Origin of the sequence: Pseudomonas sp. 37 R 15 (genome assembly GCF_900004865.1) — a bacterium.
Taxonomy (GTDB): Bacteria; Pseudomonadota; Gammaproteobacteria; order Pseudomonadales; family Pseudomonadaceae; genus Aquipseudomonas; species Aquipseudomonas fluorescens_AM.
In genome coordinates, this window is record NZ_CVTV01000061.1 from 259,030 (window position 1) to 315,861 (window position 56,832).

Genomic DNA, 56,832 nt, shown 5'->3' on the forward strand with positions numbered 1-56,832 from the left:
CGGCGTCCTGCCGGGTTACCCACGGATTCAAGCCTGCGTTCGGCCAGCGTGGTTTAACGGGGCGCCTGAGATCAAAAGCAGATCAAGATCAAGAGCGACTCGCTTCGCATCGTGGTTACCGTTGAGCGCTACAGAGTTGTGTATACCTACGCCATCAGAAGAAGGCCCCCTCCCATTTTTTTGCCCGCCTGTATGCGACTTAGGTCGCTGATTTCCTCCTCCACATGCTTAGCCTGCTATCATTTGTAACCATTGATTGCCGCTCGCGGCAAAAAAAGCCAAGTCGCTCCCCAGAAGCGGCGGCCAAATCCGTGACCACATGATGAGGTGCACCCATGTCTGATCAAGATCAAGACAACCCCCGGCGTGATTTTTTGCGCAAATCCTTGACCTTGATCCCGGTGGTCACGGTTGCCAGTACCGGCCTTGGCGGTTCGATGCTGATGGCGACGCCCGAGCCTGTCCAGGCCGCGCCAACCCAGCCGGCTCCCAGTGACAAAGCGTATGAGCCGACTTATTTCACCGCCGAGGAGTGGGCGTTTATCAACGCTGCCGTGGAGCGTTTGATTCCCGCTGATGCTCAGGGCCCAGGTGCCTTGGAGGCTGGCGCGCCGGAATACATCGACCGTCAGATGAACACCCCGTACGCCAGTGGCGCCCTGTGGTTCATGCAAGGCCCCTTCAATGCCGACGCTGCGCCGGAGATGGGCTGGCAGAGCAAATTAGTGCCCAGGGAAATCTATCGCCTGGGTATCGCGGCGACGGATGCCTGGTCGAAAGCGTTCAACGGTAAAGTTTTTGCCGCGCAAGACAGCGCTACCCGAGACGATATGTTGCGCCGCCTGGAGGCGGGTGGCAGCGAAGTGAGCGCTCACTTCGAGGCGGTGCCAGCAAAGATGTTCTTCAACCTGTTGTTGCAGAACACCAAGGAGGGCTTCTTCTGCGATCCCATCCACGGCGGCAACAAAGGCATGGTCGGCTGGACCATGATCGGTTTCCCCGGCGCCCGCGCCGATTTCATGGACTGGGTGGAGCGCAACGAGCAATACCCCTTCCCGGCTGTTTCCATTCGCGGCGAGAGGGCATGACCGTGGCGACCATCATGAAGAAAGTGGACGCGGTGATCGTGGGCTTCGGCTGGACCGGCGCGATCATGGCCAAGGAGCTGACCGAGGCCGGCCTCAACGTGGTAGCGCTGGAGCGCGGCCCGATGCAGGACACCTACCCGGACGGCAACTATCCCCAGGTCATTGATGAACTGACCTACAGCGTGCGTAAAAAACTCTTTCAGGACATTTCCAAAGAGACGGTGACCATTCGCCATAGTGTGAATGACGTCGCCCTGCCCAACCGTCAGCTCGGCGCCTTCTTGCCCGGTAACGGTGTCGGCGGCGCAGGCCTGCATTGGTCCGGCGTGCATTTTCGTGTCGACCCCATCGAGTTGCGCATGCGCAGCCACTACGAAGAGCGCTATGGGAAGCACTTCATTCCCAAGGACATGACCATCCAGGACTTCGGTGTCAGCTACGAAGAGCTGGAGCCGTTTTTCGATTACGCGGAAAAAGTCTTTGGCACTTCCGGCCAGGCGTGGACCGTCAAGGGTCAATTGGTGGGTGAAGGTCGCGGCGGCAACCCGTATGCACCGGATCGCTCGAACCCCTTCCCGCTGGAGGCACAGAAAAACACGGTCTCCGCGCAGCTGTTTCAGAAAGCGGCTGCTGATGTGGGTTACAAACCCTACAACCTGCCGTCGGCCAATACGTCGGGGCCTTACACCAACCCTTACGGCGCGCAGATGGGACCGTGTAACTTCTGCGGCTTTTGCAGTGGCTACGTGTGCTACATGTACTCCAAGGCGTCGCCCAACGTGAACATTCTGCCGGCGTTGCGCCAAGTGCCGAATTTCGAGCTGCGGCCCAATTCCCACGTGCTCAAGGTCAACCTCGACAGCACCGGGAAGAAAGCCACCGGTGTGAGCTATGTCGACGGCCAGGGTCGGGAATGCGAACAGCCGGCGGACCTGGTGATCCTCGGCGCGTTCCAGTTCCACAACGTGCGCCTGATGCTGCTGTCGGGCATCGGCAAGCCTTACGACCCGATTACCAACGAAGGCGTGGTGGGCAGGAACTTTGCCTACCAGAACATGGGCACCATCAAGGCGTTCTTCGACAAGGACACCCACACCAACAACTTTATCGGCGCGGGCGGCAATGGCGTGGCCATTGATGACTTCAATGCCGACAACTTCGACCATGGCCCGCACGGCTTCGTGGGCGGCTCGCCGATGTGGGTCAACCAGGCGGGCAGCCGGCCTATTGCCGGCACCTCCAACCCTCCGGGCACGCCGGCCTGGGGCAGTGCGTGGAAGCGTGCCACCGCCGATTACTACACCCACCAGGTGTCGATGGATTCTCACGGTGCACATCAGTCCTACCGCAGCAATTACCTGGATCTGGACCCGGTTTACCGCGATGCCTACGGCCTGCCCCTGTTGCGGATGACCTTCGACTGGCAGGAAAACGACATCAAGATGAACCGCTTCATGATGGAAAAAATGGGCAAGGTCGCCCAGGCCATGAATCCCAAGGCGATCGCCGTTCTCGGCAAAAAGGTCGGTGAGCATTTCAATACGGCGTCGTACCAGACCACTCATCTTAACGGCGGCGCGATCATGGGCACCGACCCGAAAACCAGCGCGTTGAACCGTTACCTGCAGAGCTGGGATGTACACAACGTGTTTGTCCCGGGGGCGTCCGCTTTCCCACAAGGTTTGGGCTACAACCCTACCGGTCTGGTGGCAGCTTTGACCTACTGGTCGGCCCGTGCGATCCGCGAACAGTACCTGAAAAACCCCGGCCCGCTGGTTCAGGCATAAGGAGCGATGACCATGAAAGCACTCGTTATCGCCTCTCTGGCGCTGTTCAGCAGTTGCTCGGTCAGCGCGGCTGAAACCGACCTGATCAAGCAAGGTGAATACCTGGCCCGCGCCGGTGATTGTGTGGCTTGCCACACCGCCAAGGGCGGTAAGCCATTCGCCGGCGGCCTGCCGATGGAAACCCCCATTGGCGTGATTTATTCCACCAACATCACACCGGACAAGACCGGCCTGGGAGACTACAGCTTCGAAGACTTCGACAAGGCCGTGCGCCATGGCGTCGCCAAGAGCGGTAGTACGCTTTACCCGGCAATGCCCTACCCGTCTTACGCGCGCGTCAGCGACAGCGATATGCAGGCGTTATATGCCTACTTCATGAAAGGCGTCGAGCCGGTCGCCCAGGAGAACCGGGACAGTGATATTCCCTGGCCGTTGAGCATGCGCTGGCCCCTGGCGGCATGGCGCTGGATGTTCGCGCCATCGGTCGAGGAACATCAGGCACAAGCCACCGCCGACCCTGTGGTCAGCCGTGGCGCCTACCTGGTCGAAGGCCTTGGCCATTGCGGTGCGTGCCATACGCCCCGCGCCCTGACCATGCAGGAAAAAGCCCTGAGCGCCGCTGACGGCAGCGCATTCCTGTCCGGCAGCGCGCCCCTGGAAGGCTGGATTGCGAAAAGCCTGCGCGGCGACCACAAGGACGGCCTCGGCAGCTGGAGCGAAGAGCAACTGGTGCAATTTCTCAAGACCGGTCGCAGTGATCGCAGCGCGGTGTTTGGCGGCATGAGCGATGTGGTGGTCCACAGCATGCAATACATGTCGCAGGACGACCTGACCGCTATCGCCCGCTACCTCAAGAGCCTGCCGGCGGTGGACCCCAAGGACCAGCCGCACTCGTACGACCAACAAGTGGCCCAGGCGCTCTGGAAGGGGGATGACAGCAAGCCGGGCGCCTCGGTATATATCGACAACTGCGCGGCCTGCCACCGTACCGATGGGCATGGTTATACGCGGGTGTTCCCGGCGCTCGCGGGCAACCCGGTGCTGCAGACGGCGGATGCCACATCATTGATCAACATCGTGTTGAACGGCGGCACCTTGCCCGCCACTCACGCCGCGCCGTCGACCTTCACCATGCCGGCATTCGCCTGGCGCTTGTCGGACCAGGAAGTGGCGGATGTGGTCAGTTTTATCCGCGGCAGCTGGGGCAATCAGGGCGCACCCGTGAGCGCAAGCGACGTGGCCGATCTGCGCAAAAGCGATATGCGCACCACCTCGGGTGACGATCTGGGGCAGGTCACGCAAAAGCACTGACCGCCAGACGGCACTGGTCAGAAACCGCGCGCCTCGATACTGTATATAAAAACAGTATCGAGGCGTTTTCATGACCACTGCACTGCCACCCCGTGGCCGGGGCACGGCCACCAACCTGCACAACCGTTTCGCGCCCACCGTCAGCGTGGCCGAGGATGACGGCTGGTACCAGGAAGTGCCGCCTACCCAGGGTACCGAAGTGCGCATCGAAACGGCCAAGACCATCATCACCCGCAATAACTCGCCAGACTTGCCGTTCGATCGCTCCATCAACCCTTATCGCGGCTGCGAACATGGCTGCATCTACTGCTATGCACGGCCTAGCCATGCCTACTGGGACATGTCGCCGGGGCTGGATTTCGAAACCCGGCTGATTGCCAAGAGCAATGCCGCCGACGTGCTGGAACAGCAACTGTCGAAGCCGGGGTATGTGTGCGCGCCGATCAACCTGGGCTCCAATACCGACCCGTACCAGCCTATCGAGCGTGAATACAGGATCACCCGCCAAACCCTTGAGGTGCTGCTGCGTTATCGGCACCCGGTGACCATCATCACCAAGGGCTCGTTGATCCTGCGCGACCTGGACCTGCTTGCCGAACTGGCCCGGCAACGGCTTGTGGCGGTAATGATCAGCCTCACCAGCCTCGACGATGAACTCAAACGCATTCTGGAGCCACGTACAGCGGCGCCCAAGGCGCGGTTGCGGGCAATACGGGTGCTGCGGGAGGCGGGTATCCCGGTCGGTGTGCTGTGCTCGCCGATGATTCCGATGATCAACGACAGTGAGTTGGAAAGCCTGCTCACCGAGGCCCATGCCGCAGGTGCGCAAAGTGCCGCGTACATGATGCTGCGTCTGCCGCTCGAGGTGGCGCCGCTGTTCGAGGAGTGGCTGGCGGCGCATTACCCGCAGCGCGCGGCGCATGTGATGAGCCTGGTGCGTCAGGTGCGTGGTGGCGAGGTGTATGACAGCCGTTTCGGTGTGCGTATGCGCGGTGAGGGCCCGTTTGCCGATCTGCTGGCGCAACGTTTCAGCAAGGCGATCAAACGTCTGGGGCTCAATCGCCGTGAAGGCTTCAATCTCGATTGCACGGCATTTTGCCCACCGGGCAGGCAAATGGCATTGTTGTAGACTGAAGAAGACAAATGCGAAACTGCTGTAGGAATGGTCGCGTTTTGATATCACTGAAACCCCCGATCTAGAGCGGTTCATTCAGTTTGAGTTAAGTTTCGAGGGGTACCTTGTTCAACGAGTGACTGATGAGTCGGCGCCCTGATTGGCGGAGTTTCCCAACTATTTAACCGCCCAGGCGTCAGAACTGAGCTGAACACTTCCCCTGCATTAATCAAGAGGTTGAATCATGAGTGATAAGGATAAACAGCCGTTGGCTGCGTCGGCTTCAGCCCCTCAAGTGGCGGAAACCGCCGATGCAGCGCTGCAGCATATCGTCGACGGTTTTTTGCATTTTCATCACGACGTCTTCCCCCAGCAGGAAGCACTCTTCAAGAAACTCGCCACGGCCCAGAGCCCGCGCGCGATGTTCATTACGTGCGCCGACTCGCGCATCGTGCCTGAGCTGATTACTCAAAGTTCGCCCGGCGACCTGTTCGTGACCCGCAACGTGGGTAACGTAGTCCCTCCCTACGGCCAGATGAACGGCGGTGTTTCCACGGCCATCGAGTACGCGGTACTCGCCCTTGGCGTACAGCACATCATCGTGTGCGGGCACTCCGATTGCGGCGCCATGCGCGCGGTGCTCAATCCCGACAGCCTCGAGAAGATGCCGACGGTCAAGGCCTGGTTGCGGCATGCCGAGGTCGCCAAGACGATGGTCCACGACAACTGCGACTGCGCCAATGAAGGCGAGAGCATGAAGGTACTGACCGAAGAAAACGTCATCGCCCAGTTGCAGCACTTGCGCACCCACCCTTCCGTGGCTTCGCGCATGGCCAATGGCCAATTGTTTATTCACGGCTGGATCTACAACATCGAAACCAGCGAGATCCGCGCCTACGATGCGGATCAGTCGGCGTTCCGACCGTTGGGCGGCGAAGGCCCGATTCCATCCGCGACGCCTAAAGCGCGCTTCTAACACACTTCCCTGCCGGGTAATGCGGTGGCTGCCATGGATGCAGCCAGGCTTTACCGCGCCCGGCGAATGCCTCGGGAGAGTCATCATGCGTGCTGCTCAATTGAAAGCTGTTTTGCCGCGGGAGCTGCTCGCCTCCGTGGTGGTGTTTCTGGTCGCCCTGCCCTTGTGCATGGGGATCGCAATCGCGTCCGGCATGCCGCCGGCCAAGGGCTTGATCACCGGCATCATCGGTGGTCTGGTGGTGGGTTGGTTGGCGGGCTCTCCGCTGCAAGTCAGTGGCCCGGCAGCGGGCTTGGCGGTGTTGGTGTTCGAGTTGGTGCGCCAGCACGGCATGCTGATGCTCGGGCCTATCCTGCTGCTGGCGGGTTTCCTGCAATTGGTGGCCGGGCGTCTACGCCTGGGCTGCTGGTTCCGCGTGACGGCGCCGGCGGTGGTATACGGCATGCTGGCGGGGATCGGCGTATTGATCGTGCTGTCGCAGATCCATGTAATGCTCGACGGTGCGCCCAAACCGTCGGGGCTGGATAACCTGGCGGGCTTTCCGGCCGCCTTGGTCGAAGCGATTCCCACCCTCGGCGGCGGGCTCGGCTGGCAGGCGGGCTTGCTTGGTGTGTCGACGATGCTGGTGATGTACCTGTGGGATAAATTCCGGCCGCAAAAACTGCGCTTTGTGCCAGGCGCTTTGCTGGGCGTAGGCCTGGCGACGGTAACCAGTCTGGTGCTGGCCCTGCAGGTCAAGCGTGTGGAGGTACCGGAGAACCTGTCCGATGCCATCGATTGGCTGCGCCCCAGCGACCTGCTCAACCTGGCTGACCCGCAACTGCTGATCGCCGCATTCGCCGTCGCGTTTATTGCCAGTGCCGAAACGCTGCTGTCCGCCGCAGCGGTCGACCGCATGCACAGTGGGCAGCGCTCGGATTTCGATAAGGAATTGTCCGCCCAGGGCGTGGGCAACATGCTGTGCGGATTGGTCGGTGCCTTGCCGATGACCGGCGTGATTGTGCGCAGTTCGGCCAACGTCCAGGCGGGCGCCACCACGCGGTTGTCGGCGATGTTCCATGGCGTGTGGTTGCTGGGCTTCGTGCTGTTGCTGTCGAGTGTGCTGCAAAGCATCCCGGTGGCGAGTTTGGCGGGCGTGCTGGTGTATACCGGGATCAAGCTGGTGGACGTGAAGGCGTTCAAGGCCTTGGGACGTTATGGCCGGATGCCGATGTTCACCTATGCAGCCACGGCGTTGGCGATCATCTTCACCGATCTGCTGACGGGCGTACTGGTGGGCTTCGGGCTGACGCTGGTCAAGCTGGCCTTCAAGGCATCACGGCTGAAAATCAGCCTGATCGATTTGCCTCAGGACGGTGAGATGGAGTTGCGCCTGACCGGAGCGGCGACGTTCCTCAAAGTACCGGCGTTGACGCAGGTGCTGTCGACCGTGCCGACCGGAACCACCGTGCATGTGCCGCTCAATAACCTGAGTTATATCGACCATTCCTGCCTGGAGTTGCTGGAGGAATGGGGGCGGGCCAATGCAGCCAAGGGCTCGAAGCTGGTGATCGAAGCGCGTGGCTTGAAGCGTCGGTTGGAAGGTCGGGTGCGAACGACGGTGGGGATTGGCTCGGCGCCGTCTACTACCTGATACCTGACGAAACCGGATCAAAAATGTGGGAGGGGGCAAGCCCCCTCCCACATTTGATCGTCGTAGCCGAAGATTACGCCGGCTGATCCAGCGCCAGCTCAACGCCCAGCTGGCGCGACAGGCATGGCCAGCGCTTCCATGCGGCTTCTGTGTTCGGGCTTTTGAGCGTTTCGCGATAAGCCTCGACCGACTCCAGCGCAAAGCTCTCCTCGTTAAGCATCTCATCCACCGCCAGGTGCACTGCTTCATCCAGCTGGTTGGCGAAACCTTCACCAATCAATTGATGGGCAATCAGGTTGGCAACCGTGGTGTCGGCCGGAATCAATGGCTGGCCGAAATGCTTGATATACAGATCGTTGACTTCCTCCACCAGCCGATGGGCCAGGTAGGCCTCGTCCAGCAGACCGTCCAGGCCTTCGTGGCCAGCCAGAATCGCCGGTGGCTGCAGGAAGAAATGCTCGGCAATCTTCAGCACGGGCTTGATCTGGCTTTCGATCCCGGCTTCGCGAGCCACGTCATTGGCGGCGTCGAGCAACTCGGGGACAAGGTCGATGTAGGCGGTGACAAAGCGGGTCATGACAATGTTGCGATCACCGTCAGCCAGGGAAATGGCCGAATGCAGGTGCGGCAATTGTTTTTCCAGTTGCCGGGCAAGCTGGCCCGTCGTTGCTTCGTGTTGATGGGCACGGGAAATCTGCTCGCGCAATGCGGCGGTGTTCATGAAGGCTCCAGTCATGCAGGTGTAGGAAAAGGGAGAGGATAAGGTAGCTCGTTTATACGAGCGCCTAAGACGCATTTGTCATAATTATTTCATGGATATACGTAGACGTTATATCGAAATGCCATGCTTCGTCGGATAAACGATTCCGCCGCCTATTCTATTGGGCCCCGTCCGTCTGTTTCCACTCATTTGCCCCTACACATTGCGGGGTCGCTGCGGCTGTCTATACTCGGATTTGTACGCAATTAGCTGATGACGCCCAACTGCAGACGCAGGCAAGGCTTGGCGGTTGTAAGCAGTCTGGAAGCCGCTCCCTTGGCCGCAGGTGCAAACCGGCGGGATAACAAGAAACATAAAGGGGAACCCGCAATGACGCGACATCCACACGTTTGGATGGGCTTACTGTTGTGGTCGGTATTCGGCCAGGCCCACGCGGCCTGGACAACGAATATGGCGCCAGGGGCTACTGAAGTCAGTCACGCTGTGTTTGACCTGCACATGACCATTTTCTGGATTTGTGTGGTGATCGGCATTGTCGTGTTTGGCGCGATGTTCTGGTCGATGATCCTGCACCGCCGATCCACGGGCCAGGTAGCGGCCAAATTCCATGAGAGCACCACCGTGGAAATTCTCTGGACCGTGGTGCCCTTGCTGATTCTGGTGGCCATGGCCATTCCAGCGACCAAGACCCTGATCAACATCTACGACAGCAGTGAGTCGGATATCGATATCCAGGTCACCGGTTATCAGTGGAAGTGGCATTACAAATACCTGGGCCAGGACGTGGAGTTCTTCAGCAACCTGGCCACGCCCGCCGAGCAGATCCATAACCAGGCCACCAAGGGCGAACATTACCTGTTGGAAGTCGACCAGCCGCTGGTGTTGCCGGTGGGCGCCAAGGTGCGCTTTCTGGTGACCGCCGCCGACGTGATTCACTCATGGTGGGTGCCGGCCTTTGCGGTCAAGCGCGACGCTATCCCCGGTTTCGTCAACGAAGCCTGGACCCGTGTCGAGAAGCCCGGCATCTATCGCGGCCAGTGCGCCGAATTGTGCGGCAAGGACCATGGCTTCATGCCTATTGTGGTCGAAGTCAAATCCAAGGCTGACTACGACACCTGGCTCGGTGAGCGCAAACAAGAGGCGGCCAAGCTCAAGGAACTGACCTCCAAGGAGTGGACGCTGGATGAGTTGGTCGCGCGCGGCGACAAGGTCTACCACACCACCTGCGTGGCCTGTCACCAGGCCGAAGGCCAGGGCCTGCCGCCGATGTTCCCGGCGCTCAAGGGTTCGAAAATCGCCACCGGCCCCGCTGCCGACCACCTGAACATTGTCTATCACGGCAAGCCCGGCACCGCGATGGCCGCTTTCGGCAAGCAACTGTCGGAAGTCGATATCGCCGCTGTCGTGACGTACGAGCGCAATGCCTGGGGCAATAACAAAGGCGACATGGTCACGCCCAAAGACGTGCTGGCCCTGAAACAGGCGGAGAGCAAATGACTACCTTCATTGCCAATGCCCTGAATCGCCCCGCTTACTCGCTTGCAGGAGAACGGCCATGAGCACTGTGATCGATGACCAGGGTCACGCCGACCACGCCCACGGCCCCGCGAAAGGGTTGATGCGCTGGGTGCTGACCACTAATCACAAGGACATCGGCACGATGTACCTGTGGTTCGCCTTTACCATGTTCCTGCTGGGCGGTTCGTTCGCCATGGTGATTCGTGCCGAACTGTTCCAGCCCGGCCTGCAGATCGTGGAGCCGGCGTTCTTCAATCAGATGACCACCATGCACGGCCTGATCATGGTGTTCGGCGCCGTGATGCCGGCCTTTGTCGGCCTGGCCAACTGGATGATCCCGCTGATGATCGGCGCGCCGGACATGGCCCTGCCGCGCATGAACAACTTCAGCTTCTGGCTGCTGCCGGCGGCGTTCCTGCTGCTGGTGTCGACCCTGTTCAGCCCCGGCGGCGGGCCGAACTTCGGCTGGACCTTCTATGCCCCGCTCTCCACCACCTATGCGCCGGAAAGCGTGACGTTCTTCATCTTCGCCATTCACCTGATGGGCATCAGTTCGATCATGGGCGCGATCAACGTGGTCGCGACCATCCTCAACTTGCGCGCACCGGGCATGACCCTGATGAAAATGCCGCTGTTCGTGTGGACCTGGCTGATCACCGCGTTCCTGCTGATTGCGGTGATGCCGGTGCTGGCCGGTTGCGTGACCATGATGCTGATGGACATCCACTTCGGCACCAGCTTTTTCAGTGCGGCGGGCGGTGGTGATCCGGTGCTGTTCCAGCATGTGTTCTGGTTCTTCGGCCACCCCGAGGTGTACATCATGATCCTGCCGGCCTTTGGCGCCGTCAGCTCGATCATCCCGACCTTCTCGCGCAAGCCGTTGTTTGGCTACACCTCGATGGTCTACGCCACGGCCAGCATTGCGTTCCTGTCGTTCATCGTGTGGGCGCACCACATGTTCGTGGTCGGCATTCCGTTGGTGGGCGAACTGTTCTTCATGTACGCCACCCTGCTGATTGCGGTGCCTACCGGGGTCAAGGTGTTCAACTGGGTCAGCACCATGTGGCAGGGGTCGCTCACCTTCGAGACGCCGATGCTGTTTGCGGTGGCTTTCGTGATCCTGTTCACCATCGGCGGCTTTTCCGGGCTGATGCTGGCGATTGCGCCGGCGGACTTCCAGTACCACGACACCTACTTTGTGGTGGCGCATTTCCATTACGTACTGGTGCCCGGCGCGATCTTCGGCATCTTCGCTTCGGCCTACTATTGGCTGCCGAAATGGACCGGCCACATGTATGACGAAACCCTCGGCAAGCTGCACTTCTGGCTGTCCTTCGTGGGCATGAACATGGCGTTCTTCCCGATGCACTTCGTGGGCCTGGCCGGTATGCCGCGCCGGGTGCCGGACTACAACCTGCAGTTCGCCGACTTCAACATGGTGTCCTCGATTGGCGCCTTCATGTTCGGCGCCACGCAGATTTTCTTCCTGTTTATCGTGATCAAGTGCATCCGCGGCGGCCCGCCTGCACCGGCCAAGCCGTGGGATGGCGCCGAAGGGCTGGAATGGAGCGTGCCCTCGCCCGCGCCGTACCACACCTTCACTACGCCGCCGGAGGTCAAATGAGTACGCTCGTGCTCCCCTGTGGGAGGGGGCTTGCCCCCGATAGCTATCTCACAGCCAATGATAGTGTCGACTGGTATACCGCCATCGGCGGCAACCCCCCTACCACATTGATTGTGTCCGCTTTGGGTGGGTGTCATGGCTGACGCCGTACCGATCAAGCGCCTGGTCACGCGCCTGCTCATTCTGGTGTTGGCGATGTTCGCCTTTGGCTTTGCCCTGGTGCCGATTTACGACGTGATGTGCAAGGCGTTCGGCATCAATGGCAAGACTGGCGGGCAATACGAGGGCGAGCAGGTCGTCGACCCGTCGCGCCAGGTGCGGGTGCAGTTTTTGTCCACCAACGCCATCGATATGGTCTGGGATTTCCATGCCAAGGCCGACGAAGTCGTGGTCAATCCGGGCGCTGTGACCGAGATGCTATTTGTGGCCTACAACCCCACCGACAAACCGATGACCGCCCAGGCAGTGCCCAGCATTTCCCCGGCCGAAGCGGCGATGTACTTCCACAAGACCGAGTGTTTTTGCTTCACCCAGCAAGTGCTGCAGCCAGGCGAACGTATCGAGATGCCGGTGCGCTTTATCGTCGATCGTGCGATGCCCAAGGATGTGAAGCATTTGACCCTGGCCTACACGCTGTTTGATATCACCGCGCGCCAGCCGCCCGGGGCGGCCAGCAGCGGCGGCTAGCTACTGTTTGCCCGCTCAATCAGGAGAGCGAATACATGTCGACTCATGATACGTACTACGTACCGGCGCAAAGCAAATGGCCGATAATTGCCACGATTGGCCTGTTGGTGACTGTGTATGGACTGGCCGTGTGGTTCAACGATCTCAAGGCTTTGCGCCCGGAATCCCACGGTCCGTGGATCTTTTTCGTTGGCGGCCTGTTGCTGGCGTACATGCTGTTCGGCTGGTTCGGCGCAGTGATCAAGGAGAGCCGCGCCGGTTTGTACAGCGCGCAAATGGACCGTTCGTTTCGCTGGGGCATGAGCTGGTTCATCTTTTCCGAAGTGATGTTCTTCATCGCGTTCTTCGGTGCGCTGTTTTACGTGCGCACCTGGTCGGGGCCATGGTTGGGGGGTGAAGGCCCCAAGGGCATCGCACACATGTTGTGGCCGAATTTCGAGTTCGCCTGGCCATTGCTGAACAACCCGGACCCCACGCTGTACCCGGCGCCCAAAGGCACCATCAGTCCGTGGGGCCTGCCGCTGCTCAACACCCTCCTGCTGGTGAGCTCCAGCGTGACCATCACCATTGCTCACCATGCCCTGCGCAAAGGGCATCGCGGCGCGCTGAAGATCTGGCTGGCGCTCACCGTACTGCTGGGCCTGGCGTTTCTCGGGTTTCAGGCCGAGGAATACATCCACGCCTATAAAGAGTTGGGCCTGACACTGGGCTCGGGCGTGTACGGCGCGACGTTCTTCATGCTCACCGGGTTTCACGGCGCCCACGTGACCATCGGCACGATCATTCTGTTCGTGATGCTGATGCGCATCCTGAAGGGGCATTTCAATGCCGAACACCAGTTCGGTTTCGAAGCGGCCAGTTGGTATTGGCACTTCGTGGATGTGGTGTGGATTGGGCTGTTTTTCTTTGTGTATGTGCTGTGAGCCGTTCTACCACGGCGCATGCGAGACCAACTGGCCGCTGAAAAAGCCCCAGGCGATCAGCCCCACGGTGATTGCGGCCAACACCACACGTACGGTCAGGGCAGTGACGAGGCGGTTGGAACGACCTTCGTCCTTGACCAGAAAGAACAAGCCACTGAACAGGCTCGCAACGGTCGCGATGAGCATCAGGGCAATCAGTGCTTTGAGCATGGTCTGGCTCCGGGCCATACGGGGAGGGGGCAATGAAATCCAGTATAGCCAGTGCCCGGCAGCGCTTCAGGCCCGGCATCGCGCCGACGTTGGTGGTGCTGATGCTGCTGCCGTTGATGATTGGCCTGGGGTTCTGGCAACTGTCGCGCGGTCAGGAAAAACAGCAGTGGGTCGACACCTACGCAGAGCGGCGCGCGGCGCAGCCTATTGGCAGCGAGCAGCTTGGGACGAGCGCTGATCCAGCCTTTCGCCGGGTTCATCTGCGTGGCAGCTTCGATGCTGACCACAGTGTGTTGCTCGACAACCGTATGCGCGATGGCAAGGCCGGTGTCGAGTTGCTGCAACCCTTTCACGACCAGGCCAGCGGTCGTTGGGTGTTGCTCAATCGCGGCTGGCTGCCCTGGCCGGACCGCCGCACGCCACCGGCGTTCACCACGCCGGATCAGCCGGTGAACCTGGTGGCCTGGGTGTATGTCGCTCCCGGCGAGACCTTCCAGTTGCATGTCGACCCCGCGACCGCGCAATGGCCGCGCCTGTTGACCGCGTTGCACCCCGTCGCCCTGTGGGCCGAGTTGGGCCGCAGCGGATTCGCTTTTGAACTGCGCGCCGAAGCCGGGCCCGGCACGTACGACACCCACTGGCCTGTGGTCGCCATGGGGCCGGAAAAACACCTGGGGTATGCGGTGCAGTGGTTTGCCATGTCGCTGGCGCTGCTGGCGCTCTACCTCTACCTCGGATGGCACAACGCAAAGGAGAAGCACCATGGGAGCCGCCATGAATCCACTCAACGTGTCTGAAGCGCCTGACCGGCGTAAAGGTCGCTGGCAGTTGATCCTGATCCTGCTGATGGTGGTGGGCCCGATGGTGCTGGCGACCTTCATGTACAAACTGCAATTCTGGGTGCCGGACAGTCGCAGTTATCACGGTGAGCTGATCGGTAACGGCCAGACCCGCGCCGATATCGGCGTGCAGGCCGATGAAGGGCGCTGGCAGCTGCTGGTCACCGCGCCAGCCAGCTGCGCCGCCGATTGCCGGCAACTTGTGTACCTGGCGCGCCAGCTGCAGATCGGCCTGGGTCGCGATGCGTCCCGCGCCAGCCACGCGCTGGCCATTGCGCAGCCGGTCGGCAACGACTACGACGCCCGGCTCAAGGCCCAATACCCGCAATTGCAGCGCTATTCACTGGACCTCTCGACCTTCAACCGTAACGCCGCCGCGCCTGGCGATGCGCAACTGTGGATCGTTGACCCTCACGGCAACCTGGTGCTGCGCTACGACGCCAAGGTCAACGGCAAGGACTTGCTCAACGACCTGCGCTTACTGCTGAAACTGTCGAACATCGGATAAGGGCATCGTCATGGCCAAGCCTGGATTTCGTCTCGCGTTGTTTGCCACCTTGCTGGCGCTGATCGTTGTGTTGCTCGGCGCCTATACCCGCTTGACCCATGCCGGCCTTGGTTGCCCGGACTGGCCGGGGTGCTATGGCTTTATCAGCGTGCCGCAAAGCGCAGCCCAACTGGCCCATGCCGAACTGCATTTTCCTGATACGCCAGTGGAGGCTGACAAGGGCTGGGCCGAGATGACCCACCGCTACTTTGCGGGCACCCTCGCCTTGCTGATCGCGCTGCTGGCGGCGCGGGCGTGGAGCCACCGGCGTGACCCCGGCCAGCCGGTGAAATTGCCGCTGTTCGTGTTGATGGTGGTGTGCGCCCAGGCAGCCTTTGGCATGTGGACGGTGACGCTGAAGCTGTGGCCGCAGGTGGTGACGGGCCACTTGTTGGGCGGCTTTGCCACCTTGAGCCTGCTGTTCCTGCTGACCCTGCGTCTGTCCGGCGTGCTGCCTGCATTGATCATACCCAGGCGCCTGCAATATTGGGCAACGGCGGGGCTGGTGCTGGTGATCGGGCAGATTGCCTTGGGCGGTTGGGTCAGCGCCAACTATGCAGCGGTGGCCTGTGTCGATTTGCCGACGTGTCACGGTCAATGGTGGCCGGCGGCGGACTTTGCCAATGGCTTTCACCTGACCCAGCATATCGGCCCTAATTACCTGGGCGGTCAACTGGACAGCGATGCGCGTACGGCCATTCATCTTACCCACCGCGTGGGTGCGGTGCTGGTCACGCTGGTGCTGCTGGGCCTGGCCTGGCAGTTGCGCGCGGTGGGCATGACGCGCCTGGCGGGCTTGCTGCTGATCGCCCTGGCGGCGCAAATCAGCCTGGGCCTGAGCAATGTGGCGTTCGGCTTGCCGCTGTCGGTGGCGGTGGCGCACAACGCCGGGGGCGCAGCGCTTTTGCTGAGCCTGGTGCTGGTCAATTATCACGCGCGCACCAGCCTGGTTCGGGTGCGCCATCCACGGCCAATCACCTGGCGGTTCATTGCGCGCAAACCGGCATCGGGCCTGATAACCCTTAAAGGAGAGATGCCATGGCGTCCTTGATCGGCGCGCGTCACGGCCAGGCGGTCTGGCGGGACTATCTGGAGCTGACCAAGCCGAAAGTGGTGGTGCTGATGCTGATCACTTCGCTGGTGGGCATGTTCCTCGCCACCCGCGCCGGCGTGCCGTGGACGGTGCTGTTGTTCGGCAACCTGGGCATTGCCTTGTGTGCGGGCGCTGCGGCGGCGGTCAACCATGTGGTGGATCGGCGCATTGATGCGCTGATGGCGCGTACTCACAAACGGCCACTGGCCGAGGGGCGGGTCTCGGCCGTTGCGGCGCTGGTCTTTGCGTTGGTTTTGGCGGTGGCGGGCCTGGCGCTGTTACTGGCGTTCACCAACCCCTTGGCGGCTTGGCTGACCCTGGCTTCGTTGCTGGGCTACGCGGTGATCTACACCGGGTTTCTCAAGCGCGCAACGCCGCAGAACATTGTCATCGGTGGCTTGGCCGGTGCCGCGCCGCCGTTGTTGGGCTGGGTCGCCGTGACCGGGCATGTCAGCGCCGAGCCCCTGCTGCTGGTGTTGATCATCTTCGCCTGGACGCCGCCGCACTTCTGGGCGCTGGCCATCCATCGCAAGGAGGAGTACGCCAAGGCCGATATTCCGATGCTGCCGGTCACCCACGGCGAGCACTACACCAAGGTGCATATCCTGCTCTACACCTTCGCCCTGCTGGCGGTGAGCCTGATGCCCTACGTCATTCATATGAGCGGGTTGTTGTACCTGGCCTGTGCGACGGTATTGGGCGGGCGCTTTCTGCAATGGGCCTGGGTGCTGTACCGTGGCAGCAAGCCGCACGCGGCGGTCAGCACCTTCAAGTACTCTATCTGGTACCTGCTGTTGCTGTTTATCGCCCTGCTCGTAGACCACTACCTACTGTTGAACCTATGACTCGAACTCAAAAAACTGTCTTCATTCTTGTGGCCCTGGTGGCATTGATCATGGGCCTGACCGTCAACAAGGTGCTCTCGGGCAAGGGCCAGGGCGATCCGACCGCGCTGATCGACGCCGGCATTATCCTGCTGCCGCAAAGCCGCCAGTTGCCTGCGGTGAGCATGACCAACCAGGACGGCCAGCCGGTGCTGGTCAATGAGCTGCAAGGCAAATGGAGCCTGCTGTTCTTCGGCTACACCTTCTGCCCGGACATCTGCCCCACCACCCTCGCCCAGCTGCGCCAGATCAAGAGCGAACTGCCCAAAGAGGCGGTGGACAAGTTGCAGGTGATCCTGGTCAGCGTCGACCCGAACCGCGACACCCCGGCCCAGCTCAAGCAGTACCTGGGCTATTTCGATCCGCAGTTCCAGGGGTTGACCGGTATGAATGTGCAGGATGTGCAGAAGGTCTCGAATGCGGTGAGCATTCCCTTCATTCCCGCAGACACCAGCAAGCCGAACTACACCGTCGACCACAGCGGCAACCTGGCGCTGATCGGCCCGGATGGCACCCAGCGCGGGTTTATCCGTGCGCCGTTGAACAACCAGAAGCTGGTGGCGCAATTGCCAGTGCTGCTGCAGCGTAAATAGCTCACGACACAAAACAAATGTGGGAGGGGGCTTGCCCCCGATAGCAGGGTGTCAGTCGATGAAGCTGTTGACTGACCCGCCGCTATCGGGGGCAAGCCCCCTCCCACATTTTGATCTCCAGTGTGTTGGAGATCGTTCCCACGCTCTGCGTCCGCTTTGAGTCAGAACGCCGGCTTGATCGCGCCTTTGTACTTCTCTTCGATAAATTGCTTCACTTCAGGCGTGTGCAGGGCGGCAACCAGCTTCTTCACGGCGTCCGAATCCTTGTTGTCTTCGCGGGTCACCAGGATGTTGACGTAAGGCGAGTCGCTGCCTTCGATCACCAGGGCGTCCTTGGACGGATCCAGCTTGGCTTCCAGCGCGTAGTTGGTGTTGATCAGCGCCAGGTCGACCTGGGTCAGTACGCGCGGCAGGGTGGCGGCTTCCAGTTCGCGGAATTTCAGGTTCTTGGTGTTACCGGTGATGTCCTTGATGGTCGACAGGATGTTGGTCGGGTCCTTCAGGGTGATCAGGCCATTGTTGGCCAGCAGCAACAGGGCGCGGCCGCCGTTGGTGGCGTCGTTCGGGATCACCACGTTGGCGCCGTCCGGCAGGTCGGCCAGCTTCTTGTATTTGCTCGAGTACGCGCCCAGCGGTTCCAGGTGCACGCCGCCGACGCTCACCAGGTGAGTGCCCTTGGCCTTGTTGAATTCATCCAGGTACGGCTGGTGCTGGAAGAAGTTGGCGTCCAGGCGCTTTTCAGCCACCTGTACGTTCGGCTGCACATAATCGGTGAAGACTTTGACCTGCAGGTCCACGCCTTCTTTGGCCAGCGCAGGTTTCACGAATTCGAGGATTTCCGCGTGCGGCACCGGCGAAGCAGCGACCTTGAGGGTCTCGGCGTGGGCGGAAAACGCGGCAACGGCGGCGAAAGCAACCAGTAGTTTTTTCATCCAGCAAGCTCCTTGTTCGGGCATCTGCCGGCACAAGGCCGGCCATGGCCGTTATTTTCGAGAAAAGTGCACCACCAGCTTGTCGCCGACGGTTTGCAGAATTTGCACCAGGATCACCAGCATCACCACGGTGACCACCATTACATTGTCTTGGAAACGTTGGTAACCGAAACGGATCGCCAGGTCGCCCAGGCCACCGGCACCGACCACGCCGGCCATCGCCGTGTAGGAAACCAGTGTAATCGCCGTTACGGTAATTGCCGCAAAAATGCCGGGGCGTGCTTCGGGCAGCAAGGCGTTGGTGATGATTTGGCGCGTGCTGGCACCCATCGACTGCGTGGCCTCGATGATGCCGCGGTCTACTTCACGCAGGGCGGTTTCCACTAGGCGTGCAAAGAACGGTGTGGCGCCGATAACCAGCGGCGGAATCGCGCCCGCAACGCCCAGCGAGGTGGGCTCGTCCATGTATATGCCAGTGATCAGTTTGGTTAATGGAATCATCACGATCAGCAGGATGATGAACGGCAGCGAACGCAGGATGTTTACGATCAGCGACAGAAAGGCGTACAAGCCTTTCTGCTCGAACAGCTGACGTGGGCTGGTCAAGAACAACAGCACACCTATGGGCAGGCCCAGCACGACCGTGAAGAACAGCGAACCGAACAGCATGGTCATGGTATCGCCGGTGGCGAGCCAGATTTCGGACCAATCGATGTCGGCGAAGAAATTCAGGAACAGGTCCATTAGCGCAGCACCTCCATATGAACGTCGGCGGCGGTGAAGCGCGCAAACGCGGCGTCCATGTCGCCGCCGGTGACGGCGAGGGTCAATTGCCCGTAGGGAATGTCTTTGATGCGGTCGATACGACCGGCGAGGATGCTGTAGTCCACCCCCGTTTCCCGGGCGACGGTACCCAGCAATGGCGCGTAGGTCGCGTCCCCCTGGAAGGTCAGGCGCACGATACGGCCTGGTACGTGGGCGAAGTCATCGCGTTGCTCGCCTTCGTCAACCTGTTCGGCCTCCTGGACGAAGCGCTTGGTGGTCGGATGCTTGGGATGCAGGAACACGTCGGCCACCGAGCCTTGCTCGACGATCACGCCGGCGTCCATCACGGCCACCTGGTCGCAGACGCGGCGAATCACATCCATTTCATGGGTGATCAACACGATGGTCAGCTTGAGTTCGCGGTTGATCTCGGCCAACAGTTGCAGGACCGAGGCGGTGGTCTGCGGGTCGAGGGCGCTGGTGGCCTCATCGCACAGTAGGATCTTGGGTTTGGTGGCCAGGGCGCGGGCGATGCCGACGCGCTGTTTCTGGCCGCCGGACAATTGCGCCGGGTATTTCCTGGCGTGGTCCGACAGGCCGACGCGGGCGAGCAGTTCAGCCACACGCAGGTCGATGTCCTTGCGCGACAATTCGCCGGCCAATGTCAGCGGCAGCGCCACGTTGTCGGCAACGGTCTTGGACGCCAGCAAGTTGAAGTGCTGGAAGATCATCCCGACTTGCTGGCGGAAACGGCGCAGGCCGTTGGCATCCAGCGCGGTGACTTCTTCACCATCAACCGTGATCTTCCCGCCACTGGGTTCTTCGAGGCGGTTAATCAGGCGCAGCAGGGTACTTTTTCCCGCACCCGAGTGGCCAATCAGGCCAAACACCTGGCCGTTTTCGACGCGCAGGCTGGTGGGGTGCAGGGCGGGAATATCCTTACCGGAGACGCGGTAGGTTTTATGGACGTTTTGAAACTCGATCACGTAGCGAACCTTGTGGGGCGCATGGAAAAGGGATCAGCGGTTAGCCGGGCGCGCATTTTAGCCTGTCCATCCAGCGTTTCTTAGCATTTATTTCGTATCCATCCAGCGATTTGGCAATAACGAGACCAAAGGTCATAAAAAGGGAACGGCCCAAAACCCTGTCAGTCACTACTTAGGCAATTCGATCTCCCGGGTGCCGTGCCCGGGGTTTCGCTCAAACGAGCCGGGGACCGCTCTGGCCACTTTGACTAAGGAGTTTTGACTGATGAGTACCAAGAAGCCAGCCACCCCGCCGAAGAGTGAACTCGCGGGCACTGATACCCTGGACCGAGGCAATACCAACGCCAAACTGCAGGCGCTGGAAGAATTCCGTTCCGATGCGACCGGTCAGGCCCTGCGCACCAACCAGGGCGTGAAGATCTCCGACAACCAGAACACCCTGAAGGTCGGCGCGCGCGGCCCGTCGCTGCTGGAAGATTTCATCATGCGTGAAAAGATCACGCACTTTGACCATGAGCGTATCCCGGAGCGCATCGTGCATGCACGTGGCACTGGCGCCCATGGCTATTTCCAGAGCTACGGCGACCATTCGGCGCTGACCAAAGCTGGTTTCCTACGGACGCCAGAGCATAAAACGCCGGTGTTCGCGCGTTTTTCCACGGTGCAGGGCCCGCGTGGTTCCGGTGACACCGTGCGTGACGTGCGCGGTTTCGCCGTGAAGTTTTTCACCGACGAAGGCAACTTCGACCTGGTGGGCAACAACATGCCGGTGTTCTTCATTCAGGACGCAATCAAGTTTCCCGACTTCGTGCATGCCGTTAAGCCCGAACCGCACAACGAGATTCCTACCGGCGGGTCGGCGCACGATACGTTCTGGGATTTTGTCTCGCTGGTGCCGGAGTCGGCGCATATGGTGGTGTGGGCAATGTCTGACCGCGCCATTCCAAAAAGCCTGCGTGCCATGCAGGGCTTTGGCGTGCATACCTTCCGTTTGATCAACACCGAAGGCAAATCGAGCTTTGTGAAGTTTCACTGGCGGCCGAAAGTCGGTACCTGCTCGCTGGTATGGGACGAAGCGCAAAAGTTGGCCGGTAAAGACACCGACTACCACCGTCGCGACCTGTGGGAGTCGATCGAAAGCGGCGATTACCCTGAGTGGGAGCTGGGCGTTCAGATCGTTGCAGAAGAAGACGAGCATAAGTTCGACTTCGACCTGCTCGACCCGACCAAGATCATCCCGGAGGAACTGGTACCGATCACTCCACTGGGCAAGATGGTGCTCAACCGTAACCCGGACAACTTCTTTGCCGAGGTCGAGCAGGTTGCGTTCTGCCCGGGCCATATCGTGCCGGGTATCGACTTCACCAACGATCCACTGCTGCAAGGTCGTCTGTTTTCCTACACGGACACCCAGATCAGCCGTCTCGGCGGGCCGAACTTCCATGAGATCCCGATCAACCGCCCAGTGGCGCCGTTCCATAACGGCCAGCGCGACGCTCAGCATCGCACGGTGATCGACAAAGGGCGTGCGGCTTATGAGCCCAACTCCATCGATGGCGGCTGGCCGAAGGAAACACCTCCCGGTCCTACGGATGGTGGCTTCGAGACCTACTACGAACGCGTGGATGCCAACAAGGTGCGTGAGCGCAGTGAGTCGTTCGGCGACCACTTCTCCCAGGCCACGCTGTTCTTCAACAGCATGAGCCATCACGAGAAAGAGCACATCATCGCCGCCTACAGCTTCGAGCTGGGCAAGGTCGAGCGCGAACATATTCGTGCCCGCCAGGTGAATGAGATTCTGGCCAACATCGACCTGGAACTGGCCAAGCGCGTTGCGCAGAACCTGGGCTTGCCGGCGCCGACCAAAGGCACGGTGCCAGTGCGTGAAACGTCGTTGAAGGCATCGCCAGCCTTGAGCCAGGTGAATTTGCTGTCGGGCGACATCAAGACGCGCAAAGTGGCGATCCTGGCGGCGAACGGTGTGGACGGTGCGGCGATTGATGCACTCAAGGCAGCCCTGGAGGCTGAAGGTGCGCATGCCAAGCTGCTCGGGCCGACGTCGGCGCCTGTGACCACGGCCGATGGCAAGTCGCTGCCGGTGGATGCATCGATGGAAGGCATGCCGTCCATTGCGTTCGACGCGGTGTTTATCCCGGGCGGCAAGGAGTCGGTCAAGGCCCTGAGCGGCGACGGCGTTGCGCTGCATTACGTGCTGGAAGCGTACAAGCACCTGAAGGCCATTGCGGTCGCCAGCGATGTGAAGCCATTGCTCGATCTGTTGAAGCTGGAGGCGGATGCGGGGTTGATCGTGGGCGCGGATGCCAAGGCGTTCAAGACGTTCTTTGCGGCGATTGCCCAGCATCGGGTGTGGGAACGGGAGCCGAAGGCTAAGGCGATTCCGGCTTAATTTGTTGGTTGTTTGTTAGATCGTCATCGGGGGCAAGCCCCCTCCCACACTTGAATGTATTCACAGTTCAAATGTGGGAGGGGGCTTGCCCCCGATGCTTTTAGTCCGTCTTACGCGGAATCAGCACAACCTGCGCCGGAATGTGCTTCAGAATCTGCCGGTGAATCTTCAGCTCATACCCCGAATCAATCCGCTTCACCCGTTTGGTCAGCAATGTGGCCAACCACGGGTAATCCTCGGTGCGTGGCACCTGGATACTGACGTCGCACTGGTAATTCACCACGTCGGTGGCGATGGCATCCAACTGATGGCGCATGGCTTCGACATCCGCCAGGTTCAGCGCCACGGTGGTGCTCGGCGCTGCCGGGTCGATGACCTTGGCGGCGGGCTTGGCTTCGGCCGCTTTCAAGGCGGCCTCGGCCTGATCCAGCTCGGCTTTGCGCGCATGACTGATGGCGCTGTTGACGCCACCCGTCAGGGCCGGAGCCTTGGGCATCAGCGCGCGGGCACGGCTTAACGCAGTGGCGGCGGCGTTGACGTCACCCTTTTGCAGCACGATCTGGCTGCGCTGCAGGTAGGCTTCGGCCAATTGCCGCTGGTAAGCCTCAAGCGCCGGGTCGTTGGGCGATTGGGACTGCAAGGTGGCGAGTTGGTCTTCGGCAGTGGCCAATTCGCTGCTGGCCAGGTTTTGCTCCAGCTGCGCGATGGCCGCAGCGCGCGGGTCCGGCGCTTCGGGAGCGGCGGGCGGCGTGCTTTGACAGGCGCCCAGCAGCAGGGAAAATGCGGCAAGGAGCAGATAACGGAAAGTGAACGGCTTCATTCCTGCGACTCTCTATTTGCGCAAAAAGCGAGCAAGTCTACACCCCTCGACGGGGCAGGACAAAACTCAGCAGAAACAGGGCGGCCGCCGACACCACAATCGACGGCCCGGCCGGCGTGTCCTTGAACCATGACAACGCCAGGCCCCCACACACTGCCAGCATGCCCAGCAGACTGGCGCCGATGGCCATTTGCTCCGGCGAACGCGCATGGCGCTGAGCGGCGGCGGCTGGAATGATCAGCAGCGAGGTAATCAACAATACGCCGACAATCTTCATCGCAACAGCGATCACCACCGCGATCAACAGCATCAGCGCCAGGCGCAGTGCCGGCACGGGCAAACCTTCGACCGTTGCAAGCTCCTCGTGCACGGTGATCGCCAGCAACGGGCGCCACAGGCTCACCAGTACCACCAGCACCGCCGCGCTGCCGCCGAGGATCCATGCCAGGTCGGTAGGGCTGATCGCCAGCAGATCGCCAAACAGGTAGGCCATCAGGTCGATGCGCACTTCATGCATGAAGCTCAGTACTACCAGGCCCAGGGACAAGGTACTCGGCGCCAGGATGCCCAGCAGCGTGTCGGACGCCAGCGGCTGGCGCTGTTGCAGCGTCACCAGTAACACCGCCAGCAGCAGGCAGCCGACGGTTACGGCGATGGTCGGGCTCACGTCCAGCAGGAAGCCCATGGCCACGCCCAGCAACGCCGCATGGGACAACGTGTCGCCAAAGTACGCCATGCGCCGCCAGACCACGAACGAACCCAACGGGCCCGCCACCAACGCCAAAGCCAAGCCTGCCAGCAGGGCGTAGAGCAGAAAATCAGCCATGCTTGCAGCTATCTCCATGAACGTGGGGGGTAGAAGCGTCATCGACAACGGCGCCATGCAGATCGTGGGCGTGGTCGTGATGGTGGTGATAAATCGCCAGACTCTGGGCGTTCTTACCGAACAGCTCGACGAACGCCGGATCGCCGCTGACCTGTTCGGGGTGGCCGGAGCAGCACACGTGACGGTTGAGGCAGACCACTTGATCGGTGGTGCTCATCACCAGGTGCAAGTCGTGGGAGACCATCAGCACGCCGCAGCCATGGCGGTCGCGCAAACGGGTAATCAGGCTGTACAGCTCGGCTTGACCGGCGACGTCGACGCCTTGCACCGGCTCATCGAGCACCAGCAGCTCAGGCTCGCGCAACAGGGCGCGGGCCAGCAGCACGCGCTGCATTTCGCCGCCGGAGATGCTCTGCACCGGGCTGTCGATCACCTGTTCGGCGCCGACCTCCTTGAGCGCCGCCTGCGCGCGCGCGCGGTCGACACCCGGCACCAGGCGCAGAAAACGCAATACCGACAGCGGCAATGTAGGGTCCACGTGCAGCTTTTGCGGCATATAGCCCACGCGCAGCCTGGGCTTGCGCCATACGCTGCCGCGATCGGGCTTGAGCAGGCCCAGCACGGCGCGCACCAGGGTGGTTTTGCCGGCGCCATTGGGGCCGATCAGAGTAACGATCTGCCCCGGCTCCACGCTCAGCGCGATGTTGTCCAGCACGTGTTGCCCGGCGAACGTGACCCCCACCTGCTCCAGGCGGATTAACGCATTGCTCATCAAGCCCCCTGACAGCCCGAGCACAGGCCGACCACTTCGACCGTTTGCCCTTCGACGCTGAAGCCGACTTCGGTGGCGCTTTTGATGATGGCATCACTGATGCTTTTCTGTTCAAGCTCAATGGCGGCGTGGCACTCGCGGCAAATCAGGAACTGGCCCTGATGCGCGTGTTCCGGGTGGTTACAGCCGACAAAGGCATTGAGCGAGGCGATGCGGTGCACCAGGCCGTTTTCCAGCAGGAAATCCAGCGCACGGTAAACCGTAGGCGGCGCGGCGCGGCGGCCGTCCTGTTCGCTGAGGACGTCGAGGATGTCGTAGGCGCCCAGCGGCTTGTGGCTTTGCCACACCAGCTCCAGCACGCGTCGACGCAGCGCGGTCAGGCGCAAGCCCTTCTGCGCGCATAGGGTGTCGGCCTCCGACAGCGCGCTGTGAACGCAGTGGGAATGGTCATGGGGACGGCTGGCAAGCGGTGTTATAGGCATGAGCGGCGACAGATATTTGATAGAGACGTTATTATGTTACCTGTTCCTACGCCATTGAGTGGTCATCGTGTCCCGACTTTTTCCCGTTTTTGTCGTATTTGTCACCAGTTTGTTCGTGGCTGGCGCCGCTCAGGCCGAGGTCAAGGTGCTGACCAGCATCAAACCGCTGCAACTGATCGCCGCGGCTGTGCAGGACGGGGTGGCCGTTCCAGAGGTGTTGCTGCCGCCGGGTGCGTCGCCGCATAACTTTGCGTTGCGCCCATCCGACGTACGGCGCGTGCAGTCGGTCGACTTGCTGTACTGGATCGGGCCGGACATGGAAACGTTCCTGCCGCGTGTGCTGAAGGGCCGCACGGCTGCGACGGTGGCCGTGCAGGATCTGCCAGGCATGAAACTGCGCCGTTTCGGCGAAGATAGCCACTCCCATGCCGACGAAGCCGACGAGCATGATCACGATCATCGCCCTGGCAGCGTCGATGCGCATTTGTGGTTGTCGACGGTGAACGCGCGCGTCATCGCCGCGCGGATGGCGGCTGACCTCAGTGCGGCCGACCCGGCCAACGCCGAGCGTTATCAGAGTAACGCCAAAGCCTTCGAGGGTCGCCTGGATGCGCTGGATATACGCCTGAAAAAGCGTCTGGCAGGCGTTGAAGGCAAGCCTTACTTTGTCTTTCACGAAGCCTTTGATTACTTCGAAGACGCTTACGGCTTGAAGCACGCCGGCGTGTTCAGCGTTGCCGCCGAAGTGCAGCCCGGGGCCCAGCATGTGGCGGCGATGCGTACGCGGTTGCAGGAAGTGGGCAAGACTTGCGTGTTCAGCGAGCCGCCGTTGCGGCCACGATTGGCTGAAACATTGGTTGCCGGGTTGCCGGTTAAATTGGCAGAGCTGGATGCGCTGGGCGGCTACACCCCGGCCACTGCTCAGGGTTATGAGCAGGTGCTGGAGAAATTGGGCAACGACTTGGCCGGGTGCCTTGAATCACTCTGACAGTCGCCGTAAATCAAATGTGGGAGGGGGCTTGCCCCCGATGAGGGAGTGTCAGTGAATACATCAGTGACTGACCCACTGTCATCGGGGGGCAAGCCCCCTCCCACACTTTTTTAGAGCGCGAACGGCAGATGCACAGTGACCTGTTGGCGTTGCAGCAGGCGAAGCTCGAACTCGGCAGGATCGTGGATGAGCACGTCCTGCCCGGCAAACGACTCGGCTGCGATCAGGCGCGACAGCCAGAACCGCACGCACGCCACGCGCAGCAGGGTCGGCCATAGCTCGGCTTCCTTGGCGGTAAACGGCCGCAACCCCGCATAAGCGCCCAGCAGCGCGCGGGCGCGTTGCCCATCAATCACGCCATGGGCGTCCGAACACCAGTCATTCAAGGCGATGGCGACGTCATACAGCATCGGCCCCGAGCAGGCGTTGTAGAAGTCGATCAGGCCGGTCAGGTGCGTGCCTTCGAACATCGCGTTGTCGCGGAACAGGTCGGCATGAACGTTGGCGCGCGGCAGGGCGAGAATCTGCGCCTTGTGGGCTTCTATCTCGTTTAACGCGTCCCGCAGCAGGCGCTGTTGTGCGTCGTTGAGGTGCGAAATCAGCTTTGCACCCTCACTGAGCATCCAGTCCAGCCCGCGATCGGTCTTGCGTTCCAGTACCTTGTCGCCCTGGGTTGCCAGGTGCAGGTGGCCGAGCAGGTCGCCGACCTGGGCGCAATGCTGGGCGTTGGCGTCCTTGATGTGCTTGCCGGCCAGGCGTGGTTGCAGCAAGGCAGGTTTGCCCTTGAGTTCGCGCAAAGCGCTACCGTCGGTAGTGCGCAGGGCGTACGGCACCGGCAGGTCGGCGTTGTGAAGCACGTCGAGCAGTTCGATGAAGAACGGCATTTCTGCCACGGGGCCCCGCTCGACCAGGGTCAGGACGAACTCGCCCTGCTCCAGGCTGATAAAGAAATTGGTATTTTCGCTACCGGCGGCAATCCCCTGGAAATCAAGCAGGCGGCCGAGCCCGTAAGGGGCAAGAAAGGTTTCCAGCTCGGGCCGAGCCAGGGGGGTGAACACAGACATGGTTAAAACTGCCATTACGGGCGCCGCTCAGGGCAGCGCCGGTTGAAATTAGGGAATCATTTCCATTCGAAGATCTTCCATGACGGGATCAGCATATCCGGCTGGTCAGAACGGATGAAGTTCGCGTCGGTTCCATCCGCGCGTACCAGGAAATACGGTGGAGCCCCTTTTGGCGTTACCTTGATGGCGTACAGGAAGCCGTTTTGACGGTACTCCTGGATGGTCTTGTCGCCCTCCGTGCGAATGGTCACTTCCGGATCTCCCGACGGGGCATCGTCTGCCGCCATGGCAGCCATCGGAGCAAGTGCAATCAAGCCAGTGAACAGCAGGCGATTGAATGTACGCATGATAACCTTGTCCCTTTGTTTTCATTGGTCCGGCTATTCTAGCGCCTGACCCGCCGAAAAGGTTGATCCTGCTCATGAGCCAAGCGCCCCTCGTCCTGGTGGACGGTTCTTCTTATCTGTACCGCGCCTTCCACGCGCTGCCACCGCTGACCACCTCCAAAGGCCTGCCGACCGGTGCGGTCAAGGGCGTGTTGAACATGCTCAAGAGCCTGCGCAGGCAATACCCGGACAGCCCGTTCGCCGTAGTATTCGACGCCAAGGGCGGGACCTTTCGCGATGAAATGTTCGCCGACTACAAGGCCAATCGCCCGAGCATGCCCGATGACATGCGCCTGCAGATCGAGCCCCTGCACCAGAGCGTGATCGCCCTGGGCTTCCCGTTGCTGTGCGTCGAAGGCGTCGAGGCCGATGACGTGATCGGCACTCTGGCCCGCAGCAGCGCCGCCGCTGACCGCCCGGTGGTGATCTCCACCGGCGACAAGGACATGGCGCAACTGGTGGACGGGCACATTACCTTGGTCAACACCATGACCGGTAGCTCGATGGACATCGAGGGCGTAAAGGAGAAATTCGGCGTCGCTCCGGAGCAGATCATCGATTATCTGGCGTTGATGGGCGACTCCTCCGACAACATCCCTGGCGTTCCCGGCATTGGTCCGAAGACCGCCTCCGGTTTGCTGGTGGGGGTGAATGGCGGCCTGAAAGAGCTGTATGAGCAGTTGGACATTGTGCCGACCCTGCCGATTCGTGGCGCCAAGACGCTGCCGGCCAAGTTGGAAGAGCACAAGGAGATGGCGTTCCTGTCCTATCGGCTGGCGACGATCAAAATCGACGTGCCCCTGGACATCGGCCTGGACGACTTGCACCTGATCGAGCCCGATCGCGAAAAGTTGCTGGAGTTGTACACGCTGCTCGAGTTCAAGAGCTGGTACGACGAGATTCAGCGCGATAGCAAGCGTGTCGAACTCAAGGCGGCCAACGAAAGTGCACCTGCCGCCGAGGTGCCTGCCGAGGCGGTTATCGCAGTGCCCGTGGAGACGGTGTACACCACCATACTTGACCAGGCCACGTTCGATCTGTGGCTGAAGAAACTCCACGACGCGACGTTGTTTGCCTTCGATACCGAGACCACCGGGATCGACGCCCAACAGGCCCAATTGGTAGGGCTTTCGTTTGCGGTGCAGGCCCACGAAGCCGCCTATATCCCGCTGACGCATGCCTACACGGGCGCGCCGGAGCAATTGGACCGCGACACCGTACTGCTGGCCTTGAAGCCCTTGCTGGAAGATCCGGCCAAGCTCAAGGTCGGCCAGCACGCCAAGTTCGACATGAACATCCTGGCCAACTGCGCCATCGGTGGCGACCCGGCGCAGGGCATCACGGTGCGCGGCATCGCCTTCGATACCATGCTCGAATCCTACGTGCTGAACTCCACCGCGACCCGCCATGACATGGACAGCCTGGCAAAGAAGTACCTGGACCACGCCACCGTCAGTTTCCAGGACATCGCCGGCAGGGGCGCCAAGCAGCTGACCTTCGACCAGATCGCCCTGGAGCAAGCCGGGCCCTACGCGGCCGAAGATGCCGACGTGACCTTGCGCCTGCATCAGGAACTGCACGCGAAGTTGACCGCGATCCCGAGCCTGGCCAGTGTGCTGACGGATATTGAAATACCGCTGGTGCCGGTGCTGGCGCGTATCGAGCGCCAGGGCGCCCTGGTGGACAAGGAGCTGCTGGGCATCCAGAGCATCGAGCTGGGCAACAAGATGGTCGAGTTGGAGCGCCAGGCCTTTGAAATCGCCGGCGAGGAATTCAACCTGGGGTCGCCCAAGCAGCTTGGAGCGATTCTCTACGAGAAACTCGGCATGCCGGTACTGAAAAAGACCGGCAAGGGGCAGGCATCCACCGCCGAAGAAGTGCTGGCCAAACTGGCCGAGGATGATTTTCCGTTGCCCAAGGTACTCATGCAGTACCGCAGCATGAGCAAGCTCAAAAGCACCTACACCGACCGCCTGCCGGAACAGATCAACCCGCGTACCGGGCGTATTCATACGTCCTACCACCAGGCGGTGGCGGCGACCGGGCGTCTGTCTTCCAGCGATCCAAACCTGCAGAACATCCCGGTGCGCACGGCCGAGGGGCGACGCATTCGCCAGGCGTTTATCGCGCCCAAGGGCTACAAGCTGCTGGCGGCGGACTACTCGCAAATCGAACTGCGGATCATGGCGCACCTGTCGAAGGACGAAGGCTTGATGAATGCCTTTCGCAACGACCTGGACGTGCACACCGCCACGGCTGCCGAGGTTTTCAAGGTTGAATTGACCGAGGTCACCTCCAACCAGCGCCGCAGCGCCAAGGCGATCAACTTCGGCCTGATCTATGGCATGGGCGCCCAGAAGCTCGGCAAGGACATTGGCGTCGACACCAAGACCGCCAAGGCCTATATCGATGTGTACTTCGCCCGCTACCCCGGGGTGCGCGAGTACATGGAGCGCACCCGTGCCCAGGCAGCGGACCAGGGCTATGTGGAAACCTTCTTCGGGCGGCGCCTGTACTTGCCGGACATCAACTCCAACAAGCCCCAGGAGCGCGCAGCGGCAGAACGCACCGCGATCAACGCGCCGATGCAGGGCACGGCAGCGGACATCATCAAGAAAGCCATGGTGAAGGTGGACAACTGGCTGACCGAGTCGAGTCTGGATGCCAAGGTCATCCTCCAGGTGCACGACGAACTGGTATTGGAAGTCCGTGAGGATCTGGTCGCCGAGGTCAGCGAGAGAATTCGCGAGCACATGAGCGCTGCGGCTCAGCTGGACGTACCCCTGGTGGTGGACGTGGGCGTTGGCGATAACTGGGACGAGGCCCATTGATCCTGCGGCTTCGCCATCGCAACGGGTGATGGCGAAGCGCTTTGGATCGGAAGCCGCCGTCAGTTATTTCCAAGTGTTTTTCGAGCTTGCCGGAACTTAACCTGTGAACTGACACTCAGAGTTACTGAATGGGTGGTGAAGCCCTTCAATGCTCCTATGTTGTGTTAAGTGTTGGCAGATATCCGGGCCCCGCCCTAGCGGTCCGGAACTTGGACCCCGAACTTCCCCTCCCCATACGAAGTCCGGGGTTTTTTTTGCCTGCAGAAAAGTTATTCGGCGATTTCCGCGCCCTTGTCCGCCAATTCCATCCAGCCGGCCAGTACGGTGTAGGCGTCTTCCAGGCCCATGCGCTTTGGCGCGGAGAACAATTGGATGGTGATCGCATCGCCCCAACCCTTGCGGATTTCAGACTGCACTTTGAGCAGGGTGTTCTTGGCCGCGCCGTAGGTCAGCTTGTCGGCCTTGGTCAGCAGGATATGCATCGGCATGCCGCTGGCGACCGCCCAATCGAGCATCAACAGGTCGAAATCGGTCATTGGATGACGGATGTCCATCATCAGGATCAGACCCTTCAAACTCTCCCGGCCACCCAGGTAAGCCTCCAGGTGACGCTGCCAGTGCAGCTTCAACGGGATAGGGACTTTTGCATAACCGTAGCCCGGCAGGTCGACCAGACGCCGATCATCGTCTAGCTTGAAGAAATTGAGTAACTGCGTGCGACCCGGGGTTTTCGAGGTACGCGCCAGGCTGGCATGGGTGAGCGTGTTCAGTGCGCTGGACTTGCCGGCGTTGGAACGGCCGGCAAAGGCGACTTCAAAGCCTTCGTCATCGGGGCATTGGTCCACTTTGGCGGCGCTGAGCATGAAGGTGGACTGTTGGCACAGGCCAAGGATGGGATTCTTGAGTTGCATGAGTTTTCCGATGTGAGCGGTGCCGAAAAAGGGTGCGGCAAGCGGTGTCGTTTCCGTTTCAGTAGCGCCAGTATATAATGCCGCAGATTTTGTGTGTGCTTTGTCCCAGCGAAGGATGAAGTTCACGGGAGCGAAAAGACCTTTATTGCGCATTAGAACGCAAAACGCTCTCAAACCCTGAAAAGGTCGATGTATGACCTGATGGTGACTCGCTTCGGTGTCCTGATCGCGCCTGTAAGACGCTCAGGCTACACAGGAACCGGAAGCGCTGTACAACCGAGTTTGCGTGGTTACGCTGATGCAACGCGTGACCCGGGGTTTCAAGGCAATGCCGCCGCGTGGTTTGTGCATGGACTGCAGTACTGAGGATTACCAGGCCATCAATGAGTTGATGGTGAGTAAACCCGGTAGATAACTCTTAAACCCTTAGCCGTAGTTGGATTAGCTGATGAACAAACTGATCGTGAGTCTGCTGTTGACCTTGGGCATCACCGGTGTTGCCCATGCTGCAGGCGACGCTACCGCGGGGCAGGCGAAAGCCGCCGTGTGTGGTGCTTGCCATGGACCGGACGGTAACAGCCCGGCGCCGAACTTTCCCAAACTGGCAGGCCAGGGTGAACGTTACCTGGCCAAGCAGATGCACGACATCAAGGATGGCAAGCGCGTGGTGCTGGAAATGACCGGCTTGCTGGCCAACTCCAGTGATCAGGACATCGCTGACATCGCGGCGTATTTTGCCAGCCAGAAAGGCAGTGTGGGAGCTGCTGATCCGAAACTGGTCGCTCGTGGCGAGAAACTGTTCCGTGGCGGCGACCTGGACAAGGGCCTGCCCGCCTGCACTGGCTGCCATTCGCCCGATGGCGCAGGCAACGCCGCCGCCGGCTTCCCGCACTTGAGCGGCCAGCACGCTGCCTACATCGCCAAACAGCTGACCGATTTCCGCAAGGAAGAAGCCGGCCGGGCCAATGATGGCGACGCAATGACCATGCGCACCATCGCCCGCAAATTGAGTGATGAAGACATTGCAGCAATCTCCAGTTACATCCAGGGCTTGCACTGACAGCCTGCAACGTTAACGCTCGATTAATCCATCGATGCAAGCATAAAAAGGGTGGCCAAGGCCGCCCTTTTTTGTGGCCGCTGCCGTTACACTAACGAACTCATGTCCGCGTAGACCTGTCACACCTAAAGGTCGCGTGAGGCGACTTTATTTGTCCAGGAGTAAAGCATGCGTAATCTGATCCTCAGCGCCGCTCTCGTCACTGCCAGTCTCTTCGGCATGACCGCGCAAGCCGCCGACGTGCCGCTTGAAGCCGGTAAAACCTACGTTGAATTGACTAACCCGGTCCCGGTGTCGGTGCCCGGCAAAATCGAGGTGGTGGAGCTGTTCTGGTACGGCTGCCCGCATTGCTACGCCTTTGAACCGACCATCAACCCCTGGGCCGAAAAGCTGCCGACGGACGTGAACTTCAAGCGCATTCCGGCCATGTTCGGCGGCCCATGGGATGCTCACGGCCAGCTGTTCCTGACCCTGGAAGCCATGGGTGTGGAGCATAAGGTCCACAACGCGGTATTCAACGCGATCCAGAAAGAAGGCAAGCGCCTGACCAAGCCAGACGAAATGGCTGACTTCGTCGCCACCCAGGGCGTCGACAAAGACAAGTTCCTGGCCACCTTCAATTCCTTTGCCATCCAGGGCCAGATCAAACAGGCCAAGGAACTCGCGCAGAAGTATGGCGTGCAAGGCGTACCGACCCTGATCGTCAACGGCAAGTACCGTTTCGACCTGGGCAGTACCGGTGGCCCTGAACAAACCCTCAATGTCGCCGACCAGCTGATCGCCAAAGAGCGCGCAGCCAAGTAAGGGGCTCGCCATGCGTCGCTGGGGTACCGAACGTGTCGTTGGCCGGCATGACCCGCAGGTCAACGAACATCACCTGGAGTCCACAGGCCTGCCGGCAGACAGCCGCTTGCGCCTGCTCAGCTTCAATATTCAGGTGGGTAACAGTACCGAGAAATATCGGCACTACCTCACGCGTGGCTGGCAGCACTTGCTGCCGCACAAGGGGCGTACCAGCAACCTGCAGAAAATCGGCGACCTGCTCAGCGACTTCGACCTGGTCGCTCTGCAGGAAGCCGACGGCGGCAGCCTGCGCTCCGGCTACATCAACCAGGTGGAACACCTTGCCCAGCTCGGTGCCTTCCCCTACTGGTACCAGCAACTCAATCGCAACCTCGGGCGCCTGGCGCAGCACAGCAATGGCGTGCTCAGTCGCTTGAAGCCGACGGTCATCGAGGATCACCCGTTGCCGGGTCCCAAGGGGCGTGGTGCGATCCTGGTGCGTTTCGGCGAAGGCCCGGAAGCCCTGGTGGTGGTGATGATGCACCTGGCGCTCGGCGGGCGTACGCGCAACCTTCAGTTGGCCTATGTGCGCGACTTGATTGGCAACTACAAGCACCAAGTGTTGATGGGGGACATGAACACCCACGCCAACGACCTGCTGCAGAACTCTCCGCTGCGTGACCTGGGCTTGCTGGCGCCACAAGTCGAAGCCACGTTTCCCAGTTGGCGCCCGCAGCGCTGTCTGGACCATATACTGCTCAGCCCGAGCCTCACACTTGAAAGTGTGCAGGTACTGGCGCAGCCCATTTCCGATCATTTGCCGGTCGCGGTGGAGATTCGTCTGCCGGGTTCGCTGACGGCTGATGCATTTCCCGCGTTGAGCCCCGGTACCGGCGGTCCTCTTGCATGAGCGACGACGCCCAGCGCTGGAAAGAAAAATACCTTAAAAGTGTCGAGCAACAAGACAAGCTCGAACGCCGCTGGGCCGCCCGCCTCGACCTGCTGCGCCGAGGGCTGGTGCGCAGCACGCTGGCGGCGGAAGGTACTGACCGCGCTGTCGATCAATGCATGAAGGAAATGCGCGATGTCGTGCGCACTGATGACATGGACGCTGCCCTGGCCGCCCTGCTGCCGCGTCTGGAAAAGGCCGTACTGGATTCCGAGCAACGCCGTGAAACCCGGGTCGACCAGATCAGTACCGCCCTCACCGCCCTGGTCGCGCAATTGCAGAAACTGCCGCTGCCCCGTGAGGTGGCGCGCCCGCTGAAGACCTTCGCCAAGCAGCTTGACGGTCGAGTCGGGCAGGCACGGGAAATCCCGCTGCTGCTCAGCGAGTTGAGCAGCCTGCAGGAACAGGCGCTGCATAACCTGGGGCCGGATGGCGAAACGCCGCGCTCCGGGCCTGGGCTATTGCAGCGCTTGTTCGGTGCCAAGGAGCTTTCGAACGAAGCGCCAGCGCCCGAGCCAGAGACACCTCCTGCGCCAAAACCTGTCGCAGCCCCACCTGCTGCGACTGAGTCTCCAGAGCCCGCGCAATCGGAGGAGCTGGCCCAGGCATTGCGGGCTTTTGCGCCATTGCCGGCAGCTACGGCCGCCTCCTTGCCTGAACCGGCGGCGCCCGTCAAGGAAGAGGCGCCGGCCAGTGTAACGTTTGAGTTCGAAGCGCCTGTTCAAGCGTCACCCGCGCCCACGCCTGACGAACCCGAGGTGCCTGAGTCGCCTGAAGCGCCCGCCGAGGACGATGCGCCCGAAAGCGCGCTCGCGGCTTTTATAGATGCGCCGCAAGACCCCGTCGATACGCCTGAGGAAACGCTGATCGGCAGCCTTTCGCTCCCGCCCGTATTGGAGACCGCAGAGCCCGACCCCGACGCCCTGCAACCGGACGGTCTCTACGCCCTGCCCGATTCGCCCGAGCCTTCCTACAGCTCGGTGGCCAAGCATATTGAAGACACCTTGCTCGGCCTGCTCGAAGACCTGTCCCTGCCCGAGCACCACCGGCCCCAAGCCGAAGCCATGCGCGAGCGCCTGGCCCATGGCTTGAACTGGTACGAGCTGCTGCCGATCCTCGATGACCTGGCGGTGCTGATGCTGGCGGTGACCGACAGCGGCCAGCATGAGTTCGAGGCTTACCTTAAACAGCTCAACGAGCGTCTTGAGGCATTCCAGGGCCATTTGCAGTTCGCCAGCGACGAGCATGCCGACAGCCGCTCCGCCGCTCGGGAGCTGGACACGCAAATTCGCGAACAGGTAGACGGCCTGCAAAGCAGCGTGCAGGAAGCCGCCGATCTGGACAGCCTCAAGCAGGTGCTGGAGAGCCACCTTGAAGGCTTGCTCGGCACCATGGACGAACACCGGCAACAGCGCGACCAACGCGAACAGGAAGTGGCTGCGCGCCTCCAGGGCCTGGCTCAGCGAGTGGCGAACATGGAGCAGGAAGCCCAGGGCTATCGTGAGCATCTGGAGATACAGCGCCAGAAGGCGCTGATCGATCCGCTCACCGGCCTGCCTAACCGCGCGGCCTGGAGTGAGCGCCTGGATCATGAGGTCAATGCCTGGCACCAGCGTGGCAACAGCCTGTCACTGGCCATGCTGGACCTCGACCACTTCAAACGCATCAACGACGGCTACGGCCATTTGGCCGGCGATAAGGTCCTGAAGATCATCGCCAATGTGCTGCGCAAGCACCTGCGCCCGACCGATTTCATTGCGCGCTTCGGCGGCGAAGAGTTTGTGTTGCTGATGCCCGACTCGGCCTTGGCGGATGCCCTGGCTGTGGGCGAAGTGTTGCGACTGGCCATCGAGGCTTGCCCGTTCCACTTCAAGGGCGAGCCCGTGACCATCACGGTATCCATGGGGATCGCGCAGTTCCAACCGGGCGAGCGCAGTGACTTGGCACTCAAGCGCGCCGATGAAGCGCTTTACAGGGCCAAGGCGGCGGGGCGTAATCGGGTGCAGGCGGCGTAAAAGATGTTCTGAATTTGTAATTTGACCGCTTGCCCGTCAGCGTTACGTTACACTGTTGCATTATCGTCCTTTGTGTAATGCCTTCTCCTATGAAATCTTTCTTCATCGCCGTTGCCGTGGTTCTGCTTGCCGGCTGCTCCAGCGGTCCGCGCCTCAATACCAGCCATCCCTCTGTGAATCACGACAATCGTGTGCAATTTGTGGTGGTGCATTACACCTCGGCCAATCTCGAGCGCTCCCTGGCGCTGCTGACCCACGGCCAGGTCAGCAGCCATTACCTGATCGGCGATGACGCATCAGGCACAATCTACAAGCTGGTTGATGAAAGCCAGCGCGCCTGGCATGCGGGGGAAAGCGAGTGGATGGGGCGTACCTGGCTCAACTCCAGCTCCATCGGCATCGAGATCGTCAACCCTGGCTATAGCGATACCGCGACCGGCCGGGTGTGGTACCCGTACTCCGAAGCGCAGGTGAAGTCGCTGGTGGTGTTGCTCAAGGACATCAGCAAGCGTAACGGTATCGAGCCCAAAAACATCATCGGGCATAGCGACATCGCGCCGCTGCGCAAATTGGACCCGGGCCCGTTGTTCCCATGGAAGCGTCTGGCCGATGAGGGCTTGGGGGTCTGGCCGGATGCCCAGGCAGTGGCTCGATTCCAGCAGCAGTACGCCGCGCAACTGCCGAGCATCACCTGGTTCCAGGAAGAACTGGCGCGCCTGGGCTACCCCACACCGCAAACCGGTGAGCTGGATGTGGCCACGCGTCACGTCATCGCAGCGTTCCAGATGCGTTTCCGCCCATCGTTGTTCGACGGCACTCCCGATGCGCAAAGTGCGGCGATCCTGCGCACCTTGAACCAGCGCTGAAGGATACGAGCCTTTGGTAGCGAGGGCGCCTGTTCTTACAAAGGCAAGGCCATATAGAACTGCGTTCCCTGCCCCGGCCGCGAATACACACCCATGCGGCCGCCGTGCAATTGCACGATCTCCTTGCACAGCGCCAGCCCCAGGCCGGCGCCGCCTTTCTTGCGTCCTACCTGCACGAAAGGCTCGAAGATGCGCCCTTGCTGGCCGTAGGCAATGCCTTCACCGTTGTCCTCGACGCTGATAATCACCCGTTCGCCATGACGTCGCGCCTGCAAGCGAATCTGCCCATCCTCGGCAGTGTGCCGCAGGGCGTTACCCAGCAAGTTGTCGAGCACACGCTCCAGTTGCGCCTGGTCGGCATACAGGCGTGGCAGGTCGGGCTGGGCTTCGACCACCAGTTCGATACGTTGCGCGTTCGCCGGCTCGGCGAACCGAGCCCGGGCATGTTCCAGCAGGTCGGTGACATCGCACGGCCCCAGCGTGAGTTTCTGCAGGCCGTTCTGATAGCGCGAGAAGTTGAGCAAATCGTTGATCAACTGCATCAACCGCTGCATTTCTTCGTTGACCGTATCCAGCAGGTCCGCTTCGCGTGATTCAGCCGGGAACTTGGCTCGCTCGCGGAAGAGCCCGAAGGCCATGTGCATGCCGGTTACCGGCGTTCGCAACTCGTGGGAGGCGCGCAACACGAACTCACTGCGCACTCGCTCAAAGGCACGTTGCTCGGTGACGTCATGCAGCACCATCACCGCGCCCAGAATATGCCCCTGGGTGTGACTGACCGGGGTCAGGCTGTACGTCAGCAGGCGCAGCTCACCTTCGACTTCCACTTCCAGATCTTCCGGCGCCCGCTCCAGGTTGCCGCCGCGCAGCACCAGCTGCAGTTGTTCATCCATTTCCGGGCGGCCCAGCGCTTCGCCCAGGCCCTGGCCGAGGCGCTCTTCGTCCCAGCCCAGCTGGCGTTGCGCGACGGGATTGAGGTGTTCAAGGTGGCCTTGGCGGTCAATCATCAGCAGGCCATCGTCGATGCTGTCGAGCACCGCCTGCAACCGCTGCTGACCGGCGAGCAACTCATCGACATTGGTGGCCTGATGTTGGCGCAATGCCTCGGCCATGATGCCGAAGCGACGGGTCAATTGGTTCATTTCCGCCGCCGTCGATATCGGCAATGTCACTTCGAAATCGCCTTGCCCGATTTTATCGGCAGCCTTGGCCAGCGCTTCGATTGGCGCGCCGAATCGCCGGGCTATGCCATGGGCGGTCACAAAGCCGATGATCAGCACCGCGAGGCCAACCAGCCCCATCAAGCTGGCGATCAATAGCGCCCGTTCACGGGATTTATGCTCGCTTGTGCTGATATTTTCCAGCGCCAGCTTGTGGTGGACGATCAGCCCGTTGCGCAGGGTATTGAAGGTTTCAGTGAGCTTTTCCCTGCTGGCCGGCAGAGACGGGTTTTGCTGGGATTCGTCAAATGCCTGCAGCAGGTTCTGGTAGTCCTTGCGTGCCTGCTCGAAACCGTGGGCGTGACCGTCACGCTGTTCATGGGCTATGCCCTGGTCCAACAGGTCGAAATAGCGCTGTTTGGAGGCTTGCAGGGCGGCCGGATCAGGGCGCTTTTCGAGCATCATGATCAGTTGATCGCCCAGGCTCTGGCGCAATTTCACGCCCAGGTCGAGGGTGACGAAATTGCTGCGAATCAACGACTCCTGGGTCTTGGCCATCTGCATGACGCTGACCAGGCCCAGAATCAGCCCCAGCAGGGCCACGGTGATCAGCGCCGAGATGCTCAGGAATAACCGGGTGCGCAGTTTCATCGCGAGCTTCATGAGGTACAGCTCATAAGTTGTACTGTTTGCGTTTGCGATACAGGGTCGACGCATCGATGCCGAGGGTGCGAGCAGCCTGGTCCAAGGTATCGCTGGTGGCGAGAACGGCGCCGATATGGGCCTTTTCCAGCTCGTCCAGGCTCAGCGCCGCACCAATGCGCGGTGCGTTGTTGGTCGGTTGCTCGGCCATGCCGAGGTGACTGATCTCGACCTTCTCCTGAGGGCAGATGATGCTGGCGCGTTCCACCACGTTGCGCAGCTCCCGGATGTTGCCGGGCCAGCGATAGTTGAGCAGCGCTTCGCGCGCCTGATCGCTGAAGCCGCGCGCCGGGCGGGCATATTCCTTGACGAAACGTGCCAGGAAGCGGTCGGCCAGGGTCAGGATGTCTTCACTGCGTTCGCGCAGCGGCGGCAGGTGCAACGTGATGACGTTGAGGCGATACAGCAAATCTTCACGGAAGCGGCCGTCGCGCACCATGTCTTCCAGGTTCAGGTTGGTGGCGGCAAGAATGCGCACATCTGCGCGGCGGGTAACCGGGTCGCCCACCCGCTCGTATTCCTTATCCTGAATGAATCGCAGCAGCTTGGGTTGCAGAGTGAGCGGAAAGTCGCCGATCTCGTCGAGAAACAGCGTGCCGCCGTCTGCCTGGTTGACGCGGCCCAATGTGCTTTCGCTGGCGCCGGTAAATGCGCCGCGGCTGTGACCGAACAGTTCGCTCTCCATCAGTTCTGCGGTCAACGATGGGCAGTTGATGGTCACGCAGGATTTCTTCGAGCGTTTGCTCCAGCCGTGAATGGCCCGCGCCAGCTCGCCCTTACCGGTGCCCGACTCGCCGAGGATCAAGATATTGGCATCGGTGCCCGCTACCTGCCGTGCGGTTTCCAGTACCACCATCATGGCCGGGCTGTGGGAATCGAGGCCGTCCTTGGGCTGGCGCACCGCACCTTCCAGGGCTTCCAGCCGCGCCGAGAGCTGGCGCACTTCCAGTTGCTTGGCGGTGGCCAGGCGCAACTGGTCCGGGCTGCAGGGCTTGACCAGATAGTCGGCGGCGCCGGCCTGGATGGCATCCACCGCGGTGTCCACCGCCGAATGGGCGGTCACGATCACGACACGCATCCATGGCGCTTGAATACGCATATGAGCCAATACATCCAGGCCGTTGTCCTCGCCCAGGCGCAAGTCAAGGAAGCACAGGTCGAACACTTGGCGTTGCATCAAGGCATCGGCCTGGGCTGCGCTGTTGGCGGTGGCAACGGTATAGCCTTCATCTTCCAGGCAATAGCGGAAGGTACGGAGGATCGCGGACTCGTCATCCACTAAAAGAATGCGGCCTTGAAGTTCCTTGGCTGATTCCATCTGTCCCGCGCTCCTTAACTGTGAATGTTGGTGTTTAGTCCCGGAATAATCGGGCAAGTTGCATGGTTTATTCTGATTGATAAAAGGCAACGTGGCGTAGCTATCTGCACATCTTCCTACACGCGCCGGTAAAAGGCCCGATCTAGTGGCGTTTTCATATCTTCTCGGCGCTTCGGCAATCACTCCGGCGCTTTCGATCCCTTGACCCGACCACTGGCCATCGTGCATTTCGCACGGCTGTTGGGAGGGTATCGTGCAGGATGCTGTGACGCGCACCTGTGTGTATTTCATAACTATCTGATTTTATTAGGTTTTATTTTGTAAAAAACCTGGCATGCGCTCTGCAATAGGTAGTGCATAGAGCGTCATGAACGAATAATCAGAATGCGGGAGAAAGCAGTATGACTCGCCAAAGCCTCAGCCAATTGCGTGTATCGCCGCTGTACGTGCAGCAAGGTCTGTTCGCCAGCCTGGCCTTGATGGTCACGCTGATTGCCGGCCAGCAGATGCAGCATTGGCAGCAGAGTCAGCAGCTAGCCCCGCAGTTTGAACGGCCTGTCATGACCCAGACCCACTTTCGTTCCGTTGGTAGCACGGCTGCCGATGTAACCGCCCCGCGACTGAGATTGGCAGACCAGGAGTCCACCCTGAGCGAACTGCCCGTTCAAGAACGCTGGGTGTTCTAAGCAACACAACGTCGCTCGCGCCGAGCGACCGCACGGCATCACCGCTGTTACCTCTATGAAAGCTTAAGGAGAATCACCATGTTGAGTTGGGCAATCACATTTCTGATCATCGCCATTGTGGCTGCAGTCCTGGGCTTCGGTGGTATCGCCGGTACGGCTACGGGTATCGCCAAGATTCTCTTTGTGGTCTTCCTGGTGATGTTTATCGCTTCGTTCTTCTTTGGTCGTAAAGGCCGAGGCTGAATATGACCACTCTGCCTTTTAAAGCCATTGCCGCCGCCCTGCTGTTAGGCGGCAGCGGCCTGGTGATGGCCGCCAACGACGGCCAATCCCGGGCCAATGAATTGCTCAGCGCGGACCCACAGTACCGTGAAACCTGGCAAGGCGTGGTGAAGAAAGAAGAGCGCCTGCCCGAATGGGTAATGAACCTGTCGGGTACGGCCGAGCAGATGAACGCTGTCGAAGAGGATGGCGACAAGTATCTGGTAGGGCCGCTGTGTGAAACGGCAGATACCTGCCTGAACAAGCGCCTGATCGTCGCCTTCAGCTTTGATAAGGAAGATGCCTACGCCATGTTGGTGGAAGTCCCGGCCGGCCTGCCGGCGGACAAATCCCCGACGCGGCACGCCGATTACCGTTTTATCGGTAAGCCGGATGAAGGCATGCAGAAGCTGCTGATGGAGCAGCTGAAGAAAGATCCGAATTGGTACTAGGTTCCGTCTTACGGAGCCGGCGTCCATAGAAAGAAGCCAGTTTGCTTCTTTCTGTTTGCATCGCGCACCACGCGCGATGCATGACCAGGGGGTCGGGTTGCTCTGATCGATCAGGATCGGCGCGATCTACGGGTACAGGGAGTGCCTGCGCAAGGGCCGGGTCAGGTGAAAAGCTGCGACGCAAGTTCACAAGTCCTCAAGCTTGCTGAACTTGCGGCGGGCTTATGACTCTCATTGCTCACGTCATGCCGCTCATAGCTGGCATTCTTCGTTTTGCCTCTCGCTAATCATTACGTAGTGTGTCGACGCGACCATCCATCGAGAAGTTTTTCCGAGCGCTACAGGTTATTTCTTACGCCAGGCCGCGGATATTCCAGGCATTTCTGCTCAACACCCCCGAGTTCTCAGCTACCTCTGCGCAAGCCGGAATTGGCAGCTTCACGGCCGTTTCACCCGCTTCAATGGCGGATTCGAACTGACCGTTCAGACAATTATTTTCAAAAAAAGCCATGCCGATTCGGCATAGGGTAGGCGTTTACGGCATTAGACGTCGCTGCCTTGCATGGGAATAGTTGCGCCTTTTTTCGCCTGCCAGTAAGCCATTTCGGCCACGCTGCGGTGACCTTCCATGGAGGCAGATGCTCACACTTTTTCGCTTTCGAGCGGTCCAGCTGGCGCATTTGCCTTAAGTTCACTTGAAGTAAGGGTAATGACATGAAGAAGGCAAAGCTAAGCCTCGCCTGGCAGATCCTCATCGGTTTGGTGCTGGGGATCGCAATCGGTGCAGTGCTCAACCATTTCAGTGCTGAAAAGGCCTGGTGGATCAGCAACGTGCTGCAGCCGGCAGGCGATATCTTTATCCGCCTGATCAAGATGATCGTCATCCCAATCGTGATCTCCTCGCTGATCGTCGGCATTGCCGGTGTGGGTGACGCGAAAAAGCTGGGCCGCATCGGCGTCAAGACCATCCTCTACTTTGAAGTCGTCACCACCATCGCCATCGTGGTCGGCCTGTTGCTGGCCAACCTGTTCCATCCGGGCGCGGGCATCGACATGAGTACCCTGGGCACTGTCGATATCTCCAAATACCAGGCCACCGCCGCCGAAGTGCAGCATGAGCACGCGTTCATCGAGACCATTCTCAACCTGATCCCGTCGAACATCTTCGCGGCCGTCGCCCGTGGCGAGATGCTGCCGATCATCTTCTTCTCCGTGCTGTTCGGCCTGGGCTTGTCGAGCCTCAAGCCGGAACTGCGCGAGCCTTTGGTGACGATGTTCCAGGGCGTGTCCGAGAGCATGTTCAAAGTCACTCACATGATCATGAAGTACGCCCCTATCGGTGTATTTGCGCTGATCGCGGTGACGGTCGCCAACTTCGGCTTCGCCTCGCTGCTGCCATTGGCCAAGCTGGTGATCCTGGTTTACGTCGCAATTCTGTTCTTCGCGTTTGCGGTGCTGGGCCTGATCGCCCGCCTGTTTGGTTTCTCGATCCTCAAGCTGATGCGCATCTTCAAAGATGAGCTGGTGCTTGCCTACTCCACCGCCAGTTCCGAAACCGTGCTGCCGCGTGTGATCGAGAAGATGGAAGCCTATGGCGCGCCAAAGGCGATCTGCAGCTTCGTGGTGCCGACGGGTTATTCGTTCAATCTCGATGGTTCGACCCTGTACCAGAGCATCGCCGCGATCTTCATTGCCCAGCTGTACGGCATCGACCTGTCGATCGGCCAACAACTGATGCTGGTGCTGACCCTGATGGTCACCTCCAAAGGCATCGCTGGCGTGCCGGGTGTGTCCTTCGTGGTGCTGCTGGCTACCCTGGGCAGCGTGGGCATTCCATTGGAAGGCCTGGCGTTTATCGCAGGTGTCGACCGTGTGATGGACATGGCGCGTACCGCGCTGAACGTGATCGGCAACGCCCTGGCGGTGCTGGTTATCTCTCGCTGGGAAGGCATGTACGACGATGCCAAGGGCGAGCGCTATTGGAATTCGCTGCCGCACTGGCGCAGCAAAGAGGCGCTGCCGGCCGGCGAGATCACTCGCGGCTGATCGCTCGATTGCGCTGACACAAACCCCGGATAATTCCGGGGTTTGTCGTTTCTGCCAGCCCCGCTATCATTCGCCCCATCTTTCGGGGGATTTAACTGATGCTCAATGGCCTGTGGCTTGGCTTCTTTGTGGTGGCAATGGTGTCAGCACTGGCGCAATGGCTGGTGGGCGGTAACGCCGGGATTTTTGCGGCGATGGTGGAAAGCATTTTCGCCATGGCCAAATTGTCGGTGGAGGTCATGGTGCTCTTGTTCGGCACCCTGACACTGTGGCTGGGCTTTCTGCGTATCGCCGAAAAAGCCGGGATCGTCGACTGGCTGGCCAAGGCCCTGGGCCCGCTGTTTCGTCGCCTGATGCCGGAAGTGCCCGCCGGTCACCCAGCCGTCGGCTTGATCACCCTCAACTTCGCCGCCAACGGCCTGGGCCTGGACAACGCCGCCACGCCCATCGGCCTCAAGGCCATGAAAGCGCTGCAGGAACTCAACCCCATCCCCAATACGGCCAGCAACGCACAGATCCTGTTCCTGGTGCTCAATGCGTCCTCGCTGACGCTGTTGCCGGTGACCATCTTCATGTACCGCGCCCAGCAAGGCGCTGCCGACCCGACGCTGGTGTTCCTGCCGATCCTGTTGGCCACCAGCGCCTCGACGCTGGTGGGCCTGCTGTCGGTAGCGGTGATGCAGCGCCTGCGCTTGTGGGACCCGGTCGTGCTCGCCTACCTGATTCCCGGCGCGTTGGTGCTGGGGGGCTTCATGGCGTTGCTGGCGACCCTGTCCGCCACGGCGCTGGCCGGGTTGTCTTCGATCCTTGGCAACCTCACGTTGTTTGGCTTGATCATGCTGTTCCTGGTGATCGGCGCCTTGCGCAAGGTCAAGGTGTATGAGGCCTTTGTCGAAGGCGCCAAGGAAGGCTTCGACGTTGCCAAGAACCTGCTGCCCTATCTGGTGGCGATGCTCTGTGCGGTGGGCGTGTTGCGTGCCTCCGGCGCCCTGGACTTCGGCCTGGAAGGGATTCGCCATGTGGTGGCCTGGACCGGCATGGACACGCGGTTTGTCGACGCACTGCCCACCGCGATGGTCAAGCCGTTCTCCGGCAGCGCGGCCCGGGCGATGTTGATCGAGACCATGCAGACCCAGGGGGTGGACAGTTTCCCGGCGTTGGTGGCGGCGACGATCCAGGGCAGTACCGAGACCACGTTTTATGTGTTGGCGGTGTACTTCGGGTCGGTGGGCATCCAGCGGGCGCGGCATGCGGTGGGGTGTGCGTTGTTGGCGGAGTTTGCGGGGGTCGTTGCAGCTATTGCGGTGTGCTACTGGTTCTTTGGTTGAGGCTTGGATTGCTATCGGGGGCAAGCCCCCTCCCACATGTTGATCTGTGAATGCATTCAAATTGTGGGAGGGGGCTTGCCCCCGATGAGGCCCTCAACCTTTAGGTGTAGTGTTGCCTTGCGCCACGACCCAATCCACTACCTGCTTATTCAGCTGATCGCCGGCTTGCCCAAAAGCCGCCACCACCGAAGGCACCTTGGTATCCCCCACCGGCTGCCTCACCTCAAACCGCCGACTGGCAATGATCCTTTGATCACTGCCGCGCACCAGCCGAGCATCCAGCCGAATCACCACCTCCACTGCCGTGCCGTGGTATTCGCTCTGAAACGCCTGCAACTGGCCACCCAGCTCATAGTCCGCCTGCAGGTTGGTCTCGTCGGTACTCAGCAGCGTCACCCGGCCGTCACGCTGGAAGCCATCCAGCAGACGGTTGCGCAACAGCACCGGCGCCGGATCGCTCCAGCGCGCGTTGGCATAGCTGCTGATCAAATCGCCATTGGGCACCACCGCGATGCGTGGGCTGTCGAGAAATTCGCTGGTCTGTGGCTTGGTCACACGCAATGACCAGCTCACCGGCGCGCCTTGACTGACGGGCTGGGTGGAGGCCAGGCGGTACACGTCGGACGGGTCCGGCTTGGGCAGGATCGAGCACGCGCTCATCAATGCAAAAGCCAAGGGGGCGATCATTCGGTAAGCACGCTTCATGGCGTGAACTCCTTGTTCTTGTCACTGCCCAGCAGGTAACCGCTGGGGTTGGCTTCCAGACGGCGGGAGATGGCGCGCAGGGATCCGAGGGTTTCGCGCAGTTCGCGCACGGCCGGCGCCAGTTCATTGAGGCCCTGCAGGCCGCTGTTCACCGAGTCCTTGTTGTTGGCCAGCAACGTATTGAGGGTGGCAGTGCTTTGTTCAAGGGATTTCATCGCCTGCTCCGCACTGCCAAAGGCTTGCTTGCCTTGGTCGTTGAGCAAGCCGTTGGCGTTGCGCATCAATACGGTGGTCTGTTCCAGCGCGCCGCCGGCCTGCTTGCTCACTTGCATCAATTGCTGCATCACCACTTTGATGTCGCCGCGCTGTTCTGCGATGGCGCCGGTGGTTTGCTGCAGATTGTCCAGGGTGGTGCTCAAGCGTTCGACGTTTTCCCGCGAGAACAGCTGGTTGGCGTTATGCAGCAGCAGGTTGATGCTGGTCATCAGGTCGTTGCTGTTATTGAGCAGGCGTGCGATGGGCGACGGCGACGCGATGATTTCCGGCAGGTTGCCATCCTTGCCCTTGAGTTCCGGGCTTTGCGGGGTGCCGCCGCTGAGTTGGATGATCGAAGTGCCGGTGATACCGGTCAGTGCCAGTTTGGCCTGGGTGTCTTCCTTGATCGGCGTTTGCCCGGCCAGGCGGATGCGCGCCAGCACGCGGCGCGGGTCCTTGGGGTCCAGGCGCAGGCTGGTGACATCGCCCACCTTGATCCCGCTGTACTGCACCGAACTGCCCTGGGACAGGCCGCTGACCGCTTCGTTGAACACCACCTCATAGTCCCTAAAGGCGCTGTCGACGCTGGACTTGGCCAGCCACAGGCCGAACAGCATCGCGCCAACCACCACTATTACGCTGAACAGTCCGATCATCACATGATGGGCTCGGGTTTCCATGTCATACCTCGTTGAGCGATTGAGCGGCATCCAATGCCGCGCGGCCTCGGGGGCCGTGGAAATATTCGTGGATCCAGGCGTCGTCGGTTTCCGAGACGACATCGATGGCGTCCGCCACCAGGACTTTCTTCTGTGCCAGCACCGCCACGCGGTCGGTGATGGTGTACAGCGTGTCGAGGTCGTGGGTGACCAGGAACACACTCAAGCCCAGCGCATCGCGCAGGGTCAGGATCAGTTGGTCGAATTGCGCCGCGCCAATCGGGTCAAGGCCGGCGGTGGGTTCGTCGAGAAACAGGATGTCCGGGTCCAGGGCCAGCGCGCGCGCCAGGGCGGCGCGCTTGATCATGCCGCCGGACAGCGACGCCGGGTACTTGTCGGCCGCCGACAACGGCAGCCCGGCCAGGGCCAGTTTGACCGCCGCCAGATGCTCGGCGTCGGCGCGGCTGAGCCCGGCGTGCTCGATCAACGGCAAAGCGACGTTCTCGGTGACGGTCAGCGAGGAAAACAAGGCGCCCTTCTGGAACAGTACGCCGAAGCGTCGTTCCACCAGTGAGCGCTCATGCTCGGACAGACTCGGCAGGTTCTTGCCGAACACTCGCACTTGCCCCTCGCTGGGCCGCCGCAGGCCGACGATGCTGCGCAGCAACACCGACTTGCCGCTGCCGGAGCCGCCGACCACCGCCAGAATCTCGCCCTTGTACAAATCCAGGTCGAGGTGCTCGTGCACGCTCTGGCTGCCAAAGCGGTTGCACAGGCCGCGAACCTCAATCACCGCCTCAGTGGGCGCTCGATGCACGCGATTCACCAGCCCATCTCCATGAAAAACATTGCCGCGACCGCGTCCAGCACGATCACCACGAAAATCGACTGCACCACGCTGGAGGTGGTGTGCGCGCCGACCGACTCGGCACTGCCGCTGACCTTGAAGCCTTCCAGGCAACCGATCGCGGCGATCAGGAACGCGAAGATCGGCGCTTTCACCATGCCTACCAGAAAATGCTGCACGCCGATGTCCGATTGCAGCAGCGACAGAAACATCGCCGGCGAAATATCCAGGGCCACCGCACACACCACGCCGCCGCCGACAATCCCCGAGAGCATCGCCAGGAATGTCAGCATCGGCAGCGCCACCAGCAACGCCAGGACCCGCGGCAGCACCAGCAGCTCCATCGGGTCCAGGCCCAGGGTGCGGATCGCGTCGATTTCTTCGTTGGCCTTCATCGAGCCGATTTGTGCGGTAAAGGCGCTGGCCGTGCGGCCGGCGATCAGAATGGCGGTGAGCAACACGCCGAATTCGCGCAGGAATGAGAACGCCACCAGGTCCACGGTGAAGATCGTCGCGCCGAAGCTCTTGAGCACGGTGGCGCCGAGGAACGCCACGACAGCGCCGACCAGAAAGGTCAGCAGCGCGACGATAGGCGCGGCGTCGAGGCCGGTCTGTTCGATATGCGCGACCACCGGCGTCAGGCGCCAGCGCTTGGGCCGCAGGATGCCGCGCACGAAGGTTTCGAGGATCAGGCCGATGAAGCCCAACAGTTTCATCCCGTCTTGCCAGACGGTGTCCACGGCGCGGCCGATGCGCGCCAACAGTTGGATGCCGGCGCCCTCTTCCGGCTCTTTGAGCGGGACGCAAAAATCATTCAGCGAGCGGTAGACCGTCTTGAGCAATGCCCGGTCGGCGGCGGACAGGCTGCAATCGGTCTGCTCGGCGGAGCGTTCGATACGGTCGGGGCCGAGCAACTCCACCAGCAGCGACGCGCCGGCGGTATCCAGGGCGCCGAGGCCGTTAAGGTCGATGCGCGCGCCGGCGTCGTATTGGCCGTCGAGGGTGTTCGACAGCTTCTTCAGGTTTGCATAGTGGGCAAGCGTCCAGTCACCGGTAATGCGCAGCAACGGCGGTGTGCTGGACGTATCGAGTTGGGCCGCGCCGGCTGTGGTGGGAGTGGTCATAAGCTCCGAGCGTGTTTGGCTATCCATAATTGCTACGTAATAGCACGATCGGGCCTACTCCGGGTTGTCCGTTTGTGCTGAGTCGATGACGTTAAAGCGCAGCACGCCAATGACTTGCCCGTCTTCGGTGAGCACCCGCACCTGCCAGCGGCCTACCGCATCCGCCGGGAAGTTCTGCTTGTGCGTCCAGGCGCGGTAGCCTTCCTTGCGGCCGCCGTGGATATCCAGGGCAATGCGGTCGACTTCCTGGCCGTTGAATTTCCACACATGGTAGATCCGCTCATCGAGGCCGCGCGGCGCGTTGATTGCGGTATAGGCGTACAGCCCGCCGCTGCGCAGTTGGGCGGCGGTGACTTGCTTGAGGTCGTCGCCCGGTGTGCGGTCTTGCAGCTGGGTGCTGATGGCCACTTCGGTCATCCACAGGGTGGCAGGTGGCACCCAGCTACGCAGCAGCCAGCCGGCGCAGCCAATCGCGGCCGTTACTCCCAGCAGCATCACCCAGCCTTTGACGCTGCGCAGCGGCAGGCTGGCGGCCAGGCTCGGAATCGACAGTGCCATGGCGACGCCCAGTGCCAGCTTGTAACTCTCGGCGGTGGTCAAGTGCAGAATGATCGGCAACGCGGTCAGCAGCGCGGCGAATAATGTCAGCGTATGCAAGGCGAGGAACAGCGAGCGCTTGGGCGCCAGCCACCTGTAATACAGTGGGTCGATGATCGAGACCAACGCCGCCGCGCCGAGCAGGCCGGTGAACACCGATTGGCCGCTGTTCCAGGCCGTGGTGACGAAAAAGAACGGCAACACGAAAAACAGACTTTCCTGGTGGATCATCTGCGTGGCATAGCGCAGCAGCGGTTCCGGTATCTCGCGGTTGAACAGCCTGGTGAACAGTTGCGTGAAGCTGTTTTCCAGCATCAGCCACAACCAGCTCACCAGCAGGATCACGGCGATCCAGCTGGCCATGCCCTGCTGGCGGTCCACCAGGATGAAGCTGCCCACACCCGAGATGAAGCCGCCGAGTGCGATCACCCCCGGGTAGCGCTTGATCAGTTCTATGACGCGCTGGATAAGGGGCGGCAGGTTCGGCATGGGCGGTTCACAAAGTGTGTGGGAGAAATCTCAGACAGAATAACGTCTTGGTCCGCTGTTCGGTGCCTCATTACGCGATCCGTTTGCGATAAAACCGTAGGGCGACCCACGCAACAGCGATCAATCCGAGCACGCCCGCGCCTATCCAGCTCAGGGCGTTGTAGCTCAGCAGCGGTTTTTCGATGCGCCAGTAGCCAGGCTGCTCCAGTACCTGCCGCATGGCCTGATTGGTCTGGGCCAGGCTCACGGTCTTGATACGTTTGGCCGGGTCGCTGAAGCGCCCATCGGTATAGTCGCCGGCAGCGCTCCAGTAATAGTCGGCCAGCGCGCTGTTGCCCTGTACGGCCCAGGCTTGGCGTGCGATGGCCGCTTGCTGCAGGCGCGCGAACACCGCCGGTTCGAGGCCATCCTTGAGCAGCCCTGCCTTGAGGTCTTCCAGCACCTGTTCGGCTTCCTCGAGATTTTCCCGTTCGAGGTCGGCGTTCAGGCTCAGGAAGCCGACGCCGCCGAGCACTTCTCGCTCGCTCCACGGCCCGTAGGACAGGCCGTGCCTGAGGCGCAATTGGCGGTACAAGGCCCAGTCGAGGTAGTCCTTGAGCAGGTCGTAGGTTTCATCATGCTGGTCGTCCAGCAACGGTTCCGGGAACAGCCAATGCAGTTTGGCATTGTCGCCGACCCAGCCGTGGATCAGGTCACGATGGCTGGCGGCGGCCTGCTGGATTTGCGGCAATGGCCGATGTTCGCTCGGCTCTACCGGGTCGAGTTGGCCATAGGTGCGTTCCAGGTAGGCAGGCAGCAGTTTGTCCAGATCGCCGACGACGATCAGGGTCATGTTGTTCGGTGCATACCAGTTTTTGCGCAGCGCCTCCAACTGGTCGCGGGTCAGAGGGTTGACCTCGGCGCGTTCGGCGCACTTGAGGCCCAACTCGACGGCCAGCTGATTGCTGGCGTTGTGCCCGAGATCCTGGCGGTCCAGCAGGCGTTGCAAGTGGGAGTAATGGCCACCGTCCTCGCGCTCGACCACCTGCTTGGCGGCGTTGATATTGGCGTCGGTCAGTTGGGTGCGGGTGATGATTGCCAGCAGCAGGTCCAGGACCTTGCGCTGGTTCTGCGCGGGCGCCTCGATGACAAATGTGGTGTCGGCGTTGCTGGTGTAGGCGTTCCATTCGCCGCCCAGGGCTTGCATGCGGTCTTCGAGGTCGCCTTCGTTACCGCCGTCGATGCCGCTGAACAACAGGTGCTCGAACAAATGCGGCAGTTCTTTCTGGTCGCAGCTGAAATCGTCCAGGCCCACGCCGACGACCAGGCGGATGGCCACATGCCCGCGCTCGGTGCCCGGTTTGAGCAGCAGTTGCAGGCCATTAGGCAAGGTATAGCCTTCGACTTGCAGGCGGTCAAAGGCAAAGGTGTGTGCCGAGCCCATGAGCAGGCAGGCGAGTAACAGGCGACGCATAACAAGCTTCCTGGCGAGTGAGGTCCGTTGTTAACTGACTTCGCTCGCTGGCGTACGTTCAGGGCGAATGGGTGATGTCGGCAATATCTTCAGCAGAGAGTGCGCCAGTGTCGGAAGTTTCCAACACGACATAAGCGCTGCTGCAAAATAACGAGTTCAAGCGCTTCATGTCGGCGATCAGCTCCAGGTGCAGGGAGCTGGTTTCCAGGCTCTGCACGATTTTACGCTGCAAGCGGCTGACGTGGGCGTGGGCCAGGCGACGTTCCTGGGCACGAAAACGGCGTTTCTCACGCAGTAATTGGCGGGCGCTTTCCGGGTCGCCGCTGAGGAACACCGACAGGCCCAGGCGTAGATTGGCGATCAGCTGGCTGTGCAGGCCGCTGAGTTCTTCCAGGCCGACTTCGGAAAATTGCCGACGTTGCGAAGTCTTCTGCTGCTGGACTTTGCGCAGCATGCGCTCGATCAGGTCGCCTGCCAGCTTCAGGTTGATCGACAGCTCGATGATCTCTGCCCAGCGTCGATTGTCCTGCTCACCCAGGTCTTCACGGGGCATTTGTGCCAGGTAAAGTTTGATCGCGCTGTAAAGCGCCTCGACGTCATCGCTGAGGCTGCGCATTTGCTGGGTAATGGCGGTTTGGTTGCCGCGCAGCACTTCCTGCATCGAGGTGAGCATGTTGTCGATCAGGTCGCTGAGGCGCAGGGTTTCGCGGGCGGCGTTGGCCAGCGCCAGGCTCGGCGTGTTCAGCGCGGCCAGGTCCAGATGGCGCGGCTTGGCTTTGCCGTTGGTCTCGGGACGCTCCGGCAGCAGCCATTCGCACAGCCGCGCCATCGGGCCGATAGTGGGCAGCAGAATCAGGCAGCGGCTGACGTTGTAGAGCAGGTGGAAGGTGATGACCATGCCCTGGGTGCTGTAGTCCAGGCCGTCCATCCAGCGTACGAGCGGGTCGAGCACCGGAATGATCAACAGCAGACCGATCAATTTGTACAACAGACTGCCCAGGGCGACTTGCCGCCCGGCGGTGTTCTGCATGCTGGTGCTGAGAAAGGCCAGTATGCCACTGCCGATGTTGGCGCCGATCACCAGGCCGATGGCCACGTGCAAACCGATCACGCCGGCGCCGGCCAGGGTTGCCGTGAGCAGCACTGCGGCGAGGCTGGAGTAGGAAATCATCGCGAACAGCGCGCCGACCAGGGCGTCGAGCAAGATATCGCCGGTCAGCGAAGCGAAGATGACTTTGACGCCTTGGGCATGGGTAATCGGCCCGGCAGCTTCGACGATCAATTGCAGGGCCAGAATGATCAGCCCGAGGCCGATCCCGACCCGGCCCAACTGCCCGGCCCGCGTCTGTTTGCGCGACAGGAAAAAAATCACGCCGAGGAAGATCAGCAGCGGTGACAACCAGGACAGGTCGAAGGTCAGCACTCGCGCCATCAACGCGGTACCGACGTCGGCGCCGAGCATGGTGGCCAGGGCGGGCGTAAGGCTCATCAAGCCCTGGCCGACAAAGGACGTCACCAGCATCGCCGTGGCATTGCTGCTCTGCACCATGGCGGTCACCAGGATACCGGCGACAAACGCCAGCCAGCGTTTGGACATGTTCTGCCCGATGACCTGGCGCAAGTTGGAGCCGTAGACCCGCAGGATGCCGGTACGGACGATGTGCGTGCCCCAGATCAGCAGGGTCACGGCGGAAAGCAGATTGAGCAAGGTCAGCATGCTCGGCCCCCCGTATAGGTGCGCTCCAGCAGGAGCGAAGGAAAGTTGCCGCGTGCCGTTCTACGTCTTGTACTTAAGCTGTAGTTGGCGAATGGGCTCTGCGCCAGCATCGCATAGCTGATCGCGGGATTGAAACAAAACTGTCATGAAATCAGCTTTTTGCAGATGAAAAAAACGGGGCATCAACGCCCCGTTTTTTGTGTGGCTCGGGTTTATTGACCCGGAATATCCTTGCGCAGTTTCACCGGATCCTGCTGCTTCTTCTTTTTCGCGATGGCGGTGCGCATCTTGATGTTCACCGCTTCCACCGCCAGCGAGAACGCCATGGCGAAGTAGACGTAGCCTTTTGGTACATGGACACCGAAGGATTCGGCGATCAGCACGGTCCCCACCACCAGCAGGAACGACAGCGCCAGCATTTTCAGCGACGGGTGCTTGTCGATGAATTCGCTGATGGTGCCGGCGGCCAGCATCATCACCAATACGGCAACCACGATCGCGGCGACCATGACCGGCACATGGGAAACCATGCCGACGGCGGTGATGACCGAGTCCAGGGAGAATACGATGTCGATGATCGCAATCTGGATGATGGTGTAGATGAACTTGCCGCCGGCGCCTTTGGGCTCGTCGTGGGTTTCGTCTTCACCTTCCAGGGCGTGGTACATCTCCTGGGAGCTTTTCCACAGCAGGAACAAACCACCGAAGAACAGGATCAGGTCGCGACCGGAGATGCCCTGGCCGAAAACCACAAACAGGTCGGCGGTCAGTTGCATGACCCAGGTGATCGACAGCAGCAACAGGATGCGCGTGACCATCGCCAGGGCGAGGCCGAAGATCCGGGTGCGCGCCTGCATGTGCTTGGGCATGCGGCTGACCAGGATCGAAATCATGATGATGTTATCGATGCCCAGGACGATCTCGAGCGCCGTCAGGGTGAAGAAGGCAATCCAGATTTCCGGATTGGTCAGCCATTCCATGTGTATTCCTTTGAGCAAGTGTTAGACCGCGCGAACTGTAGCGCCGCGCGGTGAGTGAGTCGGTACGATTATAGAGTGCTGAACAGCGGAAAAATCCCCATCAGCAACGCGGCGAACATTATGCACAGGCATACCAGTACTGCCCACTTGAGGGTGAAGCGCTGGTGATCGCCAAACTCGATACCTGCCAGGGCGACCAGCAAGTAGGTGGAGGGTACCAGTGGGCTGAGCAGATGCACCGGTTGCCCGACGATCGACGCACGCGCCATCTCCACAGCGGTGATGCCGTAGTGGCTGGCGGCTTCGGCCAGCACTGGCAGCACGCCATAGTAGAACGCATCGTTGGACATGAAGAAGGTAAACGGCATGCTCACCAGCGCCGTGATGACCGCAAGGTACGGCCCCAAGGCTTCAGGGATAACCGCCAGCAGGCTCTTGGACATCGCATCGACCATGCCGGTGCCCGACAGGATGCCGGTGAAGATGCCGGCGGCGAAGATCAGCCCCACCACTGCCAAGACGCTGCCGGCGTGGGCGGCGACGCGGTCTTTCTGCTGTTGCAGGCACGGGTAGTTGACGATCATTGCGATACTGAACGCCACCATGAACAGCACCGGCAGTGGCAACAGACCGGCGATCAGGGTGCACATCAGCGCCAGGGTCAGCGCACCGTTGAACCAGATCAGCTTCGGACGGCGGGCATCCGGGAATTGCGACACGCTGATTTCGCTGTGGTCGATCTCGTCGCCTTGCAGATGCAGCTCACCCAGGCGCGCACGTTCGCGCTTGCCATACATGTAGGCGATCACCAGGATCGCGACCACGCCAGCGGCCATGGCCGGGATCATCGGTACGAAGATATCCGAGGGGTCCACATGCAGCGCACTGGCGGCGCGGGCGGTCGGGCCGCCCCAAGGGGTCATGTTCATCACGCCACCGGCAAGAATGATCAAGCCGGCCATGATGCGCGGGCTCATGCCGATGCGCTGGTACAGCGGCAACATGGCGGCCACGCAGATCATGTACGTGGTGGCGCCGTCACCGTCGAGGGACACCACCAGGGCCAGCACGGCGGTGCCGACCGAGACTTTCAGCGGGTCGCCCTTGACCATCTTGAGGATCTTGCGCACGGCCGGGTCGAACAGGCCGGAGTCGATCATCAAGGCAAAATAGAGGATGGCGAACATCAGCATCACGCCGGTCGGCGCAAGCTTGGTGATGCCTTCGAGCATCATCGGGCCGATCTTCGGCGCGAAGCCGCCGAACAGCGCGAACAGGATAGGCACGATGATCAAGGCGATCAGCGCAGACAGGCGCTTGGTCATGATCAGGAACATGAACGTGATGACCATGGCAAAGCCAAGGAAAGTCAGCATAGGAATACTCCAGGCGTAGCGCGGCTAGGGAATGGCGAACCGGGTGGGGTCAGCGCAGAACGAAAGGCACGAGGCGTACGGGGGGAGTTGGGATAAACAGACGGGTACGGGCGGACATCGGGAATCACCATTGTTGTTGTTAACAGTCGGTCTATTGCCGACAGTGGGGGCGATCCTAGACGGGTAAGCTTTCAGCCAGCTTTCGCTGGGAAAACAGGTGACACTCGGTCGTGAGGCTTATGCAGATAAAAAGTGTGGGAGGGGGCAAGCCCCCTCCCACACTGGGATCACTTGATTAGCTGAGTATCTACGGCAGTTCGAGGCCGCCGGCCGCTTTATGCAACGCTCGCAGATGCTCACCCATTTGCTTGAGATTGGCCTCGCAAGCGGCAATCTCGGCAGCGCGGGAAGGATCGAGCAGCGCCCTTACTTCTTTATCCAGTTCACCGGTCAGCGATTGCAGTTGCTTCTGGCGCTCGGCACTTTCCGATTCCAGCCGCTTGGCCTCCGAAGGCTGCGGCAGGCCGTAGCCGCCACTGTCGAGCAACTCGGCGGGGCGACTGAGGAAGCCGCTGTTGGCGAGGATTTGCTGCAATGTGTTGTTGGCTTTTTCCATGCCACCGTTTTTCAGCTCACGGGCATTGAGGTAGCGTTGTTTGACTTCGTCCTGGGCGAGCATCAATTGTTTGCGAAAGCTGGCCTGTTCCAGCAACAGCAACGCGGCGCTGGTTCGCAAGTCGGCCTGGCTGAACCATTGTCGGCGCTCCTGCGCATTCAGCGACAGCCAGTCTTCGACCTGGGTCTGCTTGATCGGCAGACGCTTGCGCAAGACATCGAACATCGCCTGGTAGCGCTCGCGGAACGAGTCAAAGTGATAGCCCAGGCGCAACGCTTCGCGCTTGTCATCCAGCACGCTGGTGTCGGCCAGCCCGCGTGCGTTGAGCACCTCCAGCAAGCCGTTGGGGGTGATGTTGTCCAGGCCGGTCAATTGTGGATTCGCGCTGCCACTGCGCAATAGCTTCAAGCTTTCCACTGCACAGTTGTTGGAAATGAAGAAGTAATTGCCGTCGTAGCTCCAGTGCATCTCGGCGGCATGTTCGACCGTGTCGTTGATTTCCTGACGATTGAGCTTGAGCGGCACTGACGCCAGGCCACGCAGTTCGGTCTTGGTGTATTCGTCGATGACTTGGGCCAGCGGCAGCACGAACAGTCGCGATGGGTATTTGCCCACCAGACCATCCCAGCTCGACAGCTGTACGTCACCGACGAAGGCGCGGTAGGAC

The 56,832-nt window shown here is 60.9% G+C and carries 52 protein-coding genes and 1 pseudogene (1 of these 53 only partly in view); 29 read left to right on the forward strand and 24 right to left on the reverse strand.

The window, feature by feature from the left end; genetic code table 11:
• Positions 1-335 precede the first annotated feature (335 nt).
• From BFQ04_RS26925 to BFQ04_RS26950, 6 genes are all read left to right on the forward strand, one after another.
• Positions 336-1,088, forward strand: a complete 753-nt coding sequence (locus tag BFQ04_RS26925) for a gluconate 2-dehydrogenase subunit 3 family protein (protein ID WP_065953380.1) — start codon at positions 336-338, stop codon at positions 1,086-1,088.
• A 2-nt stretch (positions 1,089-1,090) separates the two neighbouring features.
• Positions 1,091-2,875, forward strand: a complete 1,785-nt coding sequence (locus BFQ04_RS26930; RefSeq protein WP_065895305.1) for a GMC family oxidoreductase — start codon at positions 1,091-1,093, stop codon at positions 2,873-2,875.
• 12 nt (positions 2,876-2,887) lie between these two features.
• On the forward strand, positions 2,888-4,186 hold the full coding sequence (locus BFQ04_RS26935; protein ID WP_065953381.1) for a cytochrome c: 1,299 nt from the start codon (positions 2,888-2,890) through the stop codon (positions 4,184-4,186).
• Between the two features lie 70 nt (positions 4,187-4,256).
• A complete protein-coding gene (locus tag BFQ04_RS26940; RefSeq protein ID WP_065953382.1) occupies positions 4,257-5,315 on the forward strand; it encodes a PA0069 family radical SAM protein in 1,059 nt (352 codons plus the stop codon).
• A 229-nt stretch (positions 5,316-5,544) separates the two neighbouring features.
• Entirely contained in the window at positions 5,545-6,276 is a 732-nt protein-coding gene (locus BFQ04_RS26945; RefSeq protein WP_065953383.1) for a carbonic anhydrase, read from the forward strand.
• Positions 6,277-6,361: 85 nt separating this feature from the next.
• Positions 6,362-7,909 (forward strand): SulP family inorganic anion transporter, encoded by a 1,548-nt coding sequence (locus BFQ04_RS26950; RefSeq protein ID WP_065953384.1) that lies wholly within the window; start codon positions 6,362-6,364, stop codon positions 7,907-7,909.
• Positions 7,910-7,982: 73 nt separating this feature from the next.
• On the opposite strand, the gene BFQ04_RS26955 is transcribed toward BFQ04_RS26950, so the two are convergent.
• Positions 7,983-8,630, reverse strand: coding sequence for a hypothetical protein (locus BFQ04_RS26955; RefSeq protein ID WP_065895268.1), 648 nt, complete (start codon positions 8,628-8,630; stop codon positions 7,983-7,985).
• 369 nt (positions 8,631-8,999) lie between these two features.
• On the opposite strand from BFQ04_RS26955, the gene coxB reads away from it, so the two are divergent.
• The 4 genes from coxB to BFQ04_RS26975 all read left to right on the forward strand — a co-directional run bounded on the left by coxB (position 9,000) and on the right by BFQ04_RS26975 (position 13,382).
• The gene (coxB, locus tag BFQ04_RS26960; RefSeq protein ID WP_065953385.1) at positions 9,000-10,127 is read left to right on the forward strand and encodes a cytochrome c oxidase subunit II; all 1,128 of its coding nucleotides are present in this window, start codon (positions 9,000-9,002) and stop codon (positions 10,125-10,127) included.
• 58 nt (positions 10,128-10,185) lie between these two features.
• Positions 10,186-11,772: a cytochrome c oxidase subunit I gene (ctaD, locus tag BFQ04_RS26965; protein WP_065953386.1), complete on the forward strand. Its 1,587-nt coding sequence runs from the start codon at positions 10,186-10,188 to the stop codon at positions 11,770-11,772.
• Between the two features lie 135 nt (positions 11,773-11,907).
• Positions 11,908-12,459 carry a cytochrome c oxidase assembly protein gene (locus BFQ04_RS26970; protein ID WP_065953387.1) on the forward strand — a complete coding sequence of 184 codons (552 nt, stop codon included), beginning with the start codon at positions 11,908-11,910 and terminating at the stop codon, positions 12,457-12,459.
• A gap of 35 nt (positions 12,460-12,494) precedes the next feature.
• Positions 12,495-13,382, forward strand: a complete 888-nt coding sequence (locus BFQ04_RS26975) for a cytochrome c oxidase subunit 3 (RefSeq protein ID WP_065953388.1) — start codon at positions 12,495-12,497, stop codon at positions 13,380-13,382.
• 6 nt (positions 13,383-13,388) lie between these two features.
• Here the strand turns inward: BFQ04_RS26975 and BFQ04_RS26980 are convergent, their stop codons facing one another.
• Entirely contained in the window at positions 13,389-13,592 is a 204-nt protein-coding gene (locus BFQ04_RS26980) for a twin transmembrane helix small protein (RefSeq protein WP_057725706.1), read from the reverse strand.
• Between the two features lie 32 nt (positions 13,593-13,624).
• Here BFQ04_RS26980 and BFQ04_RS26985 point away from each other — a divergent pair, with 32 nt between their 5' ends.
• Genes BFQ04_RS26985 through BFQ04_RS27005 form a run of 5 tightly spaced genes read left to right on the forward strand, consistent with a single transcriptional unit; the run spans position 13,625 to position 17,548 of the window.
• On the forward strand, positions 13,625-14,389 hold the full coding sequence (locus BFQ04_RS26985) for an SURF1 family protein (protein ID WP_065953389.1): 765 nt from the start codon (positions 13,625-13,627) through the stop codon (positions 14,387-14,389).
• Entirely contained in the window at positions 14,355-14,939 is a 585-nt protein-coding gene (locus BFQ04_RS26990; RefSeq protein ID WP_065953434.1) for a hypothetical protein, read from the forward strand. Before BFQ04_RS26985 ends, BFQ04_RS26990 begins: the two co-directional genes overlap by 35 nt.
• A gap of 10 nt (positions 14,940-14,949) precedes the next feature.
• A complete protein-coding gene (locus tag BFQ04_RS26995; RefSeq protein ID WP_065953390.1) occupies positions 14,950-16,029 on the forward strand; it encodes a COX15/CtaA family protein in 1,080 nt (359 codons plus the stop codon).
• Complete coding sequence (cyoE, locus tag BFQ04_RS27000) at positions 16,017-16,916, forward strand: heme o synthase (protein WP_065953391.1); 900 nt, start codon at positions 16,017-16,019, stop codon at positions 16,914-16,916. The genes BFQ04_RS26995 and cyoE overlap by 13 nt, the downstream gene beginning before the upstream one ends.
• Positions 16,913-17,548 carry an SCO family protein gene (locus BFQ04_RS27005; RefSeq protein WP_065953392.1) on the forward strand — a complete coding sequence of 212 codons (636 nt, stop codon included), beginning with the start codon at positions 16,913-16,915 and terminating at the stop codon, positions 17,546-17,548. The genes cyoE and BFQ04_RS27005 overlap by 4 nt, the downstream gene beginning before the upstream one ends.
• A 161-nt stretch (positions 17,549-17,709) precedes the next feature.
• On the opposite strand, the gene BFQ04_RS27010 is transcribed toward BFQ04_RS27005, so the two are convergent.
• The 3 genes from BFQ04_RS27010 to BFQ04_RS27020 are packed head-to-tail and all read right to left on the reverse strand — an operon-like array spanning position 17,710 to position 20,231.
• Positions 17,710-18,480, reverse strand: coding sequence for a MetQ/NlpA family ABC transporter substrate-binding protein (locus BFQ04_RS27010; RefSeq protein WP_065895277.1), 771 nt, complete (start codon positions 18,478-18,480; stop codon positions 17,710-17,712).
• A gap of 51 nt (positions 18,481-18,531) precedes the next feature.
• Positions 18,532-19,224, reverse strand: coding sequence for a methionine ABC transporter permease (locus BFQ04_RS27015; protein WP_038851116.1), 693 nt, complete (start codon positions 19,222-19,224; stop codon positions 18,532-18,534).
• Positions 19,224-20,231, reverse strand: coding sequence for a methionine ABC transporter ATP-binding protein (locus BFQ04_RS27020; RefSeq protein WP_065953393.1), 1,008 nt, complete (start codon positions 20,229-20,231; stop codon positions 19,224-19,226). Before BFQ04_RS27020 ends, BFQ04_RS27015 begins: the two co-directional genes overlap by 1 nt.
• A gap of 265 nt (positions 20,232-20,496) precedes the next feature.
• On the opposite strand from BFQ04_RS27020, the gene katE reads away from it, so the two are divergent.
• On the forward strand, positions 20,497-22,638 hold the full coding sequence (gene katE, locus BFQ04_RS27025; protein WP_065953394.1) for a catalase HPII: 2,142 nt from the start codon (positions 20,497-20,499) through the stop codon (positions 22,636-22,638).
• Between the two features lie 100 nt (positions 22,639-22,738).
• Here the strand turns inward: katE and BFQ04_RS27030 are convergent, their stop codons facing one another.
• From BFQ04_RS27030 to BFQ04_RS27045, 4 genes are read right to left on the reverse strand one after another with little or no spacing between them, the layout of a single operon-like run.
• A complete protein-coding gene (locus BFQ04_RS27030; RefSeq protein WP_065953395.1) occupies positions 22,739-23,458 on the reverse strand; it encodes a PA5502 family lipoprotein in 720 nt (239 codons plus the stop codon).
• A gap of 37 nt (positions 23,459-23,495) precedes the next feature.
• Positions 23,496-24,284 (reverse strand): zinc ABC transporter permease subunit ZnuB, encoded by a 789-nt coding sequence (gene znuB, locus BFQ04_RS27035; protein WP_065953396.1) that lies wholly within the window; start codon positions 24,282-24,284, stop codon positions 23,496-23,498.
• On the reverse strand, positions 24,277-25,056 hold the full coding sequence (gene znuC, locus BFQ04_RS27040) for a zinc ABC transporter ATP-binding protein ZnuC (protein ID WP_065953397.1): 780 nt from the start codon (positions 25,054-25,056) through the stop codon (positions 24,277-24,279). Before znuC ends, znuB begins: the two co-directional genes overlap by 8 nt.
• Entirely contained in the window at positions 25,056-25,538 is a 483-nt protein-coding gene (locus tag BFQ04_RS27045) for a Fur family transcriptional regulator (protein ID WP_065953398.1), read from the reverse strand. Before BFQ04_RS27045 ends, znuC begins: the two co-directional genes overlap by 1 nt.
• Positions 25,539-25,596: 58 nt before the next feature.
• Here BFQ04_RS27045 and BFQ04_RS27050 point away from each other — a divergent pair, with 58 nt between their 5' ends.
• Positions 25,597-26,526, forward strand: a complete 930-nt coding sequence (locus BFQ04_RS27050; RefSeq protein ID WP_065953399.1) for a zinc ABC transporter substrate-binding protein — start codon at positions 25,597-25,599, stop codon at positions 26,524-26,526.
• 113 nt (positions 26,527-26,639) lie between these two features.
• Here BFQ04_RS27050 and BFQ04_RS27055 read toward each other — a convergent pair whose 3' ends face one another.
• Together BFQ04_RS27055 and BFQ04_RS27060 are read right to left on the reverse strand one after the other, a co-directional pair.
• Complete coding sequence (locus tag BFQ04_RS27055) at positions 26,640-27,593, reverse strand: homoserine kinase (protein ID WP_065953400.1); 954 nt, start codon at positions 27,591-27,593, stop codon at positions 26,640-26,642.
• A gap of 56 nt (positions 27,594-27,649) precedes the next feature.
• On the reverse strand, positions 27,650-27,940 hold the full coding sequence (locus tag BFQ04_RS27060) for a DUF2782 domain-containing protein (protein ID WP_057725690.1): 291 nt from the start codon (positions 27,938-27,940) through the stop codon (positions 27,650-27,652).
• Positions 27,941-28,014: 74 nt separating this feature from the next.
• Here BFQ04_RS27060 and polA point away from each other — a divergent pair, with 74 nt between their 5' ends.
• Entirely contained in the window at positions 28,015-30,810 is a 2,796-nt protein-coding gene (gene polA / locus BFQ04_RS27065) for a DNA polymerase I (protein WP_065953401.1), read from the forward strand.
• A gap of 269 nt (positions 30,811-31,079) precedes the next feature.
• Here the strand turns inward: polA and yihA are convergent, their stop codons facing one another.
• Positions 31,080-31,721 (reverse strand): ribosome biogenesis GTP-binding protein YihA/YsxC, encoded by a 642-nt coding sequence (yihA, locus tag BFQ04_RS27070; RefSeq protein WP_042943980.1) that lies wholly within the window; start codon positions 31,719-31,721, stop codon positions 31,080-31,082.
• Between the two features lie 189 nt (positions 31,722-31,910).
• Here yihA and BFQ04_RS30200 point away from each other — a divergent pair.
• The 6 genes and pseudogenes from BFQ04_RS30200 to BFQ04_RS27095 all read left to right on the forward strand — a co-directional run bounded on the left by BFQ04_RS30200 (position 31,911) and on the right by BFQ04_RS27095 (position 37,394).
• Positions 31,911-32,136, forward strand: a pseudogene (locus BFQ04_RS30200) (cytochrome).
• 33 nt (positions 32,137-32,169) lie between these two features.
• Positions 32,170-32,781 (forward strand): c-type cytochrome, encoded by a 612-nt coding sequence (locus BFQ04_RS27075; protein WP_065953402.1) that lies wholly within the window; start codon positions 32,170-32,172, stop codon positions 32,779-32,781.
• A 168-nt stretch (positions 32,782-32,949) separates the two neighbouring features.
• Entirely contained in the window at positions 32,950-33,585 is a 636-nt protein-coding gene (gene dsbA / locus BFQ04_RS27080; protein WP_065953403.1) for a thiol:disulfide interchange protein DsbA, read from the forward strand.
• Positions 33,586-33,595: 10 nt separating this feature from the next.
• Entirely contained in the window at positions 33,596-34,474 is an 879-nt protein-coding gene (locus BFQ04_RS27085) for an endonuclease/exonuclease/phosphatase family protein (protein ID WP_065953404.1), read from the forward strand.
• On the forward strand, positions 34,471-36,528 hold the full coding sequence (locus tag BFQ04_RS27090; RefSeq protein ID WP_065953405.1) for a diguanylate cyclase: 2,058 nt from the start codon (positions 34,471-34,473) through the stop codon (positions 36,526-36,528). The genes BFQ04_RS27085 and BFQ04_RS27090 overlap by 4 nt, the downstream gene beginning before the upstream one ends.
• Before the next feature lie 89 nt (positions 36,529-36,617).
• Positions 36,618-37,394 (forward strand): N-acetylmuramoyl-L-alanine amidase, encoded by a 777-nt coding sequence (locus BFQ04_RS27095; RefSeq protein ID WP_065953406.1) that lies wholly within the window; start codon positions 36,618-36,620, stop codon positions 37,392-37,394.
• Positions 37,395-37,429: 35 nt separating this feature from the next.
• Here BFQ04_RS27095 and BFQ04_RS27100 read toward each other — a convergent pair whose 3' ends face one another.
• Both BFQ04_RS27100 and algB read right to left on the reverse strand, forming a co-directional pair.
• A complete protein-coding gene (locus BFQ04_RS27100) occupies positions 37,430-39,217 on the reverse strand; it encodes an ATP-binding protein (RefSeq protein ID WP_065953407.1) in 1,788 nt (595 codons plus the stop codon).
• A 10-nt stretch (positions 39,218-39,227) separates the two neighbouring features.
• Complete coding sequence (gene algB, locus BFQ04_RS27105) at positions 39,228-40,574, reverse strand: sigma-54-dependent response regulator transcription factor AlgB (protein ID WP_057725682.1); 1,347 nt, start codon at positions 40,572-40,574, stop codon at positions 39,228-39,230.
• A 401-nt stretch (positions 40,575-40,975) separates the two neighbouring features.
• On the opposite strand from algB, the gene BFQ04_RS27110 reads away from it, so the two are divergent.
• The 5 genes from BFQ04_RS27110 to BFQ04_RS27130 all read left to right on the forward strand — a co-directional run bounded on the left by BFQ04_RS27110 (position 40,976) and on the right by BFQ04_RS27130 (position 45,347).
• Positions 40,976-41,260, forward strand: a complete 285-nt coding sequence (locus BFQ04_RS27110; protein WP_065953408.1) for a hypothetical protein — start codon at positions 40,976-40,978, stop codon at positions 41,258-41,260.
• 78 nt (positions 41,261-41,338) lie between these two features.
• Positions 41,339-41,503 (forward strand): DUF1328 domain-containing protein, encoded by a 165-nt coding sequence (locus tag BFQ04_RS27115; protein ID WP_003187386.1) that lies wholly within the window; start codon positions 41,339-41,341, stop codon positions 41,501-41,503.
• Positions 41,504-41,505: 2 nt separating this feature from the next.
• Positions 41,506-41,973, forward strand: coding sequence for an inhibitor of vertebrate lysozyme family protein (locus tag BFQ04_RS27120; RefSeq protein ID WP_065953409.1), 468 nt, complete (start codon positions 41,506-41,508; stop codon positions 41,971-41,973).
• A gap of 714 nt (positions 41,974-42,687) precedes the next feature.
• Positions 42,688-44,019, forward strand: coding sequence for a glutamate/aspartate:proton symporter GltP (gltP, locus tag BFQ04_RS27125; RefSeq protein ID WP_057725679.1), 1,332 nt, complete (start codon positions 42,688-42,690; stop codon positions 44,017-44,019).
• A gap of 98 nt (positions 44,020-44,117) precedes the next feature.
• Positions 44,118-45,347 carry a nucleoside recognition domain-containing protein gene (locus tag BFQ04_RS27130; protein ID WP_065953410.1) on the forward strand — a complete coding sequence of 410 codons (1,230 nt, stop codon included), beginning with the start codon at positions 44,118-44,120 and terminating at the stop codon, positions 45,345-45,347.
• Between the two features lie 93 nt (positions 45,348-45,440).
• Here the strand turns inward: BFQ04_RS27130 and BFQ04_RS27135 are convergent, their stop codons facing one another.
• The 10 genes from BFQ04_RS27135 to BFQ04_RS27180 all read right to left on the reverse strand — a co-directional run.
• Positions 45,441-46,052, reverse strand: coding sequence for an ABC-type transport auxiliary lipoprotein family protein (locus BFQ04_RS27135; protein WP_065953411.1), 612 nt, complete (start codon positions 46,050-46,052; stop codon positions 45,441-45,443).
• A complete protein-coding gene (locus BFQ04_RS27140) occupies positions 46,049-46,987 on the reverse strand; it encodes an MlaD family protein (RefSeq protein ID WP_065953412.1) in 939 nt (312 codons plus the stop codon). The genes BFQ04_RS27135 and BFQ04_RS27140 overlap by 4 nt, the downstream gene beginning before the upstream one ends.
• 1 nt (position 46,988) lies before the next feature.
• Entirely contained in the window at positions 46,989-47,792 is an 804-nt protein-coding gene (locus tag BFQ04_RS27145) for an ABC transporter ATP-binding protein (protein WP_065953413.1), read from the reverse strand.
• Positions 47,789-48,937 (reverse strand): ABC transporter permease, encoded by a 1,149-nt coding sequence (locus BFQ04_RS27150; protein ID WP_065953414.1) that lies wholly within the window; start codon positions 48,935-48,937, stop codon positions 47,789-47,791. The genes BFQ04_RS27145 and BFQ04_RS27150 overlap by 4 nt, the downstream gene beginning before the upstream one ends.
• Before the next feature lie 54 nt (positions 48,938-48,991).
• On the reverse strand, positions 48,992-50,023 hold the full coding sequence (locus BFQ04_RS27155; RefSeq protein ID WP_065953415.1) for a DUF5924 family protein: 1,032 nt from the start codon (positions 50,021-50,023) through the stop codon (positions 48,992-48,994).
• Between the two features lie 70 nt (positions 50,024-50,093).
• Positions 50,094-51,476, reverse strand: a complete 1,383-nt coding sequence (locus BFQ04_RS27160; RefSeq protein ID WP_065953416.1) for a M16 family metallopeptidase — start codon at positions 51,474-51,476, stop codon at positions 50,094-50,096.
• Between the two features lie 58 nt (positions 51,477-51,534).
• On the reverse strand, positions 51,535-53,193 hold the full coding sequence (locus BFQ04_RS27165; RefSeq protein ID WP_065953417.1) for a Na/Pi cotransporter family protein: 1,659 nt from the start codon (positions 53,191-53,193) through the stop codon (positions 51,535-51,537).
• A 212-nt stretch (positions 53,194-53,405) separates the two neighbouring features.
• Complete coding sequence (locus BFQ04_RS27170) at positions 53,406-54,173, reverse strand: TerC family protein (RefSeq protein ID WP_065953418.1); 768 nt, start codon at positions 54,171-54,173, stop codon at positions 53,406-53,408.
• Between the two features lie 68 nt (positions 54,174-54,241).
• Positions 54,242-55,549, reverse strand: coding sequence for a CitMHS family transporter (locus BFQ04_RS27175; RefSeq protein ID WP_017530601.1), 1,308 nt, complete (start codon positions 55,547-55,549; stop codon positions 54,242-54,244).
• Between the two features lie 307 nt (positions 55,550-55,856).
• Positions 55,857-56,832: the 3' portion of a DUF7844 domain-containing protein gene (locus BFQ04_RS27180; RefSeq protein ID WP_065953419.1), read on the reverse strand. 986 nt of this gene lie beyond the right edge of the window; 976 of the gene's 1,962 nt are visible here — the last part of the coding sequence; the start codon falls outside the window, past its right edge; it ends in the stop codon at positions 55,857-55,859.

Coding starts and splice junctions, on each gene's coding strand:
- BFQ04_RS27155 (WP_065953415.1), bottom strand. CDS start 50,023: ATGCCGAACCTGCCGCCCCTTATCCAGCGCGTCATAGAACTGATCAAG.
- BFQ04_RS26970 (WP_065953387.1), top strand. CDS start 11,908: ATGGCTGACGCCGTACCGATCAAGCGCCTGGTCACGCGCCTGCTCATT.
- BFQ04_RS27010 (WP_065895277.1), bottom strand. CDS start 18,480: ATGAAAAAACTACTGGTTGCTTTCGCCGCCGTTGCCGCGTTTTCCGCC.
- BFQ04_RS27085 (WP_065953404.1), top strand. CDS start 33,596: ATGCGTCGCTGGGGTACCGAACGTGTCGTTGGCCGGCATGACCCGCAG.
- BFQ04_RS27165 (WP_065953417.1), bottom strand. CDS start 53,193: ATGCTGACCTTGCTCAATCTGCTTTCCGCCGTGACCCTGCTGATCTGG.
- BFQ04_RS27130 (WP_065953410.1), top strand. CDS start 44,118: ATGCTCAATGGCCTGTGGCTTGGCTTCTTTGTGGTGGCAATGGTGTCA.
- BFQ04_RS27170 (WP_065953418.1), bottom strand. CDS start 54,173: ATGGAATGGCTGACCAATCCGGAAATCTGGATTGCCTTCTTCACCCTG.
- BFQ04_RS26950 (WP_065953384.1), top strand. CDS start 6,362: ATGCGTGCTGCTCAATTGAAAGCTGTTTTGCCGCGGGAGCTGCTCGCC.
- BFQ04_RS27135 (WP_065953411.1), bottom strand. CDS start 46,052: ATGAAGCGTGCTTACCGAATGATCGCCCCCTTGGCTTTTGCATTGATG.
- ctaD (WP_065953386.1), top strand. CDS start 10,186: ATGAGCACTGTGATCGATGACCAGGGTCACGCCGACCACGCCCACGGC.
- BFQ04_RS26925 (WP_065953380.1), top strand. CDS start 336: ATGTCTGATCAAGATCAAGACAACCCCCGGCGTGATTTTTTGCGCAAA.
- cyoE (WP_065953391.1), top strand. CDS start 16,017: ATGGCGTCCTTGATCGGCGCGCGTCACGGCCAGGCGGTCTGGCGGGAC.
- BFQ04_RS27075 (WP_065953402.1), top strand. CDS start 32,170: ATGAACAAACTGATCGTGAGTCTGCTGTTGACCTTGGGCATCACCGGT.
- gltP (WP_057725679.1), top strand. CDS start 42,688: ATGAAGAAGGCAAAGCTAAGCCTCGCCTGGCAGATCCTCATCGGTTTG.
- znuB (WP_065953396.1), bottom strand. CDS start 24,284: ATGGCTGATTTTCTGCTCTACGCCCTGCTGGCAGGCTTGGCTTTGGCG.
- BFQ04_RS27030 (WP_065953395.1), bottom strand. CDS start 23,458: ATGAAGCCGTTCACTTTCCGTTATCTGCTCCTTGCCGCATTTTCCCTG.
- BFQ04_RS26945 (WP_065953383.1), top strand. CDS start 5,545: ATGAGTGATAAGGATAAACAGCCGTTGGCTGCGTCGGCTTCAGCCCCT.
- BFQ04_RS26990 (WP_065953434.1), top strand. CDS start 14,355: ATGGGAGCCGCCATGAATCCACTCAACGTGTCTGAAGCGCCTGACCGG.
- BFQ04_RS27100 (WP_065953407.1), bottom strand. CDS start 39,217: ATGAAGCTCGCGATGAAACTGCGCACCCGGTTATTCCTGAGCATCTCG.
- BFQ04_RS27095 (WP_065953406.1), top strand. CDS start 36,618: ATGAAATCTTTCTTCATCGCCGTTGCCGTGGTTCTGCTTGCCGGCTGC.
- BFQ04_RS26935 (WP_065953381.1), top strand. CDS start 2,888: ATGAAAGCACTCGTTATCGCCTCTCTGGCGCTGTTCAGCAGTTGCTCG.
- BFQ04_RS26995 (WP_065953390.1), top strand. CDS start 14,950: ATGGCCAAGCCTGGATTTCGTCTCGCGTTGTTTGCCACCTTGCTGGCG.
- BFQ04_RS27045 (WP_065953398.1), bottom strand. CDS start 25,538: ATGCCTATAACACCGCTTGCCAGCCGTCCCCATGACCATTCCCACTGC.
- BFQ04_RS27115 (WP_003187386.1), top strand. CDS start 41,339: ATGTTGAGTTGGGCAATCACATTTCTGATCATCGCCATTGTGGCTGCA.
- dsbA (WP_065953403.1), top strand. CDS start 32,950: ATGCGTAATCTGATCCTCAGCGCCGCTCTCGTCACTGCCAGTCTCTTC.
- BFQ04_RS27140 (WP_065953412.1), bottom strand. CDS start 46,987: ATGGAAACCCGAGCCCATCATGTGATGATCGGACTGTTCAGCGTAATA.
- yihA (WP_042943980.1), bottom strand. CDS start 31,721: ATGCAACTCAAGAATCCCATCCTTGGCCTGTGCCAACAGTCCACCTTC.
- BFQ04_RS26955 (WP_065895268.1), bottom strand. CDS start 8,630: ATGAACACCGCCGCATTGCGCGAGCAGATTTCCCGTGCCCATCAACAC.
- BFQ04_RS26940 (WP_065953382.1), top strand. CDS start 4,257: ATGACCACTGCACTGCCACCCCGTGGCCGGGGCACGGCCACCAACCTG.
- BFQ04_RS26975 (WP_065953388.1), top strand. CDS start 12,495: ATGTCGACTCATGATACGTACTACGTACCGGCGCAAAGCAAATGGCCG.
- polA (WP_065953401.1), top strand. CDS start 28,015: ATGAGCCAAGCGCCCCTCGTCCTGGTGGACGGTTCTTCTTATCTGTAC.
- BFQ04_RS27160 (WP_065953416.1), bottom strand. CDS start 51,476: ATGCGTCGCCTGTTACTCGCCTGCCTGCTCATGGGCTCGGCACACACC.
- coxB (WP_065953385.1), top strand. CDS start 9,000: ATGACGCGACATCCACACGTTTGGATGGGCTTACTGTTGTGGTCGGTA.
- BFQ04_RS27120 (WP_065953409.1), top strand. CDS start 41,506: ATGACCACTCTGCCTTTTAAAGCCATTGCCGCCGCCCTGCTGTTAGGC.
- algB (WP_057725682.1), bottom strand. CDS start 40,574: ATGGAATCAGCCAAGGAACTTCAAGGCCGCATTCTTTTAGTGGATGAC.
- BFQ04_RS27055 (WP_065953400.1), bottom strand. CDS start 27,593: ATGTCTGTGTTCACCCCCCTGGCTCGGCCCGAGCTGGAAACCTTTCTT.
- BFQ04_RS27175 (WP_017530601.1), bottom strand. CDS start 55,549: ATGCTGACTTTCCTTGGCTTTGCCATGGTCATCACGTTCATGTTCCTG.
- katE (WP_065953394.1), top strand. CDS start 20,497: ATGAGTACCAAGAAGCCAGCCACCCCGCCGAAGAGTGAACTCGCGGGC.
- BFQ04_RS26980 (WP_057725706.1), bottom strand. CDS start 13,592: ATGCTCAAAGCACTGATTGCCCTGATGCTCATCGCGACCGTTGCGAGC.
- BFQ04_RS27110 (WP_065953408.1), top strand. CDS start 40,976: ATGACTCGCCAAAGCCTCAGCCAATTGCGTGTATCGCCGCTGTACGTG.
- BFQ04_RS27015 (WP_038851116.1), bottom strand. CDS start 19,224: ATGGACCTGTTCCTGAATTTCTTCGCCGACATCGATTGGTCCGAAATC.
- BFQ04_RS26985 (WP_065953389.1), top strand. CDS start 13,625: ATGAAATCCAGTATAGCCAGTGCCCGGCAGCGCTTCAGGCCCGGCATC.
- BFQ04_RS27090 (WP_065953405.1), top strand. CDS start 34,471: ATGAGCGACGACGCCCAGCGCTGGAAAGAAAAATACCTTAAAAGTGTC.
- BFQ04_RS27005 (WP_065953392.1), top strand. CDS start 16,913: ATGACTCGAACTCAAAAAACTGTCTTCATTCTTGTGGCCCTGGTGGCA.
- BFQ04_RS27150 (WP_065953414.1), bottom strand. CDS start 48,937: ATGACCACTCCCACCACAGCCGGCGCGGCCCAACTCGATACGTCCAGC.
- znuC (WP_065953397.1), bottom strand. CDS start 25,056: ATGAGCAATGCGTTAATCCGCCTGGAGCAGGTGGGGGTCACGTTCGCC.
- BFQ04_RS27060 (WP_057725690.1), bottom strand. CDS start 27,940: ATGCGTACATTCAATCGCCTGCTGTTCACTGGCTTGATTGCACTTGCT.